The organism is Halomonas sp. V046, from assembly GCF_052645355.1.
The window spans coordinates 1-57671 of record NZ_JBQXYF010000016.1 but is presented as its reverse complement, the minus strand read 5'-3'; the positions used below and the strand labels follow the sequence as shown (position 1 = coordinate 57671).

Sequence of the window (57671 nt, the reverse complement as noted above, 5' to 3'; positions counted from 1 at the left end):
CGGTGATGCCGGTGCCATCGGAGATGAAAAAGGCGGTACGGGTCATGGGAAGCCCCTTTAAGAAGATGCGAGTATTGTCCTCGCCGATGCGATCGGGGACAAGCTACCTTGCGATGCCGCGGGCGGGGAGGTCGATGCGCTAGGCGCCGTTACCCCGTTAATCGCGAGCTCGCCGTGGGGCACCGCGCCGAGAGGGCCTGGCCCGGCATTCGCCGCGCAGTGGCCCGTCAGAGAGGCGACTACAGAAATCGTCGAAAACGCCTCGGTGTTGTAAAAATCCTCCACTGACTTCGCTATTAGACTAATGGCGAATATGGCGGGTCGCTGATAGAGTCGCCAACATCAACTTCATGACGGCGCGTCACGTGCGCCAGACGTCGACATCCAAGGGGGTCACGTGGACAAGTACATCGAGTGGTTCGATAAGCTGGGCATGAACGATGTAGAGCGAGTAGGCGGCAAGAATGCATCGCTTGGTGAAATGATTTCCAACCTGTCCGGCGCGGGGGTCACCGTGCCCGGCGGTTTCGCGACCACGGCCGATGCCTATCGAGAATTTCTGTCCCACGAAGGGCTGAACGATCGTATCAATGCCGAGCTTGCTCGCCTGGACGTCGACGATGTGGCCGCCTTGGCCGAAGCCGGGGCCAAGATCCGCCAGTGGGTGATCGATACACCGCTGCCCCCGGCGTTCGAGAAGTCGCTCGGTGCCGCCTACGAGGCCCTCCAGGCCAAGCATCCGAACCTCAAGGTGGCGGTAAGAAGCTCCGCCACCGCCGAAGATCTCCCCGATGCGTCCTTCGCCGGCCAGCAGGAAACCTTCCTCAATATCGAAGGCTACGACAACATCAAGCGTGCCGTGCACGAGGTGTTCGCGTCGCTGTTCAATGACCGTGCCATTTCCTACCGGGTACACCGTGGCTATGCCCACGAGAACGTGGCGCTTTCCGCCGGCGTTCAGAAGATGGTGCGCTCCGAGACGGGGGCGAGCGGCGTGATGTTCACTCTCGACACCGAGTCGGGTTTTCGTGAAGCGGTCTTCGTGACGTCCTCCTGGGGCCTTGGCGAAACCGTGGTGCAGGGCGCCGTGAACCCGGATGAGTTCTACGTGCACAAGGGCACACTGGCCGCCGGCCGGCCCGCGGTGCTACGCCGCAACCTCGGCTCCAAGCTGATCAAGATGGTCTACACCGAGGACGCCAGCGCTGGCAAGTCCGTGGCGACCGTCGACGTGCCCCTGTCCGATCGTGGGCGCTTCAGCATCGATGATGAGCAGGTAATGGCACTGGCCCGTCAGGCGATGACCATCGAGCAGCACTATCAGCGGCCCATGGATATCGAGTGGGCGCTGGACGGCGACGACGGTCAGCTCTACATCGTCCAGGCGCGGCCCGAGACCGTGGTGTCCCAGCAGGAGGGCGGGTCGCTGGAGCGCTTCCAGCTCAAGGAAAAGGGGCGCACCATCGTCACCGGCCGCGCCATCGGCCAGCGCATCGGTCGCGGCACGGTGAAGGTGATCCTGACGCCGGAGGAAATGAACAAGGTTACCCCGGGGGATGTGCTGGTGACCGACATGACCGACCCCGACTGGGAGCCGATCATGAAGCGCGCCTCGGCCATCGTCACCAACCGCGGCGGGCGTACCTGTCATGCGGCCATCATCGCCCGTGAGCTGGGCATTCCCGCCGTGGTCGGCTGTGGCGATGCCACCAGCGTGCTGGCCGATGGTCGGGACGTCACCGTGTCCTGCGCCGAGGGCGATACCGGTCACGTCTACGACGGTTTGCTGGAGTTCGATCGCAACGTCACCAGCGTCGACGCCATGCCCGATATCCCGTTCAAGATCATGATGAACGTCGGCAACCCGGACCGCGCCTTCAGCTTCGCCAGCCTGCCCAACGCCGGCGTCGGTCTTGCGCGCCTCGAGTTCATCATCAACCGCATGATCGGCGTGCACCCGAAGGCGCTGTTTGACTATGACACCCTGCCGGCTGAGCTTCAGCAGACCATCGATCTGCGCACCGCCGGCTACGACGATCCGGTCAGCTTCTACGTCGACAAGCTGGTCGAGGGCATCTCGACCCTGGCCGCCGCGTTCTATCCCCAGCGCGTGATCGTGCGGATGTCCGACTTCAAGTCCAACGAGTACGAGAACCTGATCGGCGGGAAGCTCTACGAGCCCGGTGAAGAAAACCCCATGCTGGGCTTCCGGGGCGCGTCGCGCTACATCTCGGAGACCTTCCGTCCGTGTTTCGAGCTCGAGTGCCGCGCCATGAAGCGGGTGCGTGACGAGATGGGCCTCGACAATGTCGAGCTCATGGTGCCCTTCGTGCGTACCGTCGATGAAGCACGAGAAGTGGTCGATCTGCTCGCGCAAAACGGTCTCAAGCGCGGTGACAATGGCCTGAAAGTCATCATGATGTGTGAGCTGCCGGCCAACGCCTTGCTCGCCGACGAGTTCCTGGAGTATTTCGATGGCTTCTCGATCGGCTCCAACGACCTGACTCAGCTGACCCTGGGCCTGGATCGCGATTCGGGTATCGTCGCGCACCTGTTCGACGAGCGTAATCCTGCGGTCAAGAAGCTGCTGGCGATGGCGATTCAAGCGTGCAAGTCCAAGGGCAAGTACGTCGGGATCTGTGGCCAAGGGCCGTCGGATCACCCGGAGCTTGCCAAGTGGCTGATGGAGCAAGGGATCGACTCCGTGTCGCTGAATCCGGACGCGGTACTCGAGACCTGGTTCATGTTGGCCGGCGAAACCATCGACTGATGCTCGATGGCTAGCGTCGTCGACCGCTCAAGGTCGATGGCGACAGGTGTGACCCAGAGACGCCGCGGCCCAGCCCGCGGCGTCTGTCATGGTAGTGGCGCGCCACTGGTGTGGCGAGCGACCACCGTCCGGGGGTGTTGCGGGCCTGTCGGGATCGAGCGACGCCGGTGCAAAGCCTGTGGAGTCTGGGGCCTGGCAGGGATCTGGTGCGCCCTGGCCGCTAGAATTGGCACAGGTTTTCGATATGACAGGTGACCCCCATGTCTCACCAGAATCGCCGGTTCCCCGCGGCACAGGCCCGCTCACCCGTGACGGAGGCGTCAGGTGCGGATCACCGGGGCTGGATGCATCAGACAGGCCGGCGCGTGGCGTCCGGGGTGTCGGCCGCCGCCATGGTGCTGGCGGTGACGCTGGGCAGCGCCTGGGCGGGAAACGCGGACGCTCGCGACGACCACCACCAGCATCGTGGTCATGGTGACCGTCACGACGCACGCAAGCACCACGGGCGCGATGACCAGCGCCATCGGCATGCCCATGCGGGCCGTCATGATCATGACCACCACGACCGGGATCGCCACGACCGGGATCGCCACGACCGGGATCATCGCCGTGATCGCCATGACCGGGATCATCGCCGTGATCGTGATGATCGCTATGTGGTGGTGGACGAGAACGCCCTACGGGACCTGTTTCGTCGTCATCGCGACTGGATCGAGATTCGCGGCGATCGCCGTCACCATTATTCTCGCGGTGAGCCACTGCCGAGGGGCGTCGCTCACCGGTTGGATCGCCGCTTCGATGACGTCTTGCCGCGCTATTCCGGCCACCAGTGGCGCCAGGCGGGCTCCGATGCCTTGTTGGTTGATGTCACCACCGGTGTGGTTCAGGCCGTACTGCGTGGCGCCTTGAACTGATGGGCGAGCGGCGATGCGCTATCCCGCGTTGGGCGATCTGGTAGCCGCCAAGGGGTCCTGGCGCGTGACAGAAGGGGGTTGCCCGGGACGCTTGCCCGCCGGCAAGGTGCCGGTGTCCTCGCGGCTCGGTGCCACCTGGCCCTTGATCATCAAGAACTTGAGCGCGTATTGACGCAACAAGGGGCTCCCCAAAGGGCGGCGAACTTGGCACCATGGCAGACTTTCTTGTCGGGGATCGAGTCGATGGCGTATCTGTTGGTGATGGGCAGCGTGCTCTTGTCCATCGGGGTGTGTGCGGGGTGGGCGCTGTGGTCGGTCGGGCGCTGGTGCGTCGCGCGACTGTCACCGCAGGGCTCGTCGCGCCGCACGCCGACGCCCAGAAAGCGCCCGTCGTCGCGACAGCAGAAGGCGGCCGCCAAGCCGGCGAACCAGACGGCGGGCAAGACGGCCAGCAAGACGACCGCCAAGTCGTCGGTCGCGAGCAAGGCCAAGGCTCCTCGCCAGCCGACTCCTCCTTGGGCGCTGACGCGTGTCCTCGCTCGTCGGCGCTCGGCATTGCCGCTTGGCCTGCTTGTCGCTCTGCTGTTTGGCGGGGCGCGTCTGGCGGAAGTGGGCATGCGCGCTCGCCCGCATGACGTCCCCGTCGGTTATCACCACCTGGTCGCTGTACTCGGCTGGACCGCCCTGGGGCTTCTCGCCTTGGCCTTGCTGTGTGGTTTTGCCAACTGGCGCCTGCGGCGCTACGAAGGCGGTGCCTGACGGGTGTGCCGGCGCTCGGCAGATGTTGCCGCGGCCGCCGGAGCCCTCCTGGCCTATGCTGTGGAAGAGCCATTCTGTGTTAGAAAAGCGTAGTTATGAGGTGATTGCCGTCACGCTCAAGTCGACATGACGTCAGCGCAGGGCGTCTACGGGACTCCCCTGCAACGGCTCGCGGAGTCGTTCGAGGGGGCGTGCCCCAGGTTCCGTGGCGACGGCCGTTCGGCGCGATGAGTGCGGCACAAGGCGCAGCACGACACAACGATAACCCCTAGATCACAACAAGGAGCCGTGATGATCCCCTCGACCCCATCCTTGCGTTTACCCATGGCGCTGGGCTCCGCCCGTCCGCTTCACCGGCTAGCGGCTCATGCCACGCTCGGCGTCGGCCTGTGGCTAACGGCCAGCAGCGCTATCGCCGCCGACGACTTTCAATACTCACGACCCTCGATAGCGCCGGAGACCGGTTCCGGCTATGAGGAGAAGCCGGGCTGGTCGACATCCTCCTTCGCCGTGGCGGCGGCCAACCCGCTGGCCACCGATGCGGGCTATCAGGTGTTGAAGGCCGGGGGCTCGGCCATCGATGCCGCCATCGCCGTGCAGATGGTGCTGACCCTGGTGGAACCACAGTCCAGTGGCATCGGCGGGGGAGCCTTTCTGATGCTGGCCGAGGATGGCGAAGTGTTCGCCTATGACGGCCGCGAGCAGGCGCCTGGCGGCGTCGACGAGTCGCTGTTTCTCGACGGCGAAGGCAAGCCGCTCGATTTCATGACCGCGGTGGAGAGTGGGCGTTCGGTGGGCGTTCCCGGCACCGTCAGGATGCTCGAGATGGCCCACGATAGCCACGGCAAGCTGCCGTGGAAGGCGCTGTTCGAGCCCGCCATTACCCTGGCGACCGAAGGGTTCGAGATCAGCCCGCGGTTGCACCAGAGCATAGCGGCGACGCCATCGTTGGCCGATGACGAGATCGCTGGCGCCTTCTATTTCAACGCCGATGGCGAAGCACTGGCCGCAGGCGAGACGCTGAAGAACCCGGCCCTGGCGGCGGTGCTGACCCGAATCGCCGAGCAAGGGAGTTCGGCCCTGCATACCGGGCAGATCGCCGAGGATCTGGTCGCTCGCGTCCGCCATCATCCCGACATGCCTGGCGTGTTATCTCTCGAGGACATGGCCGGCTACGCGGCGGTGGAGCGTGATCCGTTGTGCACGCCGTGGCGTCAGTGGGAGGTATGCGGCTTTCCGCCGCCGTCCTCCGGCCACCTGACCCTGATGCAGATTCTCGGCATGATGGCGGCCCGGCCGGCGATCGAGACGCCGGTGAAAGACGGCGTGCCGACGGTGGAATGGCTGCACCCCTTTCTGGAAGCGTCGCGACTGGCCTTTGCCGATCGCGGTCGCTACATCGGCGACGGTGACTTCGTCGATGCGCCGGGGGGCGACTGGTCGACGCTGTTGGCCGAAGACTACCTGGCCAAGCGCGCCGAGCTGATCAAGGATCAGAGCATGGGCAGTGGTGCGGCTGAACCGGGTAATCCGGCGCCGCTGGAGTCGGCATTGGCCTCCCAGCCCGAGCAGCCTGAACACGGCACAAGCCACATCAGCATCATCGATGCCGAGGGGCAGGCGCTGGCCATGACCACGAGCATCGAGCAGGCCTTTGGCGCTCGGATCATGGCCAATGGCGGATCGGATCAGCCGGGTGGGTTTCTGCTCAATAACGAACTCACCGATTTTTCGTTTCGCGCCACCGATGATCAGGGGACGCCGATTGCCAATCGCGTCGAGGCAGGCAAGCGCCCGCGATCGAGCATGAGCCCGACGCTTGTCTTCGATCGCGACAGCGGCGATCTGGTGGCGAGCCTGGGCTCCCCGGGGGGCGCGGCGATCATCCACTACACCGCCGAGGCGATCGACGCCATGCTGCACTGGGACCTGGATGCCCAGCAGGCGTTGAATCTGCCGCATGCCATCACCACGGGCGGCACCGTGTACCTGGAGGAAGGGCGCTTCCCGGATGCGGTGGTGCGGGACCTTCAGGGCCTCGGTCATGAGGTCGAGACCCGGGAGCTGGTCAGTGGGCTGCAGGCCTTGCGAGTCACCGAGGAGGGGATCTTCGGCGGGGCCGACCCGCGCCGCGAAGGCGTGGTCATGGGGGACTAGCGGGCGACAGCAGTGGTGATGCCTAACGCCGCCGCCGGAGTCCCCGGCGGCGGTTTTTTTTGGTGCATCGCCGCTTGCCGTCGCCACGGGCCATGGGTGGGTCCTGGCAGGGGCGTGCCCAGGGCTCGCGGTTGGCGCGATGAGCGCAGGGCGGCGCGGTTAAGGGGGCGGATCGCTCAGCTATCCGCCAGCCAGTGGCGCAGCTTCAGCAGCAGCAGGGCGCCATCGCCGAGCTGGCTGCGCTCGCGCAGTATCGCCCTGAGTCGCTCGGGACGGTCGGTGATGATGCCGTCGACGCCGAGGTCGATAAGGCGAGCCATGCGGTCAGCGTCGTTGACCGTCCAGGCGTAGAGGGTGTCGCCATAGTGCTTGGCCCGGCGGCGCTCGGATTCGTCGATGCGGGTGTGGCGCAAGCCCAGGGCGTTGAAGCGATGGCGTGGCAGGCCGCCGGGCAAGGACCATTCGGCGAGCAGCAGCGTGCGTGCTTGCGGTGCTTGTTCATCGATGCGCACCAGCTGACGGTAGGACAGGGTGGCAAGCCAGGTGTCCTTAAAGATGCGTGGGTTTCCGCATTGTATCCGGGCCAGGGCGTCGACGGCGGCGTCGCGGCAGGTGCGGCGCACGTCGCGTTCCTCGACAAGCGTCGTCATGACCGCCGCCAGCAGGCTTGCCTCGTTGCCCTGGTCCGGCTTGAGTTCGATGACGAGTCCCGCTCGGCCTCTCACCGCAGCGAGGGCTTCGGCAAGGCTTGCCAGGCCCTCGCCGGCGAAGGCATGGCCGAAGCTGGAGCCAATATCGACGTCCGCGAGCGCGGCCCAGTTCACCTCTGCGATGCGCCGATTGTCTCCCGCCAGGCGGCTGAGGCTGGCGTCATGGCTGAGTACCGGCGTGCCATCCGCGGACAGGCGCACGTCGATCTCGACCTGATCGGCTCCGTCGCTGAGCGCCTGGCGAATGGCCGACAGGCTGTTCTCCGGCGCCACCTGCGAGCTGCCACGGTGGGCGATGACGCTGACGTTATCGCGAATCTCGTGGCGATCGAGCATCAACCAGGCCTGGCTGATGGCGAAGATGATCACGCCGACTTCGACGCCCCAGGCGAGCCGGCCCGGGTGGGCATCCGCCGGGGGCGGTTCGGGGCGCGGCTCGCGGTGGGCCAGGCGCAAGTAGAGGCAGGCGGCCAGCAGGGCATTCAGGGCGATGGCGGCGAAGGCAATGGCCAGGGTCAGCAGGATGACCAGGGTCACCACAACCAGCATCACCGGCACGACCAAGGCGGTGATGTTAGGCAGGCCGGCGAGCAGTGGTGCGGCCAGCTTGCTGAACGCGGCAGACGCCAGCACAGGCAGGACAAGAATGACGCCGAGCATGCCGAACACCGCCGCGGCCATGCCGGGCAGGCGGTGACGAGTCAGCGTCAGGCTGCGCCTGAGTGCGGCGAGAGGCGATATTCTCTCCAGTACCAGGCAAGGCAGCGCCAGCCACCAGTGAACGAACAGGCGGCCGGCGAGCCACGCCCAGGTGCCGAGCAGTGGCAGGCAGGCGGCGATGAACTGCCAGAACGCCGGCGGACGGATACGCCGGATATAGTACGGATCGAGATTGCCGATGATGGCGCTGTGCAAGGCCGCGACGCAGACCGCCACCACCACCAGCATGGCCAGATGGCAGGCCACCTGAAGCATGGCCAGGCCAAGCGCTGCCGGCAGGCGGTGCAGGGATAGCCATAGGGCGGCCAGGGCCTGACGGGCGTGGGAGCCGCGACGGTCGATCGCCATCAGCATCATGCCGGCCTGCTGCAGGTAGAGCACGGTCAGGATCGCGCAGGCCCCGGCGTAGGCCCAGGCCAGGCCGTTGGGCGACAGCAGCAGATGCAGCGCATCCATGGTCGTGACGATCGGGCGCCCCACGCGTCCCGACCAGGCGGCCAGGGTCCAGCCGATGGCGGGTAGCAGCAGGCTCGAGGCCAGCAGGGTGAACAGCAGGTGGTAAGCCAGCAGTGGACGCAGGTGGTCTCGCAGGCTGGCGAGGACATCTTTGACCAGTGGGTTCATGGTGGCTCGAGGCGGAAGGTCATGGCGTTAGCCTGACATCCCGCGCCGTGCCAGGTAAAGCGCCAGCGCCAGGCGTGGCCGGCGGCGTGAACTTGCCGTTGTGCTCGGCCATGGCGGGCGGCTGGCACAACGACGGCATCGGCACTGGCTGCCGCTTGGCTCGCTCCCGGGGTGAGGTGTGCTCACCCTGCGTGGCGCTAGGCCGGGCCCGGAGTGGCGCTAGGCTGCGCCCCGCGCGGTGCTGGTCTGGGCCGGAGCGCTAGGCTGGGCCGGAGCCTATCGCGGGCAAGGTGCGGCAGCGATGGGAGATGGGCGAGTGACGCCGGGTCAGACTAGTCGAGTACGAGTTTCTCATCTGCCACCAGGATGCCGTTGTTGTCGGCGTACAGCCATTGGCCCGGTGAGAAGGTCACGCCGGCGAAGGTGACGCTGATGTCGCGACTGCCTTCGCCGCGCTTCTCGCTCTTGCGCGGATGGGCGCCGATGGCCTGAATGCCGAGCTCGGTCTCGGCCAGGATATCCACGTCGCGCACGCAGCCGTACAGGATCACCCCGGCCCAGCCATTGCCGGCGGCCTGTTCGGCCAGCATGTCGCCGAGCATGGCGCAGCGCATCGATCCTCCGGCATCGACCACCAGGATGGCACCGTCGCAGGGCTCGTTCACCGCCTGCTTGACCAGCGAGTTGTCCTCGAAGCACTTGACCGTGCGTATGGGGCCGCAGAAGGCCTCGATGCCGCCGACGTTGGCAAAGATCGGATCGCACACGGCGACTTCGGGATAAGCATCACAGATATCCGGGGTGACGATGCTGGTCATGACGGTTCTCCTTGGGGGCACTGCGTCGATCATGCCACAGCCGGACGCTTGCGGTCAGTGGTCGCGATCCCTGATGCAGGCATTTGGCGCGGCGCCCGTCCTGGGGCAAGCGCGCCGGTCGTAGGTCCGCGGTGGCTGGACGGGCGCGCGGATGGCAGAGGGCACCGTCGGAGGGTGGGCGGCGAAAGGCAAGGAGATGGCCCAAGCGAGCGTCGCAGAGCAGGCTGGGGGCGACTGCTGACCGAAAAAAAGCGCCCCGTAGGGCGCTTCGGTCATCGGCTCATGGCCGCCGCTTCGGCGGGCCATTCGATGTTGCGAGCATCGGAGTCGAAGGGTGTGATCCGTTCTCTCAAGGCAAGGGGCCTGGTACAGGCCCCGGACATCAGGCCTCTTGAGCCACCGGGATCACGTTCGAGGCAGCCTTCTGAAACTCCTCGATTTCGTGGAAGTTGAGGTAACGATAGATCTCTCCGGCCATGGCGTCGAACTCGCCCATGTAACGGCGATACTCGTCCACCGACGGCAGGCGACCTTCCACCGCGGCCACCGCGGCGAGTTCCGCCGAGGCCAGGTAGACGTCGGCACCGTCGCCCAGGCGGTTGGGGAAGTTACGGGTGGAGGTGGACACCACGGTGCTCTTGGCGGCGACGCGGGCCTGGTTACCCATGCACAGCGAGCAGCCCGGCATTTCCATGCGCGCACCGGCGCGGCCATAGATGCCGTAGTAGCCTTCCTCGGTCAGCTGATGCTGGTCCATCTTGGTCGGCGGCGCGAGCCACAGCTTGGTCTTCAAGCTGCCTGCGGGCTGCTTCTCGAGCAGTTTGCCGGCGGCGCGGAAGTGGCCGATGTTGGTCATGCACGAGCCAATGAAGACCTCGTCGATCTTCTGGCCGGCGACGTCGGACAGCAGGCGTGCATCGTCCGGGTCGTTGGGCGCACACAGCACCGGCTCCTTGAGCTCGGCAAGATCGATCTCGATGACCTCGGCGTACTCGGCGTCCTTGTCGGCGCGCATCAGGCTCGGGTTCTCGAGCCATTCCTGCATGGCCAGGATACGACGCTCGATGGTGCGCTTGTCGCCGTAGCCGTTGGCGATCATCCACTTGAGCAAGGTGACGTTCGACTTCAGATATTCGGTGACGGAGGCGTCGGACAGGGTGATGGTGCAACCCGCCGCAGAGCGCTCGGCGCTGGCGTCGGACAGCTCGAACGCCTGCTCGACGGTCAAGTCCTCGAGGCCTTCGATTTCGAGCACGCGGCCGGAGAAGGCGTTCTTCTTGCCGGACTTCTCGACGGTCAAGAGGCCCTGCTGGATGGCGTAGTAGGGGATCGCGTGGACCAGATCACGCAGGGTGACGCCGGGCTGGCGCTCGCCCTTGAAGCGCACCAGCACGGACTCCGGCATGTCCAGCGGCATGACGCCGGTGGCCGCGGCGAAGGCGACCAGGCCGGAGCCTGCGGGGAACGAGATGCCCATCGGGAAGCGGGTGTGGGAATCGCCACCGGTGCCGACGGTGTCGGGCAGCAGCATGCGGTTCAGCCACGAGTGGATGATGCCGTCGCCGGGACGCAGGGACACGCCGCCGCGGTTCATGATGAAGTCCGGCAGGGTATGGTGGGTCTCGACGTCGACGGGCTTCGGGTAGGCGCTGGTGTGGCAGAAGGACTGCATCACCAGGTCGGCCTGGAAGCCGAGGCACGCCAGGTCCTTGAGCTCGTCGCGGGTCATCGGGCCGGTGGTGTCCTGGGAACCCACGGTGGTCATCTTCGGCTCGCAGTACATGCCCGGACGCACGCCGTCCATGCCGCAGGCCTTGCCGACCATCTTCTGGGCCAGGGTGTAGCCCTTGCCGGTGTCCTTGGGCTGCTCGGGCAGGCGGAAGACGTCAGACTGGCCGAGACCGAGTTCCTGGCGGGCCTTGTCGGTCAGCCCACGGCCGACGATCAGCGGGATACGTCCGCCGGCGCGCACTTCGTCGAGGATCACCTGGGTCTTGAGCTCGAAGGTCGAGATGACTTCGTCGGTGTCGTGACGGCACACCTTGCCTTCGTACGGGTAGACGTCGATGACATCGCCCATGTCCATCTTCTCGACGTCCATCTCGACCGGCAGGGCGCCGGCGTCTTCCATGGTGTTGAAGAAGATCGGAGCGATCTTGCTGCCGAAGCAGAAGCCTCCGGCGCGCTTGTTGGGGACGTTGGGGATGTCGTCACCGAAGAACCACAGCACCGAGTTGGTGGCAGACTTGCGCGAGGAGCCGGTGCCGACGACGTCGCCGACGTAGGCGACCGGGAAGCCCTTGGCCTTGACCGCTTCGATCTGGGCCATGGGGCCCTTGGTGCCGGGCACTTCCGGCTCGATGCCGTCGCGCTCATTCTTGAGCATGGCGTTGGCATGCAGCGGGATGTCCGGACGCGACCAGGCGTCCGGTGCCGGGGACAGATCATCGGTGTTGGTTTCGCCCGGTACCTTGAAGACGGTCAGGGTGATCTTTTCGGCGAGCGCCGGCTTGGACAGGAACCATTCGGCATCGGCCCAGGCCTGCATCACGTCCTTGGCCACCGCATTGCCGGCCTTGGCGCGATCGGCGACGTCGTGGAAGGCATCGAACATCAACAGGGTGTGCTTGAGCTGTTCGCCGGCTTCCTTGGCCAGGCTCTCGTCGTCGAGCAGCTCGACCAGGGTAGCGATGTTGTAACCGCCCTGCATGGTGCCGAGCAGCTTGGCCGCGTGGACCTTGTCGATCAGCGGCGACGTCGCCTCGCCCTTGGCGATGGCGGTCAGGAACCCGGCCTTGACGTAGGCGGCCTCATCGACCCCCGGAGGCACGCGATTGGTCAGCAGATCCAGGATGGCTTCTTCTTCGCCGGCCGGGGGGGCCTTGAGCAGCTCGACCAGTTCAGCGACCTGCTCGGCGTTCAGGGGCTTGGCGGGCACGCCTTCCTGGGCACGTTCTTCGACATGTTGGCGATAGGCTTCAAGCACGGGGGGGCCTCATTGGTTGTGGGGGTCACGGCGACTGTCGCATGAAGGCGACATATCGGTGCGTGATGACAACGGCGTCAACGGTGTCGGGATTCTAAAAGAAACTGTCGACAATGTTAAGAGAGCCCTCTGTGACGGGCGTTGAACTTTGGTCTTCGGGAAACATTTAGGCCTCCCTCCATGGGGGTAGGGGTGTCACCGAAGGTGGCAGACGGTACCATGTGCCGAATCATACTTATGGGAGGGGGCGATGGCGCAACGAATCGTTTCTCCGTGTGTCGGGCTCTGTTCCACCACCGTGGGCGACAGCGTCTGCCGCGGCTGTCAGCGCCACGATGGCGAGATACTCGACTGGCTATCGCTGACCGATGCCGAGCGAGCCGAGCGCATGCAGGAGCTGGATGCGCTGCGTGTCGCGGTCGCCAGCCGGTTCCTGCATGTCGAGAATGAGGCGCTGCTGGAGTCGCAGCTCACCCGCCACCGAATTCGGTTTCGCAGCGATCAGCCGGCGCTGTCGCGTGCGGTGGAGCTGCTACGGGTGGGGCGCGACAGGATTCATGACTTGTCACGCTATGGTCTCGTGGTGATCGGCCGCGATGCCACCCGCGCACAAGATCCGCAGGCACTCTACGCCGCGCTCGGTGCGGCCTTGTACGACGCCGGCGAGGCTCGCCGGCAGGCCCAAACGATTTCAACAGGTTCCGGAACACTAATCACATGAGCGCCATTTCTGCTGCAAACGAGCCACTGATGCCCGTGGAGTTGATCGAGTTCCTGCCCTGCGAGACACCGGACGCCTGGGTCGCCTGGGCGCTGGAGAATCCCGAGCTGCTGTTGATCGATCATGCCCAGTGCGAAAAGAAGGCGGCGTCTACCGCCATGAGCCTGATGTATCGCTACGTCGACCATTCGGAGCTGCTGACCAAGATGTCGCAGTTGGCCCGGGAAGAGCTGTTGCATTTTGAGCAGGTCGTGGCGCTGATGCGGGATCGCGGCGTCGCCTACCGCCACCTCACGGCATCGCGCTATGCTGAAGGACTGAGAAAACTGGTTCGTGCCGATGAGCCGGGGCGCCTGGTCGACATCCTGATCGTCGGTGCCCTGATCGAGGCACGCAGCTGTGAACGCTTTGCTCGGCTGATTCCTCACCTTGACCCGGTGCTTGCCAAGTTCTACCGCGGTCTGGTTAAGTCTGAGGGGCGTCATTTCGAGGATTACATCATGCTGGCAAACCAGCTCTCCGAGGAGCCCATTGAGGCCAGAATCGAGATATTTCGCGCCAAAGAAGCCGAACTCGTCACGACGCCGGACGTCGCCTTTCGTTTTCACAGCGGCGTGCCGGCTTAACGGCCAGCACGTCCGCCACGCAGGGGCACCATCATGCGGGACGCCGAACACGATGCATCCCAGATAATCGACCAGGACCACCTGGCACTCTTTGGGCATTTTTCCCTGACGCTGGGAGACGATGCCCTCATTCAGTTCAGTTACGACAAGGTCAAGGCGCTGCTGGTCTACCTGCTGTTGCATCACCAGCCGGTCAACCGCGCCACCCTGGCGGAGCTGTTGTGGCCGGATCAGGGCTTGTCCTCCGGACGCACCAATCTGCGCCACGCGCTGCATTGCCTCAGGCAATCCCTCGGTGACGAGGCGGACAAGGTGCTGGCGGTATCCCGCCAGACCATCGCCTTTCAGCTGCCGTCTCAGTGGCATTTCGATCTCCACGAGCTGCAGGCGCGGTTGGAAGGCACCCGAGACGTGGAGGGACTGGAGAAGCTTCTCGGGTGCTACCGCGGCGATCTGGTGGAGGAGTTGCAGTTACCGTCGTGCCCGGAATTTCAGCGCTGGCTGATCCAGACGCGCAACGAATGGCGGCAGCGGGTGATTCGTTTCGCCGAAGGGGTGCTCGATCAGGAAGGGACGGTGCCGGATACGGTACTCCAGGACCTGGTCAGCCGCTTCTCTGGCTACGGCCCCTTCCACGAGCGGCTGGTGAGGCAGATGGCCGAGCAGGGCCAGATGGCCGCCGCCCATGAGCAGTACAACGCCTTTCTGCAGCTGCTGGCGCTGTCCGGTCAGCAGCCTGATCCAAGCTTTCTGCAGCTCGCGAGCTTCTGGTCCGATGGCCAACCCGACCCGCAGTCGCTGTCGCCGAAGGGGGCGTTCTCCCGGGCGTTGGCCATCGATAGCGCGCCCTTGGCCGAGGAAGAAGTCGAGAGCCGTCAGCTGTCGGTGATGGCCATTCGTCTGCGCCTATCTGCGGATCTCAGCAGCCGCTCCGAGACCCGCGCCTGTCTGGCGCTGCAGATCGAGTTGATGCGCTGGCTCGAAAAACAGTGCCATCATCTGGGGGGCTTCTGGTTGCCCGGGGCGACCGGTGGGCTGGGGCTTGCGTGCTTCGGTACCCACGGACCCGCCCATCAGCTCGCCGAGCTCGTGGCGCTGTACGAACACTGTCGTCGCCTGGTGGCCGATGAGTCGGCCCGTCACTGGAGCGGGGAGGGGCCGGTACCCAGCATCGAACTGGCGGCGGGGCTCAACAGCGGTCAGGTGGTGTATCTGCCGGCTCGACATCTGGTCGACCCTCTGGGACAGGTGACCCAGGGATCACTCGAGTTGATGAGTGCCGCCGAGGGCAGCGAGCTGGTGATTTCCCAGCAGGCGAGTCAGCACATGCCGCCTGCGCTGGACCTGCAACCGCGCCTCTATTCCCGCCTCGTGGCCAGCGACGGGCGTGTGCGCCTGCGCGCCTTGGTGTTGGGCACCAATGAGGGCGGACGTGACGCCACGCCGCCCAACCTGGTGGGGCGCGAAGGGGCATTGCGTACCCTGCGCGATGCCCTGGCGCGAGCCGGTATCGGCCTGCGTCAGAGCGTTCTGGTGCGCGGTCCTTCGGGGCTTGGCAAGTCGGCGCTGCTGGTGGGCTTTCGCCAGCTCGAGCAGAGCCGTGAGGCGGCGGTGTGCTGGCAGCCCAACACCCGGCTGTCGGTGCAGGAGCCTTACGGTGTTGCCCGGCAACTGGTGCGCTGGCACCTCGGCGAGGACCTCACCGCCGAGAACCTGGCGGCCCTGGTCGAGCGGGTTCACGACAAGGTCTTGAACGAGTCTGCCGGTGAGTGGCTCGAGGAGGCCATGGGGATTCGCGAGCCGCGCGAAATGTCGCAGCTGGCCCAGAGCGGTGAAGCCGCCGAGGTGGTGGTGGGGCTGGTGCATGGCCTGATCCAGCGGCTCGCCGGTGAGCGTCCGCTGGTGCTGATGATCGACGATCTGCAGTGGGTCGATGAGCCATCGTTCAAGGTCTTGGCCGGGCTGCAGGCGCGGTTGCCGATCAATTGTCCGTTCCTGCTGGTGGCGAGCCACCATGGTCGTGAGTCGTTGCCGACGAAATTGCATTGGGACCAGCAGATCACGCTGGGACGGCTCGACGCCATGCAATCCTCCCGCCTGCTGTCGCAGCTGGCCAGACGCTACCGGCTGCACCTGAGTCCGCGCCTGCGCGGTCAGATCATCGAGCGTTGTGACGGGGTGCCGCTGTACCTGCAGGAAATCTGCCGTCGCCTCGACATGGATCGACGCGAAGGGCGCAGCATTCAGCTCGATGAGCTGCCCCATGGCCTGCTTGGTCTGTTGACCAGCCGTATCGATCAGCTCGATGGCGATCGTGAGGTCGCCCATATCGCGGCGGTGCTGGGGCGCTACTTCCGCCTCGACTTCCTCGCCGAGTGCAGTGGCTGGGACATGGCCCGCCTGGGCAAGGCGCTGGAGGAGATGCGTCGGCTTGAGATCATCGAGCATGCCGACGGCGAGGGTTCGACCCGGGAGTATCAGTTTACTCATCAGTTGCTGCACGAGGCGGCGTATCTGTCCTGTCCGCGTGATGTCCGAGTGGATATTCACAGCCAGGTCGTGCGCCTGATCGAGGAGCGCTTTCCGGTGTGGATCAGCCGCCACCCCGGGGACTTTGCCATGCACCTGAGGCGCAGCGGTCATTTCGCTCGGGGCGCTCGGTACTTCGAATTGGCGGCCCGGGAGGCGCTCAAGGTCAGTGCCAACCGTACGGCGATGCGCATGGCCGACTATGGCCTGGCGAGTCTGCGTCACGTGGACGGTCAGGCGGAGCGCGAGATCAGCCTGTTGACCGTGCGTGGGCAAGCCGCCTTCGCCCTCGAAGGGCACGGCTCGCCTACCGCCCACGAGAGCTTCGTCAAGGCCCGCGAGCTGCTCGCCAGCGGCGATGTAGGCCTCGAGGACGAGGAGGACCTGGAACAGGCGTTCCTGGTCAAATGGGGGCTGTGGGTTGGCTGTAGTCAGCGCAATGCCCACGCCGATGCGTTTCATTTGGCCTCACGGCTCGGCGATCTGGCCACGCGGCTCGACGACCCGCGCTATCGCCGCCTGGCGGACTACGCCGGTGCCAGCTGCGAGTACTGGGCGGGGCGCATTCGTCAGGCCTACGATCATCTCGAGGAACTCGATCCGCTCAACGCCGCGATGATGATCGAGTGGCTGCCGTTCTCGGACCATCCCCAGGTGGCGGCGGCGTGCTTTCAGGGCTGGACACTGTGTCTGCGTGGTGACTATCAGCGCGCCGAGCGCCACGTCGAGTCGGCGATCCGCCTGGCCGAACAGATCAATCACCCGGGTAGCCTGGCCATGGCGCTGATGTACGCTGCGGCTCTGTACCGCCAGCTGGGCCATGTCCATCTGGCGGCCCAGAGGGCGCAGCGCGCCTTCGAACTGACCGGGTCATCGGACCTGCATCGCTGGCAGGTGTCATCGCGCACCGTGCTGGGCTGGTTGCAGGCGCTGTCCGGGGCCCGGGAGGGGCTGACGCAGATCGAAGCCTGCCATGAAGAGTTGGCCGAGGTGACCGGGCGTGACCCCTACCAGCGGCCCAACTTGTGGTATGTGGACGCGTGTCTGGCACTCAACGAGCTGGATCGGGCCGAGGACTACCTCGATCAGTGCCTGTTGCTGGCACGCGAGCGCAACACCCTGTTCGTGCCGGAGCTTGCCTCGCTGCTGGCGCTGGTGCGTCATCGTCTCGGTCGCAGTGACGACAGCGTACGCGCGCTGGCCGAACAAGGCCTGGCGCAGGCGACCCAGGACGGTAACCTGCATCAACAGCTGAGCGCTCTCGAGCTGTGGCTGACCCGGGTCGATGTCGGCGACGACAAGCGTCGCGAGGAGTTCCGGACGCTGCTGTCCGAGGTCGCCTTGTGTGATGCCCCGGTGCTGGTGCGCTGGCGGACGCTGCTCGACAAGCGCCTGGTGCAGACCAGCGACGCTTGACCACTGTCGGAGCGAGGCCAGTTGAGGCTGATTGAGGTAAGGGGGCGCGATGTGCAGCCCCGCCTTACCTCTGACGCTGCGATGGGAAGACACGAACGCCGCCCGAGAGGGCGGCGTTCGTGTCTTGTGGGAGCGGAGCGGCGATCCACCGATGAGATCGGCTCGCCAAGGCGTGGATACGATGCGCCAGCGGCGCGTCAGGTCAGGCGTTCAAGCTCGGTGATGCGTGCCAGTGCCTGATCGCGGGACCTTCCGCACAGGTCAGGGTCGAAGCCGAACCGGTGGCAGACCGCCGGCCTGCGGGGATCGCCGAACAGCCGGCAAAGGTTGTCCTCGTCCAACTGGATACAGCGCACGCCGGCGGGCTTGCCGTGCGGCATGCCGGGAATCGGCGAGCTGATGGACGGCGCGATGCAGCAAGCGCCGCAGCCGGGGCGGCAGCCATCGGTGGCAATCATCTCGGCAGTCATGCAGACCTCTTGGCGTTCAGGTCGCGCCGCTCCGATGTCGGGTCGCGCCGCGGCGCCGCTGTCAGAGCGGGCGAATCCATCAGGCCCCCGCCTCGGCGGTGGCCCCCTTGTCGGTGCCCTCGAAGGCACGCACCCGTGTGGAGGTGGCAGTGGCTCGGGCGATTTCGTCGGCGAGCCAGGACGCGATCTGCTCCACGGTGGTGGCGGTCGGGAGTAGCCGGCAGCGCTCACGCGGAAGGCTCAGGCGAAACTGGCCCTGGGGCGAGCGGTAGGCGGTGGTCAGGCGCGAGGGATCCTCGCCGTCCGCGATCACATCGCCACGGTCGACCAGGTAGCTGTCGGCCAGCCAGTCGGCGTAGCGAGCCTCCAGCACGGGCTGTCGCTGGCCATGCTGGTGGATCTCGAGGCGCGAACGGTGGCCGTGGGCGATGCGCTGGCAATTGCCCTGGTGGCGGCGCAAGCCATGGCTGTAGGTATAGGCCGCGCCGTCGATCGCCTCGTCGCTGAGCGCTAGGGTGATGCGCTCGACCCGGGGTGGCGGTCGGCGGCTTAGCCCTTCGGACAGGTGCAGCGCCAGATTGTCAGGGGTGATGCGCGACCAGGGCAAGAAGGTAAAGGCCTGGCGCGGCCCGCGGACCTGCATGGCGTAGGGCAGGGTGGTGCGCACGCAGACGCCTTCGGCGCAGTCGCTGACGCTGATGCCGGGCGCGTCGGTGGGTATCACCAGGGTGTGATCGATGCCGTCATCCAGGCGCGACTTGATCCACGGCTTGACCTCGCCGAAGTCGAACAGCATGCCATCATCGCCCAGCTCGCCGTCGAGTTCGGCGTCGACGCGCCAGCTGGCGCCGACCAGGCCCCGCTCGGGGCACCATAGCGACACATCGATATGAGTCAGTCGGTTGACGAACAGAGCCATCAGGCGATCCCCGCGATCTTGTGGGTTTGTAGCGTCAGGCGCCAGCGAGGATTGGCCAGGCAGTAGGCGGTTGCGGCGGCCAGCGGCGACCGCCCCGGCCCTGTCGCGCCGTCCTCGGCGTTGCCTTGCTCGCCAGCGCCATCCAGAGCGCTGTCATCCATCGGCTGCAACAGGCGGTGAGTGAAGCCCAGGTTTTCGAAGCGTTCCGGCAAGGCCCTGGCCTGGGGGTAGACGAGCTTGAGCTCGTCACCAACCGTCTGTACCAGCGGGACGTCGCCCTTGGGGCTGACGCACAGCCAATCGATACCGGCAGGGGCAGGCAGAGTGCCGTTGGTCTCGACGCCGATCTCGAAGCCGTGGCGATGCATGGCATCGATCAGGGCGGTGTCGAGCTGCAGCAGCGGTTCCCCCCCGGTAAAGACCACGTAGGGAACGACCCGGGCGTCGGCGTGGGGCCACAGCTTCACGAGATGGGTCGCCAGGGCCTCGGCATCGGCGAAGCGACCCCCATGGTGGCCGTCGGTGCCGACGAAGTCGGTATCGCAGAAGTGGCAGGCGGCACTGGCCCGGTCCTGTTCACGCCCTGACCATAGATTGCACCCGGAGAAACGGCAAAAGACGCTGGCTCGACCCGACTGCACGCCCTCGCCCTGCAGCGTATAGAAGGCTTCCTTGACGCTATACATGGCCGTCTCCTGCCGTAGCCTCGCCCGGGGCATCATCATCCGAGGCATTACCCGAGGCATCACTTGAGGCATCACTTGAGACATCACTTGAGACATCACTTGAGACATCACTTGAGACATAGCCAAGTGGATCTTCGATGGCGTGGGCGGCGAAGGCCGCCAGGCGTTCGCGACAGCTGCCGCAGCGCCCGCAGGCCAGCGCCTCGCCGCGGTAGCAGGTCCAGGTCTTGGCGTAGTCGAGCCCCAGGGCGAGGCCGTCGGCGACGATCTCGGCCTTGGTCTTGCCAAGATAGGGCGCGTGAATGGCGACCGGTGAGAAGTTGGCGATGGCCGCGACCTCGTTCATCGCCGCGACGAAGGCCGGGCGACAGTCGGGGTAGAGCACGTGATCGCCGCCGTGGGCGCCGTAGTCGACTCGGTCGGCGCCGATATTGACCGCCTTGGCGATGGCCAGCGACAGCAACACCATGTTGCGATTGGGCACCACGGTGGTGGCCAGGTTGTCCTCGGCGTAGTCACCGTCGGGCATGTCGCGACGGGTGTCGGTCAGCGCAGAGTTGTCGATCAGGCCATGGATGGCGGTGATGTCTATCACCTGATGGGCAACCTTGAGTTCGTGACAGACGCGACGGGCGACGTCGAGTTCGCGGCGATGGCGCTGGCCGTAATCGAACGACAACGCATGCACCTGGCGGCCTTCGGCGAGGGCTCGATGGAGAACGGTATAGGAGTCCATGCCACCGGAATAGATCACCACGGTGGCGGGGGAGGTATCAGACATGGGGCACTCTTGTCGGAGAATTTGGCGTGTCTCGGCGGGCGTCTTGCACCAGTAGTCGCTGCAGTCCGCGCGTTTCGACCTGGCCGGGGTCCGGTCCGGCGCGCAAAGGGTACCGAATCCGAGCAAGCCAGGCCAGTCGCGCCGAAGATGACTTTTCGTTGCCGCTTGTCAAAAAGCCCGACGGGGGCCTGTGGCACACTTCGCCGCCGACTCTGCATGCGGTGACGCCATGACTGCCCCCGAACTCCTGTGCCCTGCCGGCACCTTCAAGAACATGCGCTATGCCTTCGCCTACGGGGCCGACGCCGTGTACGCCGGCCAGCCGCGTTATTCGCTGCGTGTGCGCAACAACGACTTCACGATCGACACGCTCAGGCAGGGCATCGCCTATGCCCACGAGCGTGGCAAGCGTTTCTACGTGGCTTCCAACATCACGCCCCACAACAGCAAGCTGAAGACGTACCTGCGAGACATGTCCCCGGTCATCGAGGCCGCGCCGGATGCCCTGATCATGTCAGACCCGGGGCTGATCATGATGGTGCGAGAGCGCTGGCCCGATCAGGTGATCCACCTGTCGGTCCAGGCCAATGTGGTCAACCACGCCGCCGCTCGCTTCTGGCAGCGCCAGGGCGTCGAGCGCATCATCCTGTCGCGGGAACTGTCGCTGGATGAAATCGCCGAGATCCGTGCCGAATGCCCGGACCTGGAGATCGAGACGTTCGTTCACGGCGCCTTGTGTATCGCCTATTCGGGGCGCTGTCTGCTATCCGGTTACTTCAATCATCGCGACCCGAACCAGGGCGCCTGCACCAACGCCTGTCGTTGGAAGTATGCGGCGCAGACGGCGACCGAGGATGCGACGGGGGACCTGATTCCGGTTGCGAACGGACAGCCGACGGCGCCAGGCGACGACGCCCAGGAGGCCCTCGCCGCCCTGATCGAGGACCGTGCCCGCCCGGGTGTCAAGATGCCGGTGTTCGAGGACGAGCACGGCACCTACATCATGAATTCCAAGGACCTGCGTGCGGTCCAGCACGTGCCGCGTCTGATCCAGATGGGCGTCAGTTCGCTGAAGATCGAGGGGCGGACCAAGTCGCACTACTACGTGGCGCGTACCGCCCAGGTGTATCGAAGCGCCATCGACGATGCCATGGCAGGACGCCCCTTCGATCGGCGGCTGATGGACGAGTTGGAGAATCTTGCCAACCGCGGTTACACCGAGGGGTTCTATCGGCGCCATGTGCACGATGAGTATCAGAACTATCAGCAGGGCAACTCGGTGGGGGTGCACCAGCAGTTCGTCGGCGAGATCCTGAGGACGGACGTGGCCGAAGGTCTCGTCGAGGTGGACGTCAAGAATCGCTTCGAACTCGGCGATGGGCTCGAGTTGATGTTGCCGGGGGGCAATCGACGTTTCGTGCTGCGACACCTCGAGAATCGCCGGGGAGAGAGCCTGTCCGTGGCCCCAGGGTCGGGACACGTGGTGCGTCTGGCGTTGCCGGAAGAGCTGCTGGGTGCGGCCGGGATGGAGTACGCCCTGTTGATGCGCGATCTTCGCTGAGGTTCTTTACAAGAACCGGCAGAATACGGATGCTGTAGTCGGCTTGGCATAGGCGAGTCGTGCCGTGACAAGGGACGTTGCACCGCGGATGGTTGTCGGCAACGGGCCGTTCCCGGCGGCGTTACCCATTAGGGCCTCGTGCCGGTTGGTTGGGGGCTTTTCGGGTGCTGCCAGGCCCTTTACGCGTCGTTATCGTCCACAGATTCACGCCTCAAAACACGTTACTCGCGTCCGGCTTTCGGCCTTGGAGAATGGCTCTTGGGCCGGGGCTTCAGCGTGGGCTCTCGAGCTTCGCAGGACGCGCGACCAGGGAGACGGTATGGCCAGCATCGAACATAGCGCCGTGGTTTCTGCTCCGCCAGAGCGAGTCTTCGCGGTGCTGGAGCGTGTGGAGGACTTCGCCGACTATTCGGACCTGATCACCGCCATCGACGCCTTGGGCGATGACCGCTATCGCTGGCATGTTCATGCCCTCGGCATGGACTGGACCTTCGATGTCGAAGTGACCGAGAAATCGCCCCCCCATCGCTTGGCCTGGGAGTCGCTCGATGGCGTCAGCAACAGCGGGCGTTATGACCTTGAAGCGGTGCCGGAGGGGACCCGCGTCAGCCTGACGTTGGACTACACGATTCGCAATCGGCTGCTGGAGAAGGCGGTGAACCGCGCCGCGCGCCCGCTGGTCGGCAAGGTCAGCCGACAGATCCTCGAGCGTGTCGAGGCGCGATTGTAGCGGACCCTGTTCACACCCTCGCTATCATGGCCTCTGCGCGGGGCGGTGTTCGGGCGCGTCGTTCAGCGGTCGGGCTGGTTCCGCGAGCCTGACGTGAATCACCGGTCGTGCGTCGAGGCGGCCTAGGTGATGTCACTTTCGCTGGTCGACGTGTCGTGGTGGCTGCTCGTCAGTTGCATCGACACCCGGGCTCGACCGCCGCGTTTCGAGCGATACATCTGCTGGTCGGCGAGTTCGACCAGGGCGGCGGCGGACACCGGCGCCATGCCTGGTTCCCAGTGCGAGATGCCGATCGAGGCGGTGATGTACAACGGCTGATCGTCGTGGTGGGCCATGGGTTTTTCGCCGAGCCATCGGGTCAGGCGCTCGGCGACACGGTGGGCGCCGCCGGGACGTTCTCCGGGCAGAAGCACGACGAACTCCTCGCCGCCGTAGCGAGCCGCCAGGTCGGTGCCGCGAATGGCATCGGTGAGGGTGGACGCGAAGTGGGTCAGAACGACGTCCCCGACCGCGTGGCCGTGGCGGTCGTTGAGCTGCTTGAAGCGATCCAGATCGATGAACAGCAGCGACAGCGGCAGGTCCTGATCGCCGGCCTGGCGCAGCAACTGGGCCAGGTGTCTTTCCAGCATGTCGCGATTGGCGAGCCCCGTGAGGCTGTCCCTGCTGGCCTTGGCGTCCAGTTTGGCATTGTCCTCGCGCAGGTCTTCGAGTTCCTGTTCCTTGGCCTGGAGGCGTTGCTGCAGGCGCAGGGTCAATTCGAACAACTGATGCTTGCCGTCGGCCAGCAGAGAGGTCAGGTCGCGTTCGACGTCGAGGCTCGCCGCGAGCAACGCGGCCATGTCGGGTAGGCGTTCCAGCAGGCGTTCGGCCAGGTCCATGACGTCGGAATCGTCGAGGTCAATGTTCGGATAGGTCGAGATCGCCGCCAGCTCCTGATGTAGCTGGCGGTCACTGCCGCCCTGGAGCCAGGCGTCGGCCAGCCGCCCGGAGAGCCGCAGGCAGGCGGTCGTCGCGATGCCGTCGGCGGGATCGCCATGGCTTTCGGCGATGCCTTCGGCGAGGACCTCGGGAACGCCCCAGCAGCGTGCCAGCCAGGCGCCAATGGCCGCGTGGTCGCAGCCATAGCGCTCAAGCTCCTGGCGGCACAAGTCAGCGTGACTCGTGGCGGAGGCGACCAGGTGAGAATAATCCTGGGCGTCGATGGCGCTGAGCGCCAGAATGCCGATGTCTTGCAGCAGCGCCTGGGTAAACAACAGGCCGGAGTGCAGGGGACAGAGTTTTTCCGCCAGGATCTTGGCGACCTGAGCGGCGAGGGCGGTACGCTGCCAGACGTCATGGAAGTCGCGCCGGTGCCGCCCGCGCAGCAGGCTGAAGCTCAGCAGTGCCGCCAGCGTGCCTTCCGAGCCGAGGCGCTGGACCGCCTCGCGGCAGGTGGTCAGGTCGCCACCACCACGCGCATAGAAGGCATTGTTGGCCAAGGCGACGAGCTTTAGCGTCAGGGCGGGGTCGGTTTCGATGACGCGGGCGAAATCGAGCAGGCCGGCATCGGGCTCGCGAGTCAGGGGCAGGATACGGGTGACCACTGAGGGTAAGGTTGGCAATGCGGGGCACTGCGTCAGGCGCTCCCTCATAACCTGGGGAACTGCGCCTCCGGACGCCGTCGCGGCGTCGGAAAAAACATCGGTCATCTTCCTTGGTCTCATCAAGGGGCTAGCCGGATGCCGCATCCCTGGCGACCGGTCAGCAGCCGGAAGGTCAGGGTTTTCGCAGGGAAACGTCGAGGTGATCGACGACTTCTGCCCAGTCGGCGTCGGAGTCGATGGCCTCGCGAAGGAACTCGGCCTGGCCCTCGTTCCAGCAAGGAGCGTCCGGTAATTCCATGCCCTGGGGGAGCGGCGAATGGCGCTCGATGAAGCGTTTGATGGAGGCGTGATCCGAGGCGAGCCCCAGCTGCTCGAAAAGCTCGGAAAAGGGATGGTCCGGGTGTTCCATGAGGATCTCCTTATTATAAGTGCACGGCTCTACCTTAAACCATTTTCATTGCGTATTTCTCACCCTTTTACGTCTGCCGCTGCCAACGGTCGACGCGCCAAGGCCTAGCCGCGCTCGCCCACCAAGGGGGTCATGAAGCGGCGGCGGCGTTGGTCGTCGCTAATGGGTTGAGCCAACAGGTGAACCAGCTTGGTGTAGGCGGCTTCTGCCGTCATGTCATCGCCGGACATCACGCCGGCCTCGGCGAGCAGGCGCCCGGCGGCGTAGTGGCCGATGTCAACGGTGCCGTAGGGGCACTGGCTGATGGCGGCGATGAGCTTGCCTCGGCCTGTGGCCTCGGCCAGCACCTGGCCGATCGCCAGGTCATCGGGCACGTTGCCACCGCCCCAGACCTCCAGCAGTGCGCCCTGGACTCGATCATCATCGAGCCATGCGGCCACCTGCCAGGCGTTGATGCCCGGCCACAGCGGCAGGCGCACCACTGCGCCCTCGAGCCCCGCGTAGTCGGGCAGCTCGAAACGTGGCGCGCCGCGTTGGGTCGCTTCGAGGCCACGGCTCTCGATCAGCGTCCAGTCGTCTCCGCGGCGCTCCCCCAGGCGTCCCTGATTGGGGCTGGCGAAGGCATGGCGATCCTGGGTATGCCATTTTCGAGCGCGGCACCCGCGGAGCAGTACACCGTCGAAACACAGTGCGACTTCCTGAAGCCGCGGCATCGCCGCGAACCCCAGTGCCGTCTCGATGTTGTGCAAGGCGTCGCTGCCGTCTGCCTCCAGTGGCAGCATGGCACCGGTGATCACCACGGGACGATCGATGCCCTGAAGCTGGTAGGCGAGGCTCGAGGCGGTCCAGGCCAGGGTATCGGTGCCGTGCAGCACGACGATACCGGCGACGTCGCGATGGCAGTCGGCGATCTTGCTGGCGAGGGCTGCCCAGTCGTTCGGCCGTGCGCTGCTGGAGTCGATCGGCGTACCGAGTTCCTGCCAGAGAAAGTCGGGCAGCGCCGCGAGGCGGGCCGACGGCAGGCCGGCGAGCGCTCGGCGCACGCGTGCTTCGACGTCGGGTCCCGGGGCGAGTCCCTGGTCGGTGTCGATCATGCCCAAGGTGCCACCGGTGTAGATAATCAGCAGGGGGGCGGCGCAGGGCGGTGTCATGGGAAGAGCTCCAGAGTAGGCGTGAGGGCAACATGATACGACCTGATCGGCGTAGGGCAAGTCATGGTCACGTCGAGGAGCCGCGCCCCGCAGCGTACTGGCCAGGCACACGCCACGGGTGGGGGCTCTGGGGGGGGCGAAAAGTGGGCGTCAGGTGGGAGGCGAAACGTGGGCGTCAGGCGCGCCTTCGCCGGGGCGCCGCTCGAGTCGAGATGCCGCCCTCGGCATCTTGTATCAGCTGACGCTCGCGTCCTGCAAACATGGCAAAGATCAGCGCGATGGCCAGTACCGTCATCAGCGTCGTGGTAATGGTGGCGAGGGACGCCTCGAACTCGAGCAGGATACCGACACCCAGCGGGCCAAGGGCGGCGAGGGCATAACCTCCCCCCTGAGCGAGGCCCGACAGGCGGCCGGCGAGCTTCGAGTCCGCGGTGCGCAGGACGATCAGGGTGAGCGCCAGACTGAAGCTACCGCCCTGGCCGAGTCCGAGCAGAATCACGCCGACGATCTTCCACTCGGGCCCCGCCATCAACAGGCACCACAGGCCCGCAGCGGTGCTTGCCAATACCAGCAGCAGGGCCGGACGCTGGTCGCGGCCCAGGCGTGCGAGCCACGGCGCGCCGAGGGCGGAAATCAGCTGGACCATGACCGAGGTGCCCATTAGCCAGCCGGCCTCCGCTTCGCCGTAGCCTCGCTGGACCAGCAGGGTAGGCAGCCAGCCAAACACGATATAGGCAATCGAAGATTGGCTGCCCATCAACAGCGTCACGTGCCAGGTCAACGGCTGTCGCAGCATGGCCGGTGTCGCCCCGGAGGACACGTAGCCGGCGGGGCGACGCTCCGGGGCCGTGCGCGGCATGCAACACTCCCAGGCGATGAGGGCGACGATGGCTAGCGCCGACCAGGCGGCGAGGCCTTCTGGCCAGCCCCCGAGCAGCTCGCTGACGGGAATGGCGAGGCCCGCCCCCAAGGCGCCGCCGAGGCATAGGGCCATGGTGTAGACGCCGGTCATCAGATCCGCGCCCTTGGGCAGCTCGCGCTTGACCAGGCCCGGTAGCAGGGCGCCAGATACACCGATACCGGCGCCGACCAGCAAGGTGCCTACATACAGCGCGACTGGCGTGGCGACCCAGCGCATGAGCAGTCCCGCGGCGATGACGGCGAGGCCCACCGACAGCGCTCGCTCGGGGCCAAACTGGCGGGCCAGGCGAGGCGCCATCGGTGCAAACAGGCCCAGGCACAGGACCGGCAGGGTGGTCAGGGCACCGATCGCCAGCGATGACATCCCGGTGTCCTGCTGAATGCGCGCCAGCAGGGGCGCCAGCGAGGACAGCGCGGGGCGAAGGTTCAGGCCGACCAGGACCATCAGGACAAGAAAGCGCCAGGGCAGGGTGCGGGGTGTCATGGGGCGATGTCCTTTCGAGTGACGCTCATCGGTGGTGCCCAGGAAGCGATGGCACAAGCGTGGTCGCTGGCACGAAGCGAGCGTCCGTGGGGTTGGCCCTGGTGACCAGGGGCCTTGAAGGTGTCAACGTGACGGGGCAGCGTCGACACTCAGGGCGGTCGGGCCCTGCGCAGGCCGCCCAGGTTGCCGGTGCTGGGGGCCAGGACGCGCCGATCCGGTGTCGGTTCGTTCAGCATGGGGGTGGTGCTGGCGAGGTTGGCAAGGCGCGACACCGAAGCAGCGGTTCCTGAGGGATCAGGTCATGTGGCGGCGCAGATCGCCTCTTGCCTGATCGGAGAAGGTCAGGAAGTGGCTCTGTCGATCGCCGTCGATGGCATCGATCCGCACGGCGGTGGCCATGCCCTGGTCGATCAACAATTGATCGTAGATTTCCAGGGTGATCTTCTGGGCCGCGGTGACGCCTGGCTCGACCTGACCGCTCTCGAGGCGGAAGGTCTCGAGCAGGGTCGCGCGGACTCGCGTGGAGCCGCCTTCGGCGAGCACGCGACGGACGAACAGCCAGCCTTCGCAGGTCAGGGCGACGCCGTCATGGTCGCGCAGGTAGACGGTGCGATAGCAGGCGCCTTCCGCGGCTCCCTTCTCAGCCATGCTGCGGTAGGCCTCGGTCATGCGCGACGCGGAGACGCGGGCTTCGTCGATCTTGGTTCTGGCTCCGCGGTGCTCGCGGTCCAGTTGGGCTTGACGCTGGAAGGCCCGCCAGCGGCGGTATTCACTGATCAGCTCTTTCGATGCCATGTCGCTTCCCTTGCTTGGTGCCTAGGAGGTGAAAGTCGGAAATGAACCACCCATAAGAGAGGTCGTCCCTCGGGCCGACGTGGCGAACCACGTCAACCCGAGGATAGCCGAGCGGGCGGTCAGGCTTGACGTGAGCGCTGGCCACCACGACGACGACGGCGCGGAGCCGCGCCGTCGCCTTCGCCACCACGGGCTTGGCTGTTGCCGCGATTCTGGCCGTTGCCGCCGTTGCCGCCGTTGCCGCCGTTGCCTCGGCCGCCCCGATTACCGCCGTTGCCGCCGTTACCGCGGGTGTTGCCACCGCGGCCGCGACCACGGCCGTTTTCGATCGGCTCCGGCTTGGCATTCGGATCCGGCTCGAAGCCCGGCTCGATCAGCTTTTCCAGGTCGCGCTTGATCAGGCGCTCGATGTTCTTCAAGAGCCCGTGCTCGTCAACGCAGACCAGCGAGACGGCCTTGCCTTCGTTGCCGGCACGCCCCGTGCGCCCAATACGGTGGACATAGTCTTCGGCCACGTTCGGCAGCTCGAAGTTGACCACATGGGGCAATTCGTCGATATCGAGGCCGCGGGCGGCGATATCGGTGGCGACCAGGACCTGCAAGTCACCGGACTTGAAGGACGACAGCGCCCGGGTACGGGCCGATTGGCTCTTGTTGCCATGGATCGCCATGGCCGTGATGTCCTGCTTGCCGAGGTGCTCGGCCAGGCGGTTGGCGCCGTGCTTGGTGCGAGTGAACACCAGCACCTGGTACCAGCGCTGTGAGCTGATCAGGTGCGACAGCAGGTCCCGCTTGCGCTCGCGGTCGACGCGATACACCGCCTGATCCACCGTTTCGGCGGTGGTGTTGCGGCGTGCGACCTCGATCATGGCCGGGTTGTCGAGCAGGCGATCGGCCAGGGCCTGGATCTCGCTGGAGAACGTCGCCGAGAACAGCAGGTTCTGGCGTGTGTCCGGCAGCAGGCGCAGCACCTTGCGGATGTCATGGATGAAGCCCATGTCGAGCATCCGGTCGGCTTCGTCGAGTACCAGGATCTCGACCTTGGACAGGTCGACATGGCCCTGCTGCTGCAGGTCCAGCAGTCGGCCCGGGGTGGCGACCAGGATATCGAGGCCGCCGCGCAGGGCATCGACCTGGGGCTGCTGGCCGACACCACCGAAGATGACGTGGCTCTTGAGCGACAGATGGCGACCGTAGTCGCGCACGCTCTCGCCGACCTGGGCGGCGAGTTCCCGCGTCGGGGTCAGGACCAGGGCGCGGACCCCGCGCTTGACGGGCTTCGGGCCGTCGGCCAGACGCTGCAGCATGGGCAGGGTGAAGCCCGCGGTCTTGCCGGTGCCGGTCTGGGCGCTGGCGAGTAGATCGCCGCCGTTAAGGACAGCGGGGATGGCCTGGCGTTGAATAGGGGTCGGGATGGTGTAGCCCTGCGCCTCGATGGCGCGAAGCAGTTCGGCACGCAGGCCGAGATCAGAAAAACTCATGCAAGCTCCAGCTCGCACGCACTCGCTTGACGTCGCTCCAGTGAGGACGCCGGTCCCGGGCAAGGCGTGGGGAAAAATCGATGACCGCTGCGGCAGGGGGACCCCCGGCGCCGCAGCGGGCATGATGACAGATTTGGCCGGCGGGCGCAGCCTTGATGGCGGATCCCGCCAGGCATTTGCCAGGGCGTGGTGGCGACTCAGCCTTGGGCGAGCAGGCTTCTGGCGATATCGTCGGCCACCCCGTCGAGGCTCAGGCCGAGGGCCCGCACCAGCGCGGGATAGCCGTCGCTGTCAAGCGTCACCTCGGTATCGAATGGCTGCATGCTGAGCACCTGGCCATTCTCGTCGCGAATCAGCCATTGGCCTGCGGCCACGGCGACGCCGTCATAGCGTCCCTGAAAGGCATCCAGGGTCACTTCCAGGGTCACCGAGTCGGTGCGGGAATTGCCACGCGACACCAGGACCTGACGGCCCGGCAGGCGCTTTGCCAAGCGCTCACGCAGGCCTCGCTCGATCTGCTGTGACAGCGGGGCCGCCCACAGGTTGGCCTGGGCCTCGTTGAGGGTGATGTCGTCGAGTTGCAAGACGATGCCTTCGGCATTGAGGAACCCGGCCAGGCGCGGCGTGGCGACCAGTACGGAGCGGCTGGTGCCGGCCTCGCCGGTGGCCGCCACGCCGCTGTTCGCCGCGGCGTCGGGCGGCAGCAGGTAGCGATTCATCGGGTCGCCGCCGCTGGCGCAGCCGGCCAACCACAGCGCCAGCAGGGGAATACCAAGTCGTAACGTCGGCCTCATGGAGTGCTCCTAGCGTTGAGGGGCCCGGGGGATCGGATCCTGGGTGTCGATGCTGTCAAACAGCAGGGCGCGGGGATCGTCACTGATCTTGCGGGCGGCAGGCTGCAGGTCACGCACCAGCGTCTCGACCTCGTCCAGCGTCCGGGTCAGGTCCTGATAGACACTGGAGTCCGGTGACAGCCCGGACAGGGTGCCACGCAGTTCCACCAGGGTCTGATTCAGGTTGCCCGGCAGGCTCTGGGTGTCGGGGTTGCTGACCAGGCCGTTCATGCTTTCTACCAGCCGCTTGGCCTGATTGAGCATCGCCTCAGACACCTGAAGGTTACGATCGAGACCCGACAGTATCGGTTCGACCTCGAGCCGATTCAGCTTGTCGAGAAGGGCCGTGACTTGGGCCTGAATCTGGGCCAGCCCAGACGAGGCGGTGGGGAACACCGGGCGGTCGGCGAAGACCTCGGCGGCGTAAGCATCCTCGAGCTCGGCGTCGAGCTTGAGGTCGACAAACAGGGCCCCGGTCAACAGGCTGCCGCTCTTCAGGCTGGCCCGGAGGCCGGCCTCGAACAGGCGCTGGAAGCGGTCACGCCATTCCTGGAGATCGAGCTCTTGAGCGCCGATGCCCAGGCGCTGGGGTTCGATGCGGATCAGCACCGGGATGGCCAGGCGTTCGCGGTCTTCGGGTTGGGGGGAGGTGAAGTTCCAGGGGACCGCTGCCACGGTGCCGATGCGCACGCCGCGGAACTCGACCGGTGCGCCCTTGGACAGTCCGCGAACGGTGTCCTCGATCAGCAGGACGTACTCGAGGTAGCGATTGAATGTCCCTTGGCGTGCCGTTTCTTCATCGCTGTAGAGCTCGAAGCTGGCATCCTCCTGGGCGCGTGTGCCGGCGGGCACGTCGTCGGGGACGCCAAAGGTCACACCGCCGCCCAGCAGCGCCTCGACGGACTCGACCTTGATCCGGAACCCTTCGGAGTCCAGGCGGATGTCGACGCCACTGGCGCTCCAGAACCGGGTGTTCTCGGTGACCAGGGTGTCGTAAGGGCTCTCGATGAAGATGCGATGGTGCATGCTTTGGGTGTCGACGTCGAAATTGGCTTCCTCGACGCGGCCAACGCCCACGCCCTGGAAGGTGACGGCATCGCCGACGCTGAGCGAGTTGCCGACCTGGCTGATCAGGTTCAAGCGCAGGCCTTCGGCACCCGGGGGGGCCACCGGGGGTTGATCGCTGACATTGAATTCACGCGAGTCGACTTCGCTCTGGCCGGGCTCGAGCTGGATATAGGCGCCGGACAGCACGGTGCCGAGCCCGCTGATGCCCTCGCGACCGATGCGCGGCTTGACGACCCAGAAATGGGTGTCCTCGACCAGCATGTCTTCCGCCTGGGGTTCCATGCGAGCGGTGATCTCGACGCCGGTCAGGTCATCGCTCAGGCGCACCGTCTCGACCTGGCCGACTTCCACATTGCGCGTCTTGATCAGCGTCTTGCCGGCCTCGATGCCGTCAGCAGTAGGTAGATTGAGCGTGATCTGGGGCCCGCGCTTGGAATAATTGTCGTAGACCAGCCAGGCGCCGATCAGCAACGCTACGAAAGGCACGATCCACACCGGCGACAGACGCTTTTGCGGCGTTGGCGCGGCGCGGTGGTGGTCGCTGTGGCGTGGTGTCTGGCCGTGAGAGTCGCCGTCGGTCATGGCGTTCTTCCTTGTTCGTCAATAGTGGCGTCGGAGTCGGCGGCGAACGGCATGTCTTCGTCGCTATCGCCGTCCCACAGCAAGCGGGGTTCGAAGCTCATGGCGGCCAGCATGGTCACGATGACAACGCCACCGAAGGCGAGCGAAGCGGGTCCCGGAGTGATCGACATCAGGGCGCCGGCGCGTATCAGGGCCACGAGGATGGAGACCACGAAGACGTCGACCATCGACCAGCGTCCGATTAACTCGGTGAGGCGGTAGAGCCGCGCTCGGGTCAGCGAGCGCAGGCCCGGGGCCCGTGGCGCGACTATACATAACCACGTCAACGCCAGCAGCTTGCCAATAGGCACGATCACGCTGGCGACGAAAATCACCAGGGCCACCGGCCAGGAGCCGTGGCTGACCAGATAGATGACCCCGCCGATGATGGTCTGGGGGCTCTCGTCGCCGAGGCTCGTGGTGTACATGATCGGATACAGGTTGGCCGGAATGTAGAGGACCGCCGCCGTCACCAGCAGTGCCCAGGTGCGCTGCAGGCTCTTGGGTCGCCTGGCGTGGAGCTTCTCGCCGCAGCGTTCACAGCGGCCATGGCCGTGCTCATCGATGCGCCCGATCAGGCCGCAGGTATGGCAGCCAGTCATGCCCTGGGAGGCCGCGGTCTGGCCGGTGCGCACCCCTTCCGGCGCCGGCGGCTCGCCGGTCAGCGAGAACCACAGCCAGTCACTGTCCAGGGACAGCGTGGTGGCCAGCAGCAGCAGTGCATAGGCGATAAAGGTCCAGAAGGCGATGCCAAGCCCGATATCGGCCAGCCCGGCGACCTTGATCAAGCTGACCATGGTGCCGACGATGAACACGTCTGCCATCAGCCACGGGGCGATATGGGACAGGCCGCGGGCCGTGGTGCGGCTGTACGGCAGGCGACGAGGCAGCATCAGGCTGAGTTGCAGCCACACCACCGACAGCAGGTACACCGCCGGGAGCACAAACACCGACAGCAGGACCATCATGGCGACGATGGGCTGGTGGTGTTCAAGCATCTGAACGGCGGTCTGGGTGACTTCGATCTGATTGCCGACGCCGCGGGCGTTGAAACTGATGAACGGGAACGACACCGCCGTCGCCAGGGCCACCAGTGAGGCAATGGCGAGCGCCAGGCTGCGTTGGGCCGGGAAGGCATGACGCTTGACCAGGTCATGTCCGCAACGCACGCAGTCAGCCTGTTCTCCGGCCTTGAGCGGCGGCAGCGCCATGACCCAGTCGCACTCGTGGCACGCACGCAATCGACGCCTCGACCGTAGTCGTGCTTCGGGGGGAGGGTGTGGGCTGACAGGGGGATTGCGGAGTCGGTCCAGGGGGCCTAGGACGGGGCTGGGCACGGTTGGGGGCATCCTCCCTCGAGGCAAATTCCGTAGATGACAAGTGTGACACGTTGACGTAGACGACACCATAGACAACCATGCGACCCACATCACACACGAGGAGTTGACATGTTGCTTCCGGCCTTGGCGGTCATCGGTGGTCTTATCCTGTTGGTCTGGAGCGCTGAGCGCTTCGTGGAGGGCGCCGCGGCGACCTCGGCACGGCTCGGGCTATCGCCCCTGCTGATCGGAATGCTGGTGATCGGCTTTGGCACCTCGGCGCCGGAACTGACCGTGTCTGCGCTCGCGGCTGGCCAAGGCAATCCGGGCCTGGCACTGGGCAATGCCTTCGGCTCGAATATTGCCAATATCGGTCTGATCCTGGGCTTGGTGGCGGTGATCTCGCCGCTCGCGGTGCACTCGTCGGTGATTCGGCGCGAACTGCCGGTGCTGGGGGTGGCGACCGTCGCTTCGGCGCTGATGATAGTAGGCGGGGTCATCAACCGATGGGAAGGCGTCTTGCTGCTGTTGGCACTGTTAGTGTTCATGGTGGTCAGCATTGTACAAAGCCGTCGTGGCAGCGCGGTACCGGCCGATGCCCTGGAGGCCGATACCGAGACCGAGCTTGCGGCCCACCCCATGACCCTGCGCAAGGGGCTGGTGCTGACGGCTGTTGGTCTGGCGCTGCTGGTGGTCAGTTCGCGTGTGCTGGTGTGGGGCGCCGTGGCCATTGCCCAGGGGTTCGGCGTCTCGGACCTGATCATCGGCCTGACGGTGGTGGCGGTTGGCACCTCGTTACCGGAGCTGGCGTCGTCGCTCAGCGCACTGCGCCGTCGCGAGCATGACCTGGTGCTCGGCAACGTCGTGGGGTCGAACCTGTTCAACACCCTCGGCGTCGTCGGTCTGGCCGCGGTCATTGCGCCCATCGACGCCGGAGTCGAGGTGCTGCAACGGGACTGGGTCATCATGGCCGCCATGACCGTTCTGATGGCGATATTCGCCCTCGGCTGGCGTGGCAGACCGGGGCGCATCAACCGCGTCGAGGGAGCGGTCCTGGTGGCCATGTTCATCGCCTATACCGGCTACATGATTTCGCTGGTGGCGCAGGGCGGCGGCTGAGTCTGGCGGTCCAGGAGCCTCGACGGGGGCGGCGGGGCTCGTCGTCGGGGCCTGGGGCCGCGACAGACGACCGCGGAAAATGACATGCGGCAATCGGTCATGCGACACAGATCAAGATTGGCTCTATTCTGAGGGGGAGAGTTGGTTGAATTGGCACACATTTTGTCGGCGACACTCCTTCTTGAGAATGCGTCATGGACAAATCACTGTGCCTCGTTCCGTCTCATCAGGATCGGAAATCCGCCGAGCGACGCAGTGACCCCTCGCCGATTTCCTCTCGGTTTATCATTGCTGCCAAGGAGTGTTCCATGGAACTGGACCCCGTGATTCTGTCACGCATACAGTTCGGCTTCGTCGTGTCCTTCCACGCCATCTTCCCGGTGTTCACCATCGGGCTTGCCTCCTATGTAGCGCTGCTGCATGGCCTTTACTACAAGACTGGCAATCCGGCCTGGGAGCGCTTGGCCGGTTTCTGGGTGAAGGTCTTCGCGGTGGTCTTCGGCATGGGGGTGGTGTCGGGCATCGTCATGGCCTTCCAGTTCGGTACCAACTGGAGCAACTTCAGCCAGGCGACATCGAACTTCCTCGGGCCGATGTTGAGTTACGAGGTCATCACGGCCTTCTTCCTCGAGGCAGGCTTTCTCGGCGTGCTGCTGTTTGGGCGTGGCAAGGTGCCCGAAGGCGTGCACCTGTTTGCCGCGATCATGGTGGCGCTCGGCACCTTTATTTCGGCCTTCTGGATCCTCTCCACCAACAGTTGGATGCAGACCCCGGCGGGGGCCGAACTCATCGATGGCCGCTTTCATGTCACATCCTGGGGCGAGGCCATCTTCAACGCCTCGTTCCCATATCGCTTCACTCACATGGCCTTGGCATCGTTTCTCACCGGTGGCTTCGTGGTGGCGGGGGTCAGCGCCTGGTACCTGCTGATCGGCCGCGACGTGGAGGCCAACCGCAAGGCCTTGTCGATGTGCATGTGGTTGCTGCTGGTGCTGACGCCGGTGCAGGCCGTCGTGGGTGACGCCCATGGCCTCAATACCCTCGAGCACCAGCCGACCAAGGTCGCCGCGATGGAGGCCAACTGGGAGACCGGGACCGGCGTGCCGTTGTTGCTCTTCGCCTGGCCAGACAAGGAAGCCCAGGAGAACCACTTCGAGATCGGCATTCCGCGATTGGCCAGCTTGATTCTGACCCATGACATCAACGGCGAGGTGCCGGGACTCAAGGAAGTGGCACCGGAAGAGCAGCCGCCGGTGTGGTTCGTGTTCTGGTCCTTCCGCGCCATGGTCGCCATGGGCATGCTGATGATTCTGGTGTCCTTCATCGCGCTATGGTTGCGGCGTGGCGATCGACTCTATCGGTCGCGACCGTTCCTGCAGACGCTGAGGCTGATGACGATCGCGCCGTTCATCGCCGTGCTGGGGGGCTGGTTCGTGACCGAGTCGGGACGCTCTCCCTGGCTTGTCTACGGCATGATGACCCAGGCCGAAGGGGTCACGCCGTCGCTGACCGGGTGGATGGTGCTGGTCACGCTGATCGGCTATGTCGCCGTCTACGCCGTGGTGTTTCTGTGTGGCGGCTACTACCTGACCCGGGTGGTGCGTCAGGGCATGCTCAGCGAGCCGCCAAGCGATGAGGTCCAGACCGCCAAGCGGCCGCTGTCCGCGGCCGATGCCACCTTCGAGGCCGATGCCGGTCGCACACTGGGGAGCCAATAGCCATGGAACTGATCAATCTCTCGATGATCTGGGCGCTGATCATCGGCTTCGGCATCATGATGTACATCCTGATGGATGGCTTCGATCTGGGCGTCGGTATTCTCTATCCCTTCGCCCCGGACGAGCAGGCCAGAGACGTGATGATGAACTCGGTGGCGCCCATCTGGGACGGCAACGAGACCTGGTTGGTGCTCGGCGGGGCCGGGCTTCTGGCGGCCTTCCCGCTGGTCTATACCATCGTGTTGCCGGCGCTGTATCTTGGTGTCTTCCTGATGCTGGCCGGTCTCATCTTTCGTGGCATCGCGTTCGAGTTTCGCTTCAAGTCCCGGCGCAACCGCCACTGGTGGAACCGGGCCTTCTGCTGGGGTTCCATGGTCGCCTCCTTCGCCCAGGGGGTGGTCGTTGGCACCTATATTCAGGGCTTCGCGGTGGAGAACAACGTCTATGTGGGTGGCCCCTTCGACTGGTTGTCGCCGTTCACGGTAATCACCGGGCTCGCCCTGATGGCGGGGTACGCATTGCTGGGCGCCACCTGGACCATCATGAAGAGCGAGGGCCACGTTCAGGAATGGGCCTATCGCATCACTCCGAAGCTATTGTTGATGGTATTGGCCGGGTTTGCGGTCATCAGCCTGTGGACGCCGTTCGTCGATGATTTCGTGCGCGAGCGCTGGTTTGGCCACCTGACCCTGTTCTGGATCTTCCCGGCCCTGGCCTTGTTGTGTGCGGGGATGATCTGGCGTTCCGTCGCCAGACGTCGCGAAGGGCAGCCGTTCGTCGCGACACTGGGCCTGTTCCTGTTCACCTATCTTGGGCTGGTGGCCAGCAAGTGGCCCTACCTGGTGCCGCCGGACATTACCCTGTGGGACGCCGCCTCGGCCCCGGATTCGCAGCTGTTCCTGTTGCTCGGTGTATTGTTCGTCATTCCGGTCATCCTGGGCTACACCGCCTGGTCGTACTGGGTGTTCCGCGGCAAGGTGCGTGGGGTCGGCTATCACTGAACCGGCTGCCGCGGACCCCGGTACAGACGACAGGCGGCGTCGGGCGCGTCGATGGTTGGCGGGTCAGGCGGCGTCGGAGGGACGCTGGCTGTGGCTGGCGGTGGCGTTCGGCGCCTGCGCCGGCCTCGCCACCGTCGCCCAGCTCGTGCTGCTGGCGGTCATCATCGATCGAGCGATCGCGGCGCCGTCTGGGCTCACCGGCCTTGTTTCCCCTGGTCTTGTCTCCCCTGGTCTTGGATTGCTGGCATTGGTCGCGCTCAGGCCGATGCTGACGGCGGCGCAGGATCTGGCCGCCCAGGCGGCCAGTCAACGCCTGCGCCGTCGCGTCAGGGCCACCTTGCTCGACCATCTCGCGCGGTTAGGGCCAGTTCGAGTCGCGGCCCATCACAGTGCCGGGCTCGCCCATCAGTGGGTCGAACAGGTCGAGGCGCTGGACGGCTATGTGGCTCGGTTCTGGGTACAGCTGCGGCTGGTCGTGCTGGTGCCCGTGGTGATCCTGGTACTGGTCGCGTTCCAGGATTGGCTCGCCGCGATCCTGTTGGCGGTGACTGCCCCCTTTATACCGCTGTTCATGGCCCTGGTCGGCATGGGCGCAGAATCCCTCAACCGTGAGCAGTTCGTCGCGGTGGCGCGTTTGTCGGGGCACTTCGTCGATCGGGTTCGGGGCATCACCACGCTGCGTCTGTTTGGCGCCGCAGAGCGCGCTACCGTGGAAGTCACCGCGGCGGCCGACGACTACCGTCGGCGCAGCATGCGCACCCTGCGCCTGGCCTTCTTGTCCTCGGCGGTGCTGGAGTTCTTTTCGTCGGTAGCCATCGCCGTGGTAGCGATCTATATCGGCTTCGGCTTGCTTGGCGATATCCCCTTCGGCCCGGCGTCGTCGCTGACGCTGTTCAGCGGCCTGGTCATCCTGCTGCTGGCACCGGAATTCTTCCAGCCGCTGCGCACGCTGTCCCAGAGCTACCACGACCGGGCTGCCGCGCTGGCCGCCGCCGACGGCCTGCTGGCGTTGTTCGAGGAGGCGGCCGACGCCCACCGCGAGGCCGGGTCTGGTAGCGCGCCGGCAGCCTCTGGGGCCTTGGTGGAACTGATCGGTGCAAGCCTTGCCTATCCTGGCCGGGGCAGGGTGCTGGGTCCGCTGGATCTTGCCATCGCGCCGGGCGAGGTGGTGGTGCTCACCGGCCCCTCGGGGGCCGGCAAGTCGAGTGTTCTCCAGATGCTGGCCGGTTTCGTCGCGCCGTGTGAAGGGGCGCGTCTGACCTCGCCGGGGTTCGCCTTTGCCTGGATGGATCAGCGACCGCTGCTTATCCAGGGCAGTCTCGGCGACAATCTGCGCCTGACGGCGCCCCAGGCGAGCGACACCGAGCTGGTGACAGCGCTTGAGCAGGCGGGGCTTGGCGAGGTGCTCGCGGGGCTGCCGGCAGGGCTCGACACCGGCCTCGGCGAGCGCGGACGCGGCCTCTCGGGGGGGCAGGCCCAGCGCCTGGCGCTAGCGCGGATTTTCCTGAGTGATGCGCCTCTGGTGCTGTTAGATGAACCCACGGCGAGCCTGGATGCGGCCACCGAAGCCGTGCTGATCGACGGCTTTCAAGCGCTAGCTGGCCAAGGGCGTAGTCTGGTGATCGCCACCCATCACCCGACCCTGATGGGGCTCGGCGATCGACGGCTGGCCCTCGATGGTGGACAGGAGGTCGTGCGTGTCTAAGGTCATCTCCCGCGCCTTGCCGGTCTGGAACACCTTGGGTCCGTGGCTCCGCCTGCATGATCAGCGTCGCCGGCGCCTGGTGATCGGCGTGATGCTGATGGCGCTGACCGCGCTGTCGGCGCTCGGGCTGCTGGCGGTCTCCGGGTGGTTCATCACCGCGTCGGCGCTGACCGGCGCAGCACTCGCCGCCGGCGCCATCGCGACGCTTGACGTGTACACGCCGGGCGCCGGTATCCGCCTCTTCGCGGTGCTGCGCACCGTGTCTCGCTACCTCGAACGGCTGTACAACCACGACACCATTCTTCGCCTGCTGGCGGACTTGCGGGGCCGGCTGTTTGGGGTCCTGGTGACCCTGGACCCGGCGTCGCTGGCCGGGCGCCGCGCCAGCGACTGGCTCAATCGACTGACCGCCGATATCGATACGCTGGACGCCCTCTACCTGCGTCTGATGGCCCCGCCGGCGATGGCATTGCTCCTCGCCGCGGCACTCGTGGGGCTGGTGGCTGTGTGGCTGCCCCAAGCATCGCTCTGGCTGGCGCTGTGGTTGCTGGTGGGCTGGTCATGGCTGACCGTCGGCCAGGCACGACTCGGGCTTGCGGCGAGCCGGTCGCGGGTAGCGACTCTCGAGCGGCTGCGTTCGGACCTGATGGAGACCCTGACGGGCCTTGCCGAGCTTGAGGCGTACGCTGCCCTCGCGCGTCGCCAGGCGCAGTTGGCCGACATCGAGGCCCGCCTGCTCAAGGACCAGTGGCGCTTGACTCAGGTGACGGCGGTGGGCAACGCCGTGGCGGCAGTGGTGGTTGGCGTAGGCTGGCTACTGGTGCTGGCGGCTGGCCTGGTGGGCTATCAGGCCGGCAACCTGTCGGCGCCGGTCATGGTCATGCTGCCCCTGGCCGCAATGGCGTTGTCCGAGGGCTTGCTCGGGTTGCCGGTGGCCTTCACCCAGGCCGGTGCCACCCTGGCTGCCGCGCAGCGGCTCAATGATATCGAGCGGTCCGCGCAGCAAGCGACGGGCACCGAAATGCCCGAGGGGGCGCTGTCGGTGGTGCTGGAGAACGTCGAGTTTCGCTATGCCGGGGCGCTGGAGCCGGCGCTTTCCGGGGTCTGTCTGTCGCTGGCACCGGCCGAGCGTGTGGCGATCTGTGGTCCTTCCGGGGCGGGCAAGTCGACCCTGCTCGGATTGCTCAGTGCCCAGCTTCGTCCACAGCGCGGGGTTGCGTCACTCGGGGGACTCGAGGTTGCGAACTTGAGTGTCGACGATGTCGCGGGTTCGGTGGCCTGCCTGACCCAGGCGGTGGATCTGTTCGATGCGAGTCTTGCCGACAACCTGCGTCTGGCGGCCCCGGAGGTCGACGACGCCACCCTGTGGCGCGCGCTCGAGGCCGTGGATCTTGGCGCCTGGGCTGCGTCCCTGGCCGACGGGCTCGACACCTGGGTCGGTGAAGGCGGTCGGCGGCTATCCGGTGGTCAGGCGCGTCGTGTGGCCCTGGCCAGGCTGTGGCTGACAGACCCAGGCCTGGTCATCCTCGACGAGCCCTTTGCCGGGCTCGATGCGGCGACGGCGGAACGGGTCGCGGCCGGCATCGAGGCCTGGCTCGATGGGCGCAGCGTGATCTACCTGGTGCACGAACATGATCCAACGGCGCCGCGCCCGGGCCTGTCTGCGGAGTTACGTTGTCACTCGCTGGGCTGAGCGAGGCCGTGGCGGGGCGGGTGCACCCGCGTCGCAAGGGGCGCGATGGGCGTCCTTGTGATGTCACGCGGATCGGGACAGCCACGTGGATCGAGACAGCCACGCCGGGTCCGAGCCCTGGCGACTTGCCCCTGATCGCGCCGCCCGATGGTCGGCATGGCGTCACCATGAGGTATCCTGCGGTGTACGCAGGACGCCTGTCCGATGCGCCACCCATTCCACCTGGAGAAGCGTCATGGTCGACGACTTTCTTACCCGCCTGCCCAAGGCCGAGCTCCACCTGCATATCGAAGGGACCCTCGAGCCGGAGCTGATGTTCGCCCTCGCCGAGCGTAACGCGATTACCTTGCCCTACGCCGATATCGACGCCGCCCGGGCGGCTTACGACTTCCGCGATCTGCAGTCCTTTCTCGATCTCTACTTTCTGGGCATGAGCGTGCTGGTCGGCGCCGAGGATTTTCACGACCTGGCGATGGACTATTTTCGCCGCGCCGCCGCGGAGGGGGTGGTTCATGTGGAAATGCACATCGATCCCCAGGCTCACCTGGCGCGGGGCGTGCCGCTTGCCGAGGTCATGGATGGACTGGTTCGAGCCTGTGACACGGCTCGGGAAGAGCTGGACCTGTCCAGCGCGATGATCCTGGCGTTCCTGCGCGATAAACCGGCCGAGGACGCCATGGCACTGCTCGAGCAGGCCAAGCCCTTTCTTCATCATTTCAGTGCGGTGGGGCTCGATAGCGCCGAGCAGGGCAACCCGCCGAGCAAGTTTCGCGACGTCTTCGCCCGGGCCCGGGAGCTCGGCCTGGCGCGGGTCGCCCACGCCGGCGAGGAAGGCCCGCCGAGCTATATCCGTGAGGCGCTCGATGAGCTCGACGTCTGCCGGATCGATCATGGCGTCAGGGTGGTGGAAGACATGGAGTTGATGGAGCGGTTGGCAGACGAGGGCATGGTGTTGACGGTCTGCCCGCTGTCCAACGTGCGCCTCAAGGTGGTCGAGCGCCTCGAGGACCACGCGCTACCGCGCCTTCTCGACGCTGGACTGATGATCACGTTGAACTCCGATGACCCGGCGTACTTCGGTGGCGGCATGCGAGACAACTTCGCCGCCTGCCAGACGGCCTTCGGCTGGTCCGACGACACCCTCAGGTGGTTGGCGGGTAACGCCATCGAGGCGGCCTTTATGGACGATACCCGGCGCACCGAGCTGCTCACACGGTTGGCGTCGGCCTGACCCGGGACGGCTCGAGGGCGAGCGGCCGGGACTCTTGAGTGGGGCTTTTTACCGGATTCTGAGTGGGGCTTCTTACCGGTTTCTGAGTGGGGCTTCTTACCGGATTCTGAGCGGGGCTTCTTACCGATTTCTGAGTGGGGCTTCTTACCGGATTCTGAGCGGGGCTTCTTACCGGTTTCTTACCGGTTTCTGACCGGATTCTGAGCGGGGCTTCTTACCGGCTCCTGGGCGGGGCTTCTTACCGGTTTCTGACCGGATTCTGAGCGGGGCTTCTTACCGGCTCCTGACCGGATTCTGAGTGGGGCTTCTTACCGGCTCCTGACCGGATTCTGAGCGGGGCTTCTTACCGGCTTCTGAGCGGGGCTTCTTACCGGTTCCTGACCGGCTCCAGACCGGGGGGCGGGACCGCACCACCGAGGCCGCGGCAGGGCTTTCAGCCGCAATTCAAGCGGCGCCAGTTCGGCGCCGCTTGTGCTGTTGTGGCTCATGTGGCGGGTGCCTGGATCAGGGCAAGTTGCTGGCGGATGTGTCTTGCGCTCGTGTCATCCCCAGCAAGCGCCTGCCTTGATGGCGTGCGCCTGCTAAAGATCTGTCTCTGGTGTCAGGCGGGGCTGGCGAAGGCCAGCGTCAGGGCAGTGCCGGAACGGCAACCTCCGGCAAGGTACCTGTCAGGCTATGTAGAAAGGCGACGAGGTTGTCGATGTTGGTCTGATCGAGCTCCTGGCCGAGCATTTCCCGGCCCATCAAGGTGACGGCGTCGCTGAGCGTCGCTGCAGAGCCATCATGAAGGTAGGGGTAGGTCAAGGCGACGTTGCGCAGTGAGGCGGTACGAAAGGCGTTTTGATCGGCGTCTTCTCCGGAGATGGCGAACCGGCCGGGGTCCTCGGAGCCGGGGACTTGAATCGGGTGGAACATGCTATCGCTGAAATTCGCGCCGCTGTGACAGGCGATGCAGCCGAGGTCGACGAAGGCGCGCATGCCTGCTTGTTGTGGCTCGCTCAAGGCCGAGTCGTCGCCGCGCAGGTAGCGATCCAGGGGTGCGTCCGGGGTATTCAGGGTACGTTCGAAGCCGGCGATGGCTCGCGCAAGGTTGGCGCTGGAAACGGGGTCGGCGTCGCCCGGAAAGGCCGCCTCGAAGGGTGCCTGGTAGCCATCGATGGCGGCGATCGCGGCCAAGGCGCCGGCGAGGTCGTGGGCCATCTCGACGTCGGCCTGGATCGGGCCCAGGGCCTGGCCTTCGAGATCCGGCTCGCGTCCGTCCCAGAACTGCGCACCCAGAAAGCCCGAGTTCAGCACCGTCGGCGAGTTTCGTGGCCCCACTTGGCCATCGTGGCCGACGGCCCTGGGCAATCGGTCGGTCCAGGCCAGGGCGGGGTTATGGCAACTGGCACAGCTGATGTTGCCGCTTCGCGAAAGCCGCGGCTCGAAGAACAGCATCTTGCCGAGGGCAATCCTCTCCGCGGTCAAGGCATTGTCGGCCGGCAGGGGGGGCAGATGGGGAAGCGCGGTGAAGCGCTGGCGATACTCGGCCATGTGGTCAACCGCGGCGGTGGTCTCGGCCTCGGTTGTTGCGGCCTTCGCCGCCGCCGTTCTGGCCGCTGCCGTGCCCATGGCGAAGGCCGGGGCGGTCGGGGAAAGAACGCCAGTAGACACCAGGGCGGCGGTGACCAGCAGCGAAGAGAGAAGTCGTTGTTCAAGCATGCGAATAGCCTGTTTAGACAGGACTGAGCGGCGTCCCGGAAGACTACAGCCTGAGAAGTCGAGGCGGGCAGAGGTATTGTACGAAAGCGCAGGCAGCGCGATTTTTAGCGCTTGGCGTTAGTTCGGCCGCGAACGTGCTCAATCGGCGAGCCCTGTCGCTGCGCATGACTTCCGTGCTGGCTATCCGGCCAGGCGCAAGGGCGTCGGAGGCGGGCCGCGACGTCAATCTGGGCAGGGCTCGAGGCTTTACCAGGCGGCGCTATTTGGCGCATGCTCGCGTCATTCCATATCCGGAAGATGCTTATGGACCATCGTCAGCTGTCCTTTCTGGTAGCGCTTGCCGGGGAGCGCCATTTCGGGCGCGCCGCGAAGCTTTGCCATGTCACCCAGCCGACGCTATCGGCGCGTCTGAAGCAATTGGAAGAGGAGCTCGGGACGCCGCTGATCCTGCGCGGGCGACGCTTCGAAGGTTTTACGCCTGAAGGGCAGCGAGTGTTGACGCACGCCCGCCGTATCCTCGCCGAGCTCGACGAACTCAAGGGCGACCTGGCGCCAGAGTCGGTGCTGAGCGGGCGCCTGAGTCTTGGCGTGGTGCCCTCGGCGCTGCAGGCGGTGGCGGAGTTTCTGCCGCGCTTGAAGCGCGCCTGCCCGCAGCTTGCGCTGCGCCTCAAGGAGCTGTCGACGGCAGCATTGGCCCAAGGCCTCGAGCACGGCGAGCTGGACCTGGTGGTGGGCTATCCGGCGGCGCCGGCGATGGCCGGTTTTGCCCATCGACCGCTGCATCAGGAACACCGCGCGCTGGTGGCCAGTGAGCGACATTTTTCCCTACCAGAAAATCCGCAGTGGCAGGACCTGGCCGACTTCCCCCTGGTGTTGCTGACACCGGAGATGCACCAGCGTCGCCGTCTCAACCAACAGTTGGAGGCCTTCGCGGTGCGTCCGCCGACGCTGCTCGAAGCCAACTCCATGGCCGCGCTGGAGGCAATGCTCCAGGCGGGCCTTGGGGTCAGTGTGCTGAGTGAAGGCTGGGGGCGTTCGCGCCTTGGCCAAGGCCTGGTCACACGCCGCTTACCGGGCGATGGCGAGCCGGTGGCGTTGTTGTGGCGGGCCACACCCCAGCGCAGCCGGCGTATCGAGGCGGTGCTTGATGCGCTGCGCTGAGCCGCTTCCAAGGTCAGAGCCTGGGGCTGTGCTTGGGCCTGGAAGCGGCGAGTGGTTCCGTACGCTGGGGCCAGGGTGATACCCGAGTCGACAACGGGCAGCGCCGCTCAGGCGTCGTGAGGCGTCGCGTTGGCCCGGCGGGCAACCTCGCGTTGGCTGCGCTTGGCCTCGCGACGCTGCTGCATGCCGGCCACGGCGTCCGCCCCCAGGTGTGCTTCACCGCGCTCTCGGGCCAGTTGCATCTGGCGTTCACGTTCGGCGAAGCGGGCCTTTCTGTCGGCATCGATGCGGTCATGGCAGCGTGGGCAGCACACGCCTTTCTGGTAGTGGGCGCTGCGCTTGTCGTCTTCGCTGATCGGCAGGCGACAGGCGTGACACTGGTCATAGCCACCGGGCTCGAGACGATGATTGACCGTCACCCGGTCATCGAACACGAAGCATTCACCGCGCCACAGGGTCTCGTCCTCGGCGACCTCTTCCAGATACTTCAGTATCCCGCCCTTGAGGTGGTAGACCTCGTCGAAGCCTTGTTCCTTCAGGTAGGCGGTGGACTTCTCGCAGCGGATGCCCCCGGTGCAGAACATCGCCACCTTCTTGTGTCGCTCGGGATCCAGCGCCGTTGCCACGTAGTGGGGGAAGTCGCGGAAGGATGCGGTGTTGGGATTGACGGCGCCGTCGAAGGTGCCGACCTCGACCTCATAGTCGTTACGCGTGTCGATCACCAGTACCTCGGGGTCGCGGATCAGCGCGTTCCAGTCCCGCGGCTCGACGTAGGTGCCGACACTGTGGCGCGGGTCGATGCCTTCGATGCCCATGGTCACGATCTCGCGCTTGAGCTTGACCTTGGTGCGCATGAAGGGCGCCTGCTCGGCCAGGGATTCCTTGGTCTCCAGGGACGCGAGGCGAGAGTCCGAACGCAGCCAGTCAAGCACGGCGTCGATGCCGTGACGGGAGCCCGCCACGGTACCGTTGATGCCTTCACGGGCCAGTAGCAGGGTGCCGCGCACGTCATGCTTGCGCATGGTGCTCAGCAGGGGGGCTCGCAGCGCCTCGATGTCATCGAGAGTCACGAACTTGTAGAGCGCGCAGACCACGTACTGGGGCTGGAGCGGCGCGGGGCGGAATCGAGGCGTCTGGGTCACACGGGGGTCCTCATGCGGGCCGGATCGTAAATCCGGAGCAGGATGGAAAGAGAAAAAGGTCGATGGTGACGCGGTTCCCGGCAGGGAGCGTCGAACGCCGATAGTGTACAGAAATCGAGGGATAACGTCCGCCCCGTGCGTAGAGAGAGGCTTGGGCGCGGTGGCAGCGCCCTTGCGGTCGACGCTTGGCAGGCGTGAGCCCGTGGACCATTCGATAGACCTCGTCTATCGAATGTTGATCGAGATCAATTATCCCTCTGTGGCGGCACTGGCTAGGCTAGGGCCATGGATAACCAGCATAAAATTTATTCGTTTTGCCCAGACGATGATCCAGTCCACGGCGCAGGCGTCCCTCAGGCGAGTGGCGCTGTCTATGACGATGCCCGGGATAGCGCATTGCGCGATCTTACGGGCCCTGCGGAGCTGCCCATTAGCCTCGCGCTCAACCAGGTGTCGATGGGCACCTTGCTGGCCAGTCCCGAGGCGTTGGAACCCTTGGCGATCGGTCATGCCTTCGGTGCCGGTTGGATCGAACGTCGTGACCAGGTTATGGCGGTGCAACTCTCGCGGCTTCGCCACGGTCTGGCGGTGCGCCTGGAGGTCGATGAACGCCTGGCTCGGGCGGCGAGTCGCCGTCGGCGCCGGGAGGCGTCGGTGTCGAGCTGCGGTGCCTGCGGCGCGGCGAGCGAGGCCGAGATCATGGCGGGCTTGAGGCGCTTGCAGGCGCGGCCGGTGCTCGATGCCCGCGCGCTGCGCCGCGGCCTTGACCAGATGGCGCTCCTGTCGCGCCCAGGGCTGCACCTGGCGCTCGGGCTCGATGGCCGTGGTGAGGCGTTGTTTCAGGGCGCCGATATCGGTCGCCATAACGCCCTGGACCGGGTGATCGGGCAGGGGCTATCGAGTGGCCGTCTCCCCGATGCCCTGCTGGTATCGAGCCGCTGCAGCCTGGAGTTGGTGCAGAAGGCGGTACATGCCGGTATCTCGACGCTGGCAACCCTTGCCGTGCCGTCACGATTGGCGGTGGAAACCGCACGGGCCTGTGCGCTTAATCTGGTCTGCGCCCATCGCGGTCGGCGGCTCGAGCTGCTCAGCGGGCAGTACTGATGGCACTGGTGGCTCAGATGATATTGGGCTCTCTTTCCCTTGTGACAGGATGCTGACATGGCCGACGTTTCCCCCTTCGGTGAGTCTTCCCTTGGCTCGCCAGTGCCGCCGCGGGAAGACCCGCGCCTCACCCGCCATCCTGACGTGGTCCCGTATAAGGGGCCGGCAGGCGGCTGGGGGGCGCTGAAGAGCGTCGGTCGCCACGTCAGGCACTCGAAGGCACCGTGGAAGGCGGTGCGCTCGCTGTTGCGCACCAATCAGGGCCAGGGCTTCGACTGTCCGGGCTGCGCCTGGGGCGACCCGCTGCACGGCTCGTCGTTCGAATTCTGTGAAAACGGCGCCAAGGCGGTGGCTTGGGAGGTCACCGACAAGCGTGTGACGCCGGCGTTCTTCGAGCGTCACTCGGTCGCCGAGCTGCTCGGTTGGGACGACTTCATGCTCGAGGACCAGGGCCGGCTGACCGAGCCGATGCGCTATGACCACGAGCAAGGTCGCTATGTAGCGATCGCCTGGCGGCACGCCATCGAGGTGATCGCCGAGCATCTGGCGGGCCTGGACGACCCCGATCAGGCGCTGTTCTACACCTCCGGGCGAGCCAGTAACGAGGCGGCCTATCTGTATCAGCTCTTCGTGCGTCTCTACGGCACCAACAATTTTCCCGACTGCTCGAACATGTGCCATGAGGCGAGCGGCGTTGGCATGATGGCGAGCCTTGGCGTTAGCAAGGGCACGGTGCTGCTCGACGACTTCGAGCAGGCCGAGGCGATCTTCGTGTTCGGCCAGAACCCCGGGACCAATCATCCGCGCATGCTCGGGGACCTGCGCCGCGCCGCGCCGCGCGTCGGGGGGCGCGCATCGTCAGCTTCAACCCGCTGCGCGAGCGCGGCCTCGAGCGCTTCGCCGACCCCCAGGACCATCGCGAGATGCTGACGCTGTCGAGCCAGGCCATCAGCTCAGGCTACTATCAGCCGCGCATGGGCGGTGATATGGCCGCCGTTCGGGGTATCGCCAAGGCGCTGTTTGCGCTCGAGGCCGAGGGGCTTTTCGAGCGCGCCAGTGCCTTTATCGATACCCATACCCAGGGCATCGAGGCGTGGCAGCGCCAGGTGGAGGAGACACCCTGGGACGCCATCGAGGATCAGTCGGGTCTTACGCGATGCGAGCTCGAGGAGGCCGCGCGGGTCTACGCGGGCGCCGGCAGCGTCATCTGCACCTGGGCCATGGGCATCACCCAGCATCTGCACGCCGTCGACAGCGTGCGCGAGATCATCAATCTGTTGCTGCTGGGAGGGCACTTTGGTCGCCCCGGCGCCGGAGCCTGTCCGGTACGCGGGCACTCCAACGTGCAGGGCGATCGCACCATGGGGATCGATGAGAAGGCGCCGGCCTGGCTGATCGATGCCCTGGAAGCGCGCTATGGCGTGGCGCTTCCCCGTCGGCGCGGCTTCAACACGGTGGAAAGTCTGGCCGCCCTGGAAGCCGGGCAGGTGCAGACGTTCATCGGCCTGGGCGGCAATTTCACCCGGGCGACACCGGACACCGAGCGCACCGAGGCGGCCATGCGACGCCTGCGCCTTAATGTGCAGATCAGCACCAAGCTCAATCGCAGCCACCTGGTCATCGGCGAGCATACCGAGGCGCTGATTCTGCCGTGCCTGGGGCGCAGCGAGATCGACGCCAGCGACGAGGTGGCGTCTCAGCGCATCAGCGTGGAGGATTCGATGTCGATGGTTCATGCCAGTGCCGGTCTCAAGGCCCCGGCCGGCGCCGAACTGCGCTCGGAGCCGGCCATCGTCGCGGCCCTGGCGCAGGCGACCCTGGCCCGGGTGCTGCCGGCCAGGGGGCTGGCGGACCCGGTCGATTGGGCCGCCCTCGCGGCGGATTACGATCGAATCCGCGACGAGATCGCCGCGGTGATTCCGGGCTTCGCCGATTTCAATCAACGCCTCGCCGCGCCGCGTGGCTTTCACCTGAGCAACCCAGTGAGGGCGCTGCGTTTTCCGACCGCCAGTGGCCTGGCCACGTTTTCGGCACCTCGGCTGCCTGATGAGGTACTTCACCAGCAGATGGCGCGCCGCGACGGCTGGCTGACGCTGCAGACGATGCGCAGTCACGATCAGTACAACACCACCATCTACGGCTACAACGACCGCTATCGCGGGGTCTCGGGCCAGCGCCGGGTGGTGTTTATCAACGCCAGTGACCTCGAGCGCCTCGGCCTGGCCGATGGGGACTGGGTCGATCTTGTCGGCGAACCCCGGGGCGATGGCCAGGAGCGGCGGGCGCCGCAGTTCCGCCTGGTTCGCTACGACATCCCGACGGGCTGCGTCGGGGCGTATTATCCCGAGACCAATGTGCTGGTGGCGCTGGAAAGTCACGGCGCGGATACCGGCACGCCATCGTCCAAGGCGGTGCCGGTGCGTCTGGAAAAGAGCGCGCGGATCGCGTGACGGTGCGGCCTTGCCGGGGGACACCCGCCCGGCGCTGGATTCTTGCCATATCCCGGCGGGCTGCGCCGGTGCTGAGCTACGCCGAGACCAATGTGCTGGTGGCGCTGGCAAGCCACGGCGCGGATACCGGCACGCCATCGTCCAAGGCGTCGTCCAAGGCGGGGCAGGTGCGTCTGGAAAAGAGCGCGCGGATTGTGTGACGGTGCGGCCTTGCCGGGGAACACCCGCCCGGCGCTGGATTCTTGCCATATCCCGGCGGGCTGCGCCGGTGCTGAGCTACGCCGGTGCCTATCTACGCCGGTGCTTATCTACGCCGAGCTACGCCGGTGCTGAGCTACGCCGAGACCAAGGTGCTGGTGGCGCTGGAAAGCCACGGCGCGGATACCGGCACGCCATCGCCGACGCCATCGCCGACGCCATCGCCCAAGGCGTCGTTCAAGGCGTCGTTCAAGGCGTCGTTCAAGGCGGGGCCGGTGCGTCTGGAAAAGCGCGCGCGGCCCGCTCAGTGCTGGCGACGATGCTGCAGCCGCCCTCCGGCCCAGGTTTCGTAGATGGCGCGGTCATCGCCGAGCATCATCAGGGTGAAGAGCTCTTCGGTGAGGGTGTCGGCTCGGTTCATTCGACGCGACAGCAGCGAGGACGCGTGACGATCGATGACCACGAAGTCGGCATCCATGCCCGGGGCCAGGCGGCCGATGCGATCGTCCAGCGATAGCGATACGGCATTGCCGCGGGTCAGGGCGTGAAAGCCGGCCCAGGCGGTCAGCGGCTGCCCGCGCAACTGGCCGACCTGATAGGCGGCCTTGAGCGTGGCCAGCCCCGACAGGTCGGTGCCGGCGCCGATATCGGAGGCCAGGGTCAGGTTCAGGTCTAGCGCCCGGGCAGACTGGCGATCGAACAGCCCGCTGCCGAGAAACAGGTTGGAGCTCGGGCAGAACGCGATGTTGGCGCCGCGCTCGGCGAGCCGTGAGCGCATCCCATCGTTCAGGTGGATGCCGTGGGCGAAGGTGCTGCGTGGGCCGACCAGCCCGGAGCGCTCATAGACATCCAGGTAGTCGTGGCTGTCGGGGAACAGCTCGGCGACCCAGTCGAGTTCGCCGAGGTTCTCCGAAAGGTGGGTCTGCAGCCACAGGCTCGAGTCGTTGCGCAGCAAGCCACCCGCGGCATCGAGCTGTGTGCGGGTCGAGGTCGGCGCGAAGCGTGGCGTGACGCTATAGCCGAGCCGGCCGTTGCGGTGCCAGTCGCCGATCAGGCGTTCGCTGTCGCGGATGCCGCCGAGGGTGTCATCGGTCAGGGCATCGGGGGCGTGGCGGTCCATCAGCACCTTGCCGGCAAGCATGCACAGGTCACGCCGCTGGGCGGCGCCGAAGAAGGCGTCCACCGACGTTGGGTGGCTGGAGCAGAACACCTGGGCGGTGGTGGTACCGACGCGCATCAGCTCGTCGAGAAAGATGTCGGCCATGAGACTTGCGTGCTCGTAGTCGGCGAAACGGCACTCCTCGGGGAAGGTGTACTCGTTAAGCCAGTCGAGCAGCTGGCGGCCGTAGGAGGCCATGATGTCGAGCTGCACGTAGTGCACGTGGCTGTCGATGAAGCCGGGCATCACCAGCTTGTCGCGCTGGTCGATGATGCTGATGTTGTCCGGCAGGCGTGGGGCGAGGCGGCTGTAGTCATCGACGGCGATGATCTTGCCGTTCTGCCACCACAGGGCGCCATCGGCATGATGGACCACGGAGCCCTCGCGGGGCTTGTCGTCGTCACCGGGATCGGCGTCGAAGCTCAATAGGCTTGCGCGCATGACCCAGGGCCGGCCATCGTCTGGCGCTTGTGCCGCCGGTTCGGCCTGGGGGCCTGGACGGGGTAGGGGACTGGTGCTCGAAGGTTCAGGCGTGTGGCTCATGGTCTTGCTCTTGTCAGGGAATATCGTGTTGTGGCGGCGTGGCCGCCGGCTCGGCGCCGCGGGTCATGGCTCGACGTTTGTGGGCGAGTGTCTCGGGGGGCTTCGACCCGCAATCGCCAGGGCCAGACTCAGCCAAACAGCGTGCGCAGCCGCCCGGCGTCGATGCCGCGGGTCTCGCCTCGCGGGGTGTCCGAGGCCAGGCCTTGGCTTGCGCTCGTTGACGCGGCGACCAATGGCAGCAACTCGGCCAGGGCCGAGAGGGCGACGGCGTAGGGGCGCTTGTCGCCGCCGGAGTCGCCTATCGGGCAGCGTACCCGTTCGATGCTCGCGTCGGTGTGGCCGGCGGCCTTGAGGCGTCGACGAAAGCTGACCCACTTGCTGCGCGATCCGATCAGTCCGATCGATGCGAGATCCTGGCGCTTAAGCATGGCGTCGATCAGGGCGAAGTCCTCGGCGTGGTCGTGGGTCAGCACCAGGGCATGGCTGCCTGGCACAAGCGAGGCGACGGCGGCGGCGCAGTCGTCCATCCGGTGACGGTGCTGTCGCTGCTCGCCCGCGCCCTTGTCGTCGAAGGCGCTCGGCCGGCTATCGAACCAGTCGAGGCGCCAGCCCAGGGGGCCGGCGAGGCTGGCCAGTTCGCCGCCGACATGGCCGGCGCCGAATACCGCCAAGCGGGTATTGGCGCCAAGAAAGCACTCGAGGATCACATTGACGAAGCCACCGCAGCACTGGCCGCTGCGACCGCCAAGGGAGAAGGCCTCCAGGGTGACGCCGGCGCGGCCGTCATCCAGCGCGGCCCGAGCGGCGTTGATGACCTGCCATTCGAAGGTGCCTCCGCCCAGGGTGTCGATGACCGTATCGGCGCAGATCACCATGCGGGCGCCGGGTTCTCGTGGGGTGGAGCCTTGGCTCGTGACCTGGGTGGCCAGGACGTGGGGCTGGCCCTCGCGCTGCAGGCGTGCCAGAGCGTCGTACCAGCGTTCACGCTCGTCGCAGGGTGTCATGGTGTATCGCCTCCCTCGGCGCGCAGGATCGCCGCAGCGGCCATCACGCGTTCGGGCGTTGCCGGCGTATCGAGGCGTGGCGACAGGCGATAGTCGCTCAGACTCGCGATAGCGTCCCGCAGCGCCGACCATACCGACATGCCGAGCATGAAGGGCGGTTCGCCCACGGCCTTGGAGCGGTAGATGCTGGCCATGGAGTTGGGGTGGCCTTCGAGCAGGGCGACATTGAAGATCCTGGGCTGGTCGCCGTAGGTGGGAATCTTGTAGGTGGCAGGGCCGGTGGAGATCAGTTGGCCCTTGTCATTCCACTTGAGCTCTTCGCTGGTCAGCCAGCCAGCCCCCTGGAGGAAGCCGCCCTCGACCTGGCCAAGGTCGATCGCCGGATTCAGCGAGTCGCCCACGTCATGGAGGATGTCGACGCGATCGAGCTGATACTCGCCGGTCAGGGTATCGACCGAGACCTCGGCGACCGCCGCCCCATAGGCAAAATAGTAGAACGGACGGCCGCTGCCCGAGGCCCGGTCGTAGTGGATCAACGGAGTGGCGTAGAAGCCCTTTTCCGAGAGCGAAATCCGTGACAGGTAGGCGTCCTGGATCAGCACGCCCCAGGGAATGCGGCGCTCGCTCTCGCCTTGCCCCGCGATCAGGTGGTTGTGCGCCATGTGCATGGCTTCGCGGTCGAGGTGATAGTGCTCGGCGGCGAAGTCACATAGCCGTGTCTTGAGCTTGAGGGCGGCGTCTCGCGCCGCCTGGCCGTTGAGGTCGGCGCCGCTCGAGGCCGCCGTGGGCGAGGTGTTGGGGACCTTGTCGGTGCGGCTAGCGGTGATGCGCACGACGTCCAGGTCCAGGCCCAGCTCTCGGGCCACCACCTGGCAGATCTTGGTGTGCAGGCCCTGGCCCATCTCGGTGCCGCCGTGATTGATCATCACGCTGCCATCGGTGTAGACGTGCAGCAGGGCGCCGGCCTGGTTGAGGTGCTGCGCGGTGAAGGAGATGCCAAATTTTACCGGGGTCAGCGCCAGGCCCTTGCGGATCACCGGACTTGCGTCGTTGAACTCGGTGATGGCGCGGCGTCGATTCCAGTAGTCGCTGTCGGTCTCGAGCTTTTCGACGAGCTCGTGGAGCAGGGCGATCTGATCGACGCTCTGGCCGTAGTGGGTGACATCGCGTGGGATGTCCGGGGTGGTGCCCTGGGCGTCGGCAGCATCGCCTTGCTGGCGATACAGGTTGCGCTTGCGCACCGTCAGCGGGTCTTCGCCTACACGACGGGCGATGTCGTCCATGGCCGCTTCGATGATCATCATGCCCTGGGGGCCGCCGAAGCCGCGAAAGGCGGTATTGGAGGCGGTGTGGGTGCGAGCCCGGTGCCCGGTGACCTGGACGGCGCCGAGGGAATAGGCGTTGTCGGCGTGGAACATGGCACGGTCGACGATGGCTTCCGACAGGTCCGGCGAGTAGCCGCAGTCACCGATCACGGTGATGTCGCCCCCCTGGATCACGCCGCGATCATCCACGCCGAGGCGGTAGTGGTTGTGGAACGGATGACGCTTGCCGGTCACCTTCATGTCGTCGGCCCGGGGCAGACGCACGCGGCAGCTGCGCCCGGTACGCCGGGCGATCAGGGCCGCAAGGCAAGCCCACGGAGAGGCCTGGGTCTCCTTGCCGCCGAAGCCGCCGCCCATGCGTCGGACCTCCACCGTCACGGCATGGAAGGGAATGCCGAGGACCTCGGCGATGAGTTTCTGCGTTTCGCTCGGATGCTGGTTCGAGGTGTGCACCATGACCCCTTCGTCTTCGGTCGGGTGCACGACGCAGGCCTGGCCCTCCAGATAGAAGTGTTCCTGACCACCGACGAACTGCTCGCTTTCGACAATATGACGGGCCGCGCCGAGGGCCGCCTCCCAGTCGCCGCTCTGCTGGCGATGGCTGGGGCGGACGAACTCACCGGCCTCGGCGGCGGCCACCGGGTCGAGCTGGGCGGGAAGCTCCTCGATCTCGAGGACGGCGGCCTTGACCGCCTGGCGGGCGGCCCGATAGCTCGTCGCGGCTACCGCGAACACGACCTGGCCGGCGTACAGCACCTCGCCATCGGCCATGATCGGATCGCCGGGAAAGACCGGGCCGATGTCGGTATGGCCGGGCACATCGGCAACGGTGATGACATCGACCACACCGGGAGCGCGGCGCACGGCGTCGAGCTCGAGCCGGCTGATCCGGCCATGGGCGACGCTCGACAGGCCCACGGCGATGTGCAGCGCGTTGGCCGGTGCGGCCAGGTCATCGATGTAGGCGGCGCGTCCGGTCACATGCTTGATCGCGCTCTCGTGCTGAGCCGAGGTGCCGGAGAAGCCGTGTGCCTGGCGGGGGGCCGCGGCCGGATTGGCGTGGCGGTCGGTCACCGGCGTGTCGTCGTCCTGGTGAGGCGCCGGGGGAGCGAGTTCAGTGAGCGTACGCATGGAGCATCACCTCCTGGTCGGAAACGGATTGTTGTAGTGGGTCTGTTCCATCGGTTATCTGACCGGCTATCTGACGGGCGATCACCAGGCGCAGGCGCTCGAGCAGGGCCGCGGCCGAATGGCGGCGGTAGGTCGCGCTGCCGCGGACATCGCTCATGGGGTCGAAGTCCTGGGCAAGGGCGTCTCTCGCCTGGGCGAAGGCCTCGACACTGGGCGCCTTGCCCTCGAGCGCGGCTTCGGCGCCGAGGGCGCGGGCGGGAATGCCCGCCATGCCGCCGAAGGCCAGGCGCACGTTGATCATGCGGCCATCGTCCAGGCGCCAGGCAAAGGCGCCGAGCACCGCGGAGATATCGTCTTCGCGGCGTTTGGACAGCTTCCAGACCTTGAGCTCGCGTCCGGTCTGGGGCCTTGGCAGGAACACGGCGGCCAGGCATTCGTCGACCGCGAGGTCGGTCTTCTTGTAGGCCAGAAAGAAGTCCCGCGCGGCGATGTCACGGTTGCCCGACGGTCCTACCAGGCGCAGGTGGGCATCGAGGGACAGCAGCACCGGTGGGGTGTCGCCGATGGGCGAGGCGTTGGCCACGTTGCCCCCCAGGGTGCCGCGGTTGCGCACCTGGGCCGAGCCGAGCCGATGCAGCAGGTGGGCGAAGGTGGGGTAGTGCGCTGCCAGCAGCGGCTCGAGGGCGGTGTAGGTCACGGCCGCGCCGACCCACCAGCCGGGGCGGCCATCGGTATCTTCGCCCTCGTCGATGGCGGTGAGTTCGGCGACTCGGGTCAGGTCGATCACTCGGGGAAAGTCCGTGAGATTTTGCGTCGCTTCCAGCCACAGGTCGGTGGCCCCCGCTACCAGCCGGGCCTCCGGATACTCGGCGCGCAGCGCGACGAGCTCATCGAGGGTACGGGGTTGGTGAAAAGGTGGCACAGCGCCGGCGGCGGACGATGCCGCCGGGGCCTCGTTCGTCGACCTGCCGACGTCGACGGCCAGGCTCGCGTCGTCGAGCCAGCTCGGGCGGTGGCCCGGGGTGCTGTCCATGCCGAGGGCGGCGTCGCGAATCGGGCGGTAACCGGTGCAGCGGCACAGGTTTCCCCCCAGCGCCGCTTCGAGACGTTCGGGTGTCAGCGGTGCCGGGCGGCGCTGGTTGGCCTCGTGCAGGGTGAACAGTGACATGACGATGCCGGGGGTGCAGAAACCACACTGGCTAGCGTGGCACGCGACCATGGCTGCCTGGCTCGGGTGCAGGTCGTCGCCTTCCGACAAACCTTCCACGGTGACCAGATGACGTCCCTCGAGCTGGTGGGCCGGCATCAAGCAGGCGTTGGCGCTGTGATAGGTGAGGCGGCCGTCGCTGGATTGGCGGTCGGGCTCGCCGATGGCCACGGTGCAGGCGCCGCAGTCTCCCGAGGCGCAGCCCTCCTTGGTGCCGGTAAGGCCGAGGCGCTCGCGCAGTAGCTCGAGCACACTGTCGTGGGCGTCGGCCGCAACGCGCTGCGGCTTGCCATTGAGGTGGAAGTGAATCATGGCAGGGTCCTGTCCAGATTATTGTTGTCCAACGCATCGTGTGACAGCGCGGTGGAAGGTGAAGGTCCATTGTTGACGGGCAGGGAGCTACCGGCCCGCGCCTCTATGATGTAATAGTTGACCATTCGGTCAGTTTCTTCAAGGTCTGAGGAATAGATTTTTCATATTTCTTTCCCGAACCGTCGAATTGCCAGAGTGGCGGCCTTTGAGGCAAGCTCTTCGTCCTTTCAGATTCGACCCACCTCGAGCGAGCGAGTGCCATGGCGAAACGGTTACAGCCCAGGGATCAGGATGCCGGCGGTGCCATCCGGCAGCGCAACGAACGAGACATTCTCGACGCCGCCGAGCGCGTCTTCTCTCGCCACGGTTACCGTGGTGCCAGCCTTCAGCTGGTCGCCGAGGAAGCCGGCCTGCCCAAGTCCAATGTGCTCTACTACATGAAGAGCAAGAAGGCGCTGTACGTGCGCCTGCTTGAAGGCGTGATGGAACGCTGGAACATGATGCTCGATGACATCTCGGTCGAGGACGACCCCGCCGAGGTCCTGTCGGCGTTTATTCGCTCCAAGATGGAAATGTCGCGCCAGCATCCCGAGGCGTCGCGCTTGTTCGCCGGTGAGATCCTGCAGGGCGCTCCCTTCCTGCAGGACTACCTGCGGGGAGAGCTGCGTGACTGGGTCGAGAGCCGAGCCGAGGTCTTTCGCCAGTGGGCGGATCGTGGCCTGATGGACCCGGTCGACCCGGTGTCCCTGATCTTCTTGATCTGGTCGGCAACCCAGCACTACGCCGACTTCGAGGCCCAGGTGCTCGGGATTACCGGGCGCGAGCGCCTGGAGGATGATGACATGGCGCGGGTCACCGGCTTCTTGACGCAGATGGTGCTGAAGGGGTGCGGCGTGACGCCGAAGGCGACGCCCTGAGGGTGACGGTGACGTCTCCAGCATCAGCCCCGACGGTGGAAGACACCGTGCCGCTGGCGCGGTCACCCGCCGCCGGGGGCGGCGGGCGACGCTGTCGCGGTGTTACCGAGCGGTGGTCAGCATCTGCTCTTACCGTGCGGTGATTAACATCGCCTCTTACTGTGCGGTGATTGGCATCTGCTCTTACCGTGCGGTGATTGGCATCTGCTCTTACCGTGCGGTGATTGGCATCTGCTCTTACCGTGCGGTGATTGGCATCTGCTCTTACCGTGCGGTGATTGGCATCTG

46 protein-coding genes (1 of these 46 running past the window's edge) are annotated in these 57671 nt (G+C 66.0%); 22 read left to right on the top strand and 24 right to left on the bottom strand.

Features of this window, described 5'->3' with window-relative positions:
• Nucleotides 1-46: the 5' end (the start) of a posphoenolpyruvate synthetase regulatory kinase/phosphorylase PpsR gene (ppsR, locus tag ACUN9Y_RS19110; protein ID WP_445462322.1), read on the bottom strand. The gene continues 788 nt to the left of window position 1, outside the view; 46 of the gene's 834 nt are visible here — the first part of the coding sequence; its start codon is at nt 44-46; its stop codon lies beyond the left edge, outside the window.
• 351 nt (nt 47-397) lie between these two features.
• Here ppsR and ppsA point away from each other — a divergent pair, with 351 nt between their 5' ends.
• The 5 genes from ppsA to ggt all read left to right on the top strand — a co-directional run bounded on the left by ppsA (nt 398) and on the right by ggt (nt 6600).
• Nucleotides 398-2770 carry a phosphoenolpyruvate synthase gene (ppsA, locus tag ACUN9Y_RS19105; RefSeq protein WP_445462321.1) on the top strand — a complete coding sequence of 791 codons (2373 nt, stop codon included), beginning with the start codon at nt 398-400 and terminating at the stop codon, nt 2768-2770.
• A gap of 260 nt (nt 2771-3030) precedes the next feature.
• The gene (locus ACUN9Y_RS19100) at nt 3031-3684 is read left to right on the top strand and encodes a hypothetical protein (protein ID WP_445462320.1); all 654 of its coding nucleotides are present in this window, start codon (nt 3031-3033) and stop codon (nt 3682-3684) included.
• Between the two features lie 13 nt (nt 3685-3697).
• Nucleotides 3698-3856 (top strand): hypothetical protein, encoded by a 159-nt coding sequence (locus ACUN9Y_RS19095; RefSeq protein ID WP_445462319.1) that lies wholly within the window; start codon nt 3698-3700, stop codon nt 3854-3856.
• A gap of 71 nt (nt 3857-3927) precedes the next feature.
• A complete protein-coding gene (locus ACUN9Y_RS19090; protein ID WP_445462318.1) occupies nt 3928-4443 on the top strand; it encodes a hypothetical protein in 516 nt (171 codons plus the stop codon).
• A gap of 291 nt (nt 4444-4734) precedes the next feature.
• The gene (gene ggt / locus ACUN9Y_RS19085; RefSeq protein WP_445462317.1) at nt 4735-6600 is read left to right on the top strand and encodes a gamma-glutamyltransferase; all 1866 of its coding nucleotides are present in this window, start codon (nt 4735-4737) and stop codon (nt 6598-6600) included.
• 176 nt (nt 6601-6776) lie between these two features.
• On the opposite strand, the gene ACUN9Y_RS19080 is transcribed toward ggt, so the two are convergent.
• The 3 genes from ACUN9Y_RS19080 to acnB all read right to left on the bottom strand — a co-directional run bounded on the left by ACUN9Y_RS19080 (nt 6777) and on the right by acnB (nt 12458).
• The gene (locus tag ACUN9Y_RS19080) at nt 6777-8654 is read right to left on the bottom strand and encodes a glycerophosphodiester phosphodiesterase family protein (RefSeq protein ID WP_445462316.1); all 1878 of its coding nucleotides are present in this window, start codon (nt 8652-8654) and stop codon (nt 6777-6779) included.
• Between the two features lie 332 nt (nt 8655-8986).
• Nucleotides 8987-9472 (bottom strand): ribonuclease E activity regulator RraA, encoded by a 486-nt coding sequence (gene rraA / locus ACUN9Y_RS19075; RefSeq protein ID WP_445462315.1) that lies wholly within the window; start codon nt 9470-9472, stop codon nt 8987-8989.
• A 382-nt stretch (nt 9473-9854) separates the two neighbouring features.
• Nucleotides 9855-12458 (bottom strand): bifunctional aconitate hydratase 2/2-methylisocitrate dehydratase, encoded by a 2604-nt coding sequence (gene acnB / locus ACUN9Y_RS19070; RefSeq protein WP_445462314.1) that lies wholly within the window; start codon nt 12456-12458, stop codon nt 9855-9857.
• A 250-nt stretch (nt 12459-12708) separates the two neighbouring features.
• On the opposite strand from acnB, the gene ACUN9Y_RS19065 reads away from it, so the two are divergent.
• From ACUN9Y_RS19065 to ACUN9Y_RS19055, 3 genes are read left to right on the top strand one after another with little or no spacing between them, the layout of a single operon-like run.
• Nucleotides 12709-13179 carry a DUF1289 domain-containing protein gene (locus ACUN9Y_RS19065; protein WP_445462313.1) on the top strand — a complete coding sequence of 157 codons (471 nt, stop codon included), beginning with the start codon at nt 12709-12711 and terminating at the stop codon, nt 13177-13179.
• Nucleotides 13176-13805 carry a tRNA-(ms[2]io[6]A)-hydroxylase gene (locus ACUN9Y_RS19060; RefSeq protein ID WP_445462312.1) on the top strand — a complete coding sequence of 210 codons (630 nt, stop codon included), beginning with the start codon at nt 13176-13178 and terminating at the stop codon, nt 13803-13805. The genes ACUN9Y_RS19065 and ACUN9Y_RS19060 overlap by 4 nt, the downstream gene beginning before the upstream one ends.
• Before the next feature lie 33 nt (nt 13806-13838).
• Nucleotides 13839-17750, top strand: coding sequence for an AAA family ATPase (locus ACUN9Y_RS19055; protein WP_445462311.1), 3912 nt, complete (start codon nt 13839-13841; stop codon nt 17748-17750).
• A 197-nt stretch (nt 17751-17947) separates the two neighbouring features.
• Here the strand turns inward: ACUN9Y_RS19055 and ACUN9Y_RS19050 are convergent, their stop codons facing one another.
• The 4 genes from ACUN9Y_RS19050 to queC all read right to left on the bottom strand — a co-directional run bounded on the left by ACUN9Y_RS19050 (nt 17948) and on the right by queC (nt 20606).
• On the bottom strand, nt 17948-18220 hold the full coding sequence (locus ACUN9Y_RS19050) for a YkgJ family cysteine cluster protein (protein WP_445462310.1): 273 nt from the start codon (nt 18218-18220) through the stop codon (nt 17948-17950).
• A gap of 79 nt (nt 18221-18299) precedes the next feature.
• Nucleotides 18300-19139, bottom strand: coding sequence for a 6-carboxytetrahydropterin synthase (locus ACUN9Y_RS19045; RefSeq protein ID WP_445462309.1), 840 nt, complete (start codon nt 19137-19139; stop codon nt 18300-18302).
• Nucleotides 19139-19825: a 7-carboxy-7-deazaguanine synthase gene (gene queE / locus ACUN9Y_RS19040; RefSeq protein WP_445462308.1), complete on the bottom strand. Its 687-nt coding sequence runs from the start codon at nt 19823-19825 to the stop codon at nt 19139-19141. Before queE ends, ACUN9Y_RS19045 begins: the two co-directional genes overlap by 1 nt.
• The gene (queC, locus tag ACUN9Y_RS19035) at nt 19818-20606 is read right to left on the bottom strand and encodes a 7-cyano-7-deazaguanine synthase QueC (protein ID WP_445462307.1); all 789 of its coding nucleotides are present in this window, start codon (nt 20604-20606) and stop codon (nt 19818-19820) included. Before queC ends, queE begins: the two co-directional genes overlap by 8 nt.
• 229 nt (nt 20607-20835) lie before the next feature.
• Between queC and trhP the strand changes: the two genes are divergently transcribed.
• Both trhP and ACUN9Y_RS19025 read left to right on the top strand, forming a co-directional pair.
• Nucleotides 20836-22167, top strand: a complete 1332-nt coding sequence (gene trhP / locus ACUN9Y_RS19030; protein WP_445462306.1) for a prephenate-dependent tRNA uridine(34) hydroxylase TrhP — start codon at nt 20836-20838, stop codon at nt 22165-22167.
• 319 nt (nt 22168-22486) lie between these two features.
• Nucleotides 22487-22897, top strand: coding sequence for an SRPBCC family protein (locus ACUN9Y_RS19025; protein WP_445462305.1), 411 nt, complete (start codon nt 22487-22489; stop codon nt 22895-22897).
• A 122-nt stretch (nt 22898-23019) separates the two neighbouring features.
• Here the strand turns inward: ACUN9Y_RS19025 and ACUN9Y_RS19020 are convergent, their stop codons facing one another.
• From ACUN9Y_RS19020 to ACUN9Y_RS18980, 9 genes are all read right to left on the bottom strand, one after another.
• Nucleotides 23020-24498 carry a sensor domain-containing diguanylate cyclase gene (locus tag ACUN9Y_RS19020; RefSeq protein WP_445462304.1) on the bottom strand — a complete coding sequence of 493 codons (1479 nt, stop codon included), beginning with the start codon at nt 24496-24498 and terminating at the stop codon, nt 23020-23022.
• Between the two features lie 154 nt (nt 24499-24652).
• The gene (locus ACUN9Y_RS19015; RefSeq protein WP_445462303.1) at nt 24653-24889 is read right to left on the bottom strand and encodes a DUF2789 domain-containing protein; all 237 of its coding nucleotides are present in this window, start codon (nt 24887-24889) and stop codon (nt 24653-24655) included.
• A gap of 104 nt (nt 24890-24993) precedes the next feature.
• Complete coding sequence (locus tag ACUN9Y_RS19010) at nt 24994-26040, bottom strand: asparaginase (RefSeq protein WP_445462302.1); 1047 nt, start codon at nt 26038-26040, stop codon at nt 24994-24996.
• A gap of 175 nt (nt 26041-26215) precedes the next feature.
• Nucleotides 26216-27445, bottom strand: coding sequence for an MFS transporter (locus ACUN9Y_RS19005; protein WP_445462301.1), 1230 nt, complete (start codon nt 27443-27445; stop codon nt 26216-26218).
• A 294-nt stretch (nt 27446-27739) separates the two neighbouring features.
• On the bottom strand, nt 27740-28240 hold the full coding sequence (locus ACUN9Y_RS19000) for a hypothetical protein (protein WP_445462300.1): 501 nt from the start codon (nt 28238-28240) through the stop codon (nt 27740-27742).
• Between the two features lie 119 nt (nt 28241-28359).
• Nucleotides 28360-29721: a DEAD/DEAH box helicase gene (locus ACUN9Y_RS18995; RefSeq protein WP_445462299.1), complete on the bottom strand. Its 1362-nt coding sequence runs from the start codon at nt 29719-29721 to the stop codon at nt 28360-28362.
• A 197-nt stretch (nt 29722-29918) separates the two neighbouring features.
• Nucleotides 29919-30515, bottom strand: coding sequence for a PqiC family protein (locus ACUN9Y_RS18990; RefSeq protein ID WP_445462298.1), 597 nt, complete (start codon nt 30513-30515; stop codon nt 29919-29921).
• 9 nt (nt 30516-30524) lie between these two features.
• Entirely contained in the window at nt 30525-32204 is a 1680-nt protein-coding gene (gene pqiB, locus ACUN9Y_RS18985; protein WP_445462297.1) for an intermembrane transport protein PqiB, read from the bottom strand.
• On the bottom strand, nt 32201-33592 hold the full coding sequence (locus tag ACUN9Y_RS18980) for a PqiA/YebS family transporter subunit (protein WP_445462296.1): 1392 nt from the start codon (nt 33590-33592) through the stop codon (nt 32201-32203). The genes pqiB and ACUN9Y_RS18980 overlap by 4 nt, the downstream gene beginning before the upstream one ends.
• 99 nt (nt 33593-33691) lie before the next feature.
• Here ACUN9Y_RS18980 and ACUN9Y_RS18975 point away from each other — a divergent pair, with 99 nt between their 5' ends.
• The 6 genes from ACUN9Y_RS18975 (at nt 33692) to ACUN9Y_RS18950 (ending at nt 42029) form a co-directional block, all read left to right on the top strand.
• Nucleotides 33692-34681 carry a calcium/sodium antiporter gene (locus ACUN9Y_RS18975; protein WP_445462295.1) on the top strand — a complete coding sequence of 330 codons (990 nt, stop codon included), beginning with the start codon at nt 33692-33694 and terminating at the stop codon, nt 34679-34681.
• Between the two features lie 308 nt (nt 34682-34989).
• Nucleotides 34990-36399 (top strand): cytochrome ubiquinol oxidase subunit I, encoded by a 1410-nt coding sequence (locus ACUN9Y_RS18970; protein WP_445462294.1) that lies wholly within the window; start codon nt 34990-34992, stop codon nt 36397-36399.
• 2 nt (nt 36400-36401) lie between these two features.
• Complete coding sequence (gene cydB, locus ACUN9Y_RS18965; protein WP_445462293.1) at nt 36402-37400, top strand: cytochrome d ubiquinol oxidase subunit II; 999 nt, start codon at nt 36402-36404, stop codon at nt 37398-37400.
• A 55-nt stretch (nt 37401-37455) separates the two neighbouring features.
• Complete coding sequence (gene cydD / locus ACUN9Y_RS18960; protein ID WP_445462292.1) at nt 37456-39105, top strand: thiol reductant ABC exporter subunit CydD; 1650 nt, start codon at nt 37456-37458, stop codon at nt 39103-39105.
• Nucleotides 39098-40798, top strand: coding sequence for a thiol reductant ABC exporter subunit CydC (gene cydC / locus ACUN9Y_RS18955; protein WP_445462291.1), 1701 nt, complete (start codon nt 39098-39100; stop codon nt 40796-40798). Before cydD ends, cydC begins: the two co-directional genes overlap by 8 nt.
• Nucleotides 40799-41033: 235 nt before the next feature.
• Nucleotides 41034-42029, top strand: coding sequence for an adenosine deaminase (locus ACUN9Y_RS18950; protein ID WP_445462290.1), 996 nt, complete (start codon nt 41034-41036; stop codon nt 42027-42029).
• 627 nt (nt 42030-42656) lie between these two features.
• Here ACUN9Y_RS18950 and ACUN9Y_RS18945 read toward each other — a convergent pair.
• Nucleotides 42657-43730, bottom strand: a complete 1074-nt coding sequence (locus ACUN9Y_RS18945) for a cytochrome-c peroxidase (RefSeq protein WP_445462289.1) — start codon at nt 43728-43730, stop codon at nt 42657-42659.
• A 303-nt stretch (nt 43731-44033) separates the two neighbouring features.
• On the opposite strand from ACUN9Y_RS18945, the gene ACUN9Y_RS18940 reads away from it, so the two are divergent.
• On the top strand, nt 44034-44891 hold the full coding sequence (locus tag ACUN9Y_RS18940; protein ID WP_445462288.1) for a LysR family transcriptional regulator: 858 nt from the start codon (nt 44034-44036) through the stop codon (nt 44889-44891).
• A gap of 107 nt (nt 44892-44998) precedes the next feature.
• Here the strand turns inward: ACUN9Y_RS18940 and trhO are convergent, their stop codons facing one another.
• Nucleotides 44999-46033, bottom strand: a complete 1035-nt coding sequence (trhO, locus tag ACUN9Y_RS18935) for an oxygen-dependent tRNA uridine(34) hydroxylase TrhO (RefSeq protein ID WP_445462287.1) — start codon at nt 46031-46033, stop codon at nt 44999-45001.
• A 396-nt stretch (nt 46034-46429) separates the two neighbouring features.
• On the opposite strand from trhO, the gene ACUN9Y_RS18930 reads away from it, so the two are divergent.
• The 4 genes from ACUN9Y_RS18930 to ACUN9Y_RS18915 all read left to right on the top strand — a co-directional run bounded on the left by ACUN9Y_RS18930 (nt 46430) and on the right by ACUN9Y_RS18915 (nt 49787).
• Nucleotides 46430-47137 (top strand): formate dehydrogenase accessory sulfurtransferase FdhD, encoded by a 708-nt coding sequence (locus tag ACUN9Y_RS18930; protein ID WP_445462286.1) that lies wholly within the window; start codon nt 46430-46432, stop codon nt 47135-47137.
• 57 nt (nt 47138-47194) lie between these two features.
• The gene (locus ACUN9Y_RS18925; RefSeq protein WP_445462285.1) at nt 47195-48067 is read left to right on the top strand and encodes a molybdopterin-dependent oxidoreductase; all 873 of its coding nucleotides are present in this window, start codon (nt 47195-47197) and stop codon (nt 48065-48067) included.
• Nucleotides 47992-49587 carry a molybdopterin dinucleotide binding domain-containing protein gene (locus ACUN9Y_RS18920; protein ID WP_445462359.1) on the top strand — a complete coding sequence of 532 codons (1596 nt, stop codon included), beginning with the start codon at nt 47992-47994 and terminating at the stop codon, nt 49585-49587. Before ACUN9Y_RS18925 ends, ACUN9Y_RS18920 begins: the two co-directional genes overlap by 76 nt.
• Before the next feature lie 68 nt (nt 49588-49655).
• Nucleotides 49656-49787, top strand: a complete 132-nt coding sequence (locus ACUN9Y_RS18915) for a hypothetical protein (protein WP_445462284.1) — start codon at nt 49656-49658, stop codon at nt 49785-49787.
• A gap of 134 nt (nt 49788-49921) precedes the next feature.
• Here ACUN9Y_RS18915 and ACUN9Y_RS18910 read toward each other — a convergent pair whose 3' ends face one another.
• The 5 genes from ACUN9Y_RS18910 to xdhA all read right to left on the bottom strand — a co-directional run bounded on the left by ACUN9Y_RS18910 (nt 49922) and on the right by xdhA (nt 56466).
• Complete coding sequence (locus tag ACUN9Y_RS18910) at nt 49922-50050, bottom strand: hypothetical protein (RefSeq protein WP_445462283.1); 129 nt, start codon at nt 50048-50050, stop codon at nt 49922-49924.
• Between the two features lie 39 nt (nt 50051-50089).
• Nucleotides 50090-51385, bottom strand: a complete 1296-nt coding sequence (guaD, locus tag ACUN9Y_RS18905) for a guanine deaminase (RefSeq protein ID WP_445462358.1) — start codon at nt 51383-51385, stop codon at nt 50090-50092.
• Between the two features lie 230 nt (nt 51386-51615).
• The gene (gene xdhC, locus ACUN9Y_RS18900) at nt 51616-52491 is read right to left on the bottom strand and encodes a xanthine dehydrogenase accessory protein XdhC (RefSeq protein WP_445462282.1); all 876 of its coding nucleotides are present in this window, start codon (nt 52489-52491) and stop codon (nt 51616-51618) included.
• On the bottom strand, nt 52488-54947 hold the full coding sequence (gene xdhB / locus ACUN9Y_RS18895; RefSeq protein ID WP_445462281.1) for a xanthine dehydrogenase molybdopterin binding subunit: 2460 nt from the start codon (nt 54945-54947) through the stop codon (nt 52488-52490). The genes xdhC and xdhB overlap by 4 nt, the downstream gene beginning before the upstream one ends.
• A complete protein-coding gene (gene xdhA, locus ACUN9Y_RS18890) occupies nt 54931-56466 on the bottom strand; it encodes a xanthine dehydrogenase small subunit (protein WP_445462280.1) in 1536 nt (511 codons plus the stop codon). The genes xdhB and xdhA overlap by 17 nt, the downstream gene beginning before the upstream one ends.
• A 260-nt stretch (nt 56467-56726) precedes the next feature.
• Here xdhA and ACUN9Y_RS18885 point away from each other — a divergent pair, with 260 nt between their 5' ends.
• Nucleotides 56727-57383: a TetR/AcrR family transcriptional regulator gene (locus ACUN9Y_RS18885; protein ID WP_445462279.1), complete on the top strand. Its 657-nt coding sequence runs from the start codon at nt 56727-56729 to the stop codon at nt 57381-57383.
• Nucleotides 57384-57671: the final 288 nt, after the last annotated feature.

Coding starts and splice junctions, on each gene's coding strand:
- ACUN9Y_RS19100 (WP_445462320.1), top strand. CDS start 3,031: ATGTCTCACCAGAATCGCCGGTTCCCCGCGGCACAGGCCCGCTCACCC.
- ACUN9Y_RS19095 (WP_445462319.1), top strand. CDS start 3,698: ATGCGCTATCCCGCGTTGGGCGATCTGGTAGCCGCCAAGGGGTCCTGG.
- ACUN9Y_RS19090 (WP_445462318.1), top strand. CDS start 3,928: ATGGCGTATCTGTTGGTGATGGGCAGCGTGCTCTTGTCCATCGGGGTG.
- ggt (WP_445462317.1), top strand. CDS start 4,735: ATGATCCCCTCGACCCCATCCTTGCGTTTACCCATGGCGCTGGGCTCC.
- ACUN9Y_RS19080 (WP_445462316.1), bottom strand. CDS start 8,654: ATGAACCCACTGGTCAAAGATGTCCTCGCCAGCCTGCGAGACCACCTG.
- rraA (WP_445462315.1), bottom strand. CDS start 9,472: ATGACCAGCATCGTCACCCCGGATATCTGTGATGCTTATCCCGAAGTC.
- ACUN9Y_RS19065 (WP_445462313.1), top strand. CDS start 12,709: ATGGCGCAACGAATCGTTTCTCCGTGTGTCGGGCTCTGTTCCACCACC.
- ACUN9Y_RS19060 (WP_445462312.1), top strand. CDS start 13,176: ATGAGCGCCATTTCTGCTGCAAACGAGCCACTGATGCCCGTGGAGTTG.
- ACUN9Y_RS19055 (WP_445462311.1), top strand. CDS start 13,839: ATGCGGGACGCCGAACACGATGCATCCCAGATAATCGACCAGGACCAC.
- ACUN9Y_RS19050 (WP_445462310.1), bottom strand. CDS start 18,220: ATGACTGCCGAGATGATTGCCACCGATGGCTGCCGCCCCGGCTGCGGC.
- ACUN9Y_RS19045 (WP_445462309.1), bottom strand. CDS start 19,139: ATGGCTCTGTTCGTCAACCGACTGACTCATATCGATGTGTCGCTATGG.
- queE (WP_445462308.1), bottom strand. CDS start 19,825: ATGTATAGCGTCAAGGAAGCCTTCTATACGCTGCAGGGCGAGGGCGTG.
- queC (WP_445462307.1), bottom strand. CDS start 20,606: ATGTCTGATACCTCCCCCGCCACCGTGGTGATCTATTCCGGTGGCATG.
- trhP (WP_445462306.1), top strand. CDS start 20,836: ATGACTGCCCCCGAACTCCTGTGCCCTGCCGGCACCTTCAAGAACATG.
- ACUN9Y_RS19025 (WP_445462305.1), top strand. CDS start 22,487: ATGGCCAGCATCGAACATAGCGCCGTGGTTTCTGCTCCGCCAGAGCGA.
- ACUN9Y_RS19015 (WP_445462303.1), bottom strand. CDS start 24,889: ATGGAACACCCGGACCATCCCTTTTCCGAGCTTTTCGAGCAGCTGGGG.
- ACUN9Y_RS19010 (WP_445462302.1), bottom strand. CDS start 26,040: ATGACACCGCCCTGCGCCGCCCCCCTGCTGATTATCTACACCGGTGGC.
- ACUN9Y_RS19005 (WP_445462301.1), bottom strand. CDS start 27,445: ATGACACCCCGCACCCTGCCCTGGCGCTTTCTTGTCCTGATGGTCCTG.
- ACUN9Y_RS19000 (WP_445462300.1), bottom strand. CDS start 28,240: ATGGCATCGAAAGAGCTGATCAGTGAATACCGCCGCTGGCGGGCCTTC.
- ACUN9Y_RS18995 (WP_445462299.1), bottom strand. CDS start 29,721: ATGAGTTTTTCTGATCTCGGCCTGCGTGCCGAACTGCTTCGCGCCATC.
- ACUN9Y_RS18990 (WP_445462298.1), bottom strand. CDS start 30,515: ATGAGGCCGACGTTACGACTTGGTATTCCCCTGCTGGCGCTGTGGTTG.
- pqiB (WP_445462297.1), bottom strand. CDS start 32,204: ATGACCGACGGCGACTCTCACGGCCAGACACCACGCCACAGCGACCAC.
- ACUN9Y_RS18980 (WP_445462296.1), bottom strand. CDS start 33,592: ATGCCCCCAACCGTGCCCAGCCCCGTCCTAGGCCCCCTGGACCGACTC.
- ACUN9Y_RS18975 (WP_445462295.1), top strand. CDS start 33,692: ATGTTGCTTCCGGCCTTGGCGGTCATCGGTGGTCTTATCCTGTTGGTC.
- ACUN9Y_RS18970 (WP_445462294.1), top strand. CDS start 34,990: ATGGAACTGGACCCCGTGATTCTGTCACGCATACAGTTCGGCTTCGTC.
- cydB (WP_445462293.1), top strand. CDS start 36,402: ATGGAACTGATCAATCTCTCGATGATCTGGGCGCTGATCATCGGCTTC.
- ACUN9Y_RS18950 (WP_445462290.1), top strand. CDS start 41,034: ATGGTCGACGACTTTCTTACCCGCCTGCCCAAGGCCGAGCTCCACCTG.
- ACUN9Y_RS18945 (WP_445462289.1), bottom strand. CDS start 43,730: ATGCTTGAACAACGACTTCTCTCTTCGCTGCTGGTCACCGCCGCCCTG.
- ACUN9Y_RS18940 (WP_445462288.1), top strand. CDS start 44,034: ATGGACCATCGTCAGCTGTCCTTTCTGGTAGCGCTTGCCGGGGAGCGC.
- ACUN9Y_RS18925 (WP_445462285.1), top strand. CDS start 47,195: ATGGCCGACGTTTCCCCCTTCGGTGAGTCTTCCCTTGGCTCGCCAGTG.
- guaD (WP_445462358.1), bottom strand. CDS start 51,385: ATGCGCGCAAGCCTATTGAGCTTCGACGCCGATCCCGGTGACGACGAC.
- xdhC (WP_445462282.1), bottom strand. CDS start 52,491: ATGACACCCTGCGACGAGCGTGAACGCTGGTACGACGCTCTGGCACGC.
- xdhB (WP_445462281.1), bottom strand. CDS start 54,947: ATGCGTACGCTCACTGAACTCGCTCCCCCGGCGCCTCACCAGGACGAC.
- xdhA (WP_445462280.1), bottom strand. CDS start 56,466: ATGATTCACTTCCACCTCAATGGCAAGCCGCAGCGCGTTGCGGCCGAC.
- ACUN9Y_RS18885 (WP_445462279.1), top strand. CDS start 56,727: ATGGCGAAACGGTTACAGCCCAGGGATCAGGATGCCGGCGGTGCCATC.